The following is a 57671-nucleotide window of genomic DNA, read 5'->3' as shown; positions in this document are numbered from 1 at the left end:
CTGTACATGCTATTACTATCATCCCTGATGCACCGCAAATAAACGCTAAAGGTTTTATATTAGTTGACTATACTACCGGTAAAATAATCGCAGAAGAAAATGCTGATACGCAGCTAGCTCCGGCGAGTTTAACTAAAATAATGACTAGTTATATTATCGGTAAAGAGCTTGAAAACGGTAATATTAAAAATACTGATAAAGTATTAATTAGTGAAAAAGCCTGGGCTAAAAAATTTCCTGACTCTTCTAAAATGTTTATTGAAGTCGGTACAGAAGTACCCGTTGAATTATTAAACCAGGGTATTATCGTCGCATCAGGTAATGATGCTTGCGTTGCCATGGCTGAGCATATTGCTGGGAGTGAAAGTGCTTTTGCTGATTTAATGAATGCTCATGCTGAGCAACTAGGTATGTCGAGTAGCTTCTTTGAAAATAGCCATGGTCTAGACAGCACATCACATATGACCACGCCAAGAGATATGGCAACATTAGCTATTGCCTTGATACGTGATGTACCAAAAGAATATGAGATTTATAAGCAAAAATCTTTTACTTATAACAACATCAAGCAATATAACCGTAATGGTTTATTATGGGATAAAAGCTTAAATGTTGATGGTATGAAAACCGGACATACCTCTAACGCCGGTTATAGCTTAGTCACCTCTGCTACTAAAGATGATATGCGTTTAGTGACGGTAGTGATGGGCACGGCAAGTGAACGCGCTCGAAAAGTAGAAAGTAAAAAATTATTAAACTATGGCTTTCGCTTTTTTGAAACCATTACCCCTTATAAAGCGGGTGAGAAATTTATTACTAATCGCGTATGGATGGGCCACAAAGAAAATGTTGATTTAGGTATTACTTCAGATACCCCGATAACTATCCCGCGTGGTCAACGAAAAAACCTAAAAGCAAATTTTGAACTAAACCAACAATTAACCGCGCCTTTAGCGAAAGGTACTGTAGTCGGTACTTTATTTTTACAACTAGAAGATGAAGATATTGCACAATATCCACTGGTTACTTTGGAAGAAATTAACGAAGGTAGTGTTTTTAGTCGTTTAGTTGACTATGTTAAGTTGCAATTTGCTAACTAAACATAGTCAAAATAGATAAATTAATAACAAACACCTCAAAACAGCCTCTTCATTGAGGCTTTTTTTGCTTAGACTTTTACTTATACTCACGAGCCAGCTAGTAAGACTTTATCAAAAAAAATTACTCGATATTTCCACCACGTAAAATGATCACTGCGTTAATTTGCTGCGTATAAGTGACAAAACAATATCAGCAGTGAATATTTAATGATAAAATGGTGTCATTACGTAACAATTTCGCTCAATAAAGAAGTAACTAAAGATGAACACAAAGTTTGACGAATTATTAGAATTTCCTACCGTATTAAACTTTAAAGTGATGGGTGTTGCCTGTGACGAGCTACCTGATTTAATCATAGCTGAGCTACAAAAGCATACACCTGATGATTACAACCCCAAAATAAAACCAAGCTCAAAAGGTACTTATCATTCGGTATCTATTTCGGTAACTGTTACCAGTAAAGAGCACATTGAAACTATTTATAAAACCTTAACGGCCATTGAGCAGGTAAGATACGTTTTATAACCATCAAGAAGTATAACCGCTTTAATACGATTAATACGGTAACTTAACGCAATGTAGATTAACAAGGTTTATCTCGTGGTCTCAAATTCAATAGTCAAGCAAGATGTTCCTCGCCTGACCGACTCATTAGTCATTAGACAATTAAACACCATGGATTACAGCCTTGTTTGGCAAGCCATGAAAGATTTTACTGATAACCGTGATGACACGGTAGCTGATGAATTATGGCTAGTAGAGCACCCAGCGGTTTTCACTCAAGGGCAAGCGGGTAAAGCAGAGCATTTACTGGTACCTGGTGATATTGACGTGGTAAAGGCTGATAGAGGTGGTCAAATCACTTATCACGGACCTGGTCAGCAAGTACTTTACGTTATGATTAACCTACGACGTAGAAAAATTGGCATTCGGCAATTAGTCACCTTAATTGAGAACAGTATCGTAGCGGCTTTAACGGATTATAACATTAACGCTTATGCAAAAGCCGATGCCCCGGGTGTTTATGTTGATGAAAAAAAAATAGCGTCATTAGGACTACGCGTACGCAAAGGCTGCTCTTTTCATGGCCTAGCCTTAAATGTTAATATGGATTTATCGCCTTTTTTACGCATAAATCCTTGTGGTTATGCCGGCTTAGAAATGATACAAACTGCCGACTTACAAGGCCCACAAGATACCGCTAGTGCAGGTACTGCACTAGTGAAACACTTAATAAACTTACTTGACGCTAACGACGTTAGCTATCAATCAGGTTTACCAAACGAGAAACATACGCATCATGAGTAGTCATTTACCCTCAGAACCAAAAACAGCCGATCGTGCTGCTGGCGAAAAATTTCGCGATGCAGACAAGTTAGCGCACATCCCAATTAAAGTCGTTAGCTCGACAAAAGCGACTATGCTACGTAAACCCGACTGGTTACGTATTAAGTTACCTCGCTCTAGCGATAAAATTGATAGCATTAAAGCTAATTTACGTAAAAACAACCTTCATTCAGTCTGTGAAGAAGCTTCATGCCCTAATCTGTCGGAATGTTTCAACCATGGTACCGCCACCTTTATGATTTTAGGTGATCTTTGTACACGCCGTTGTCCATTTTGTGATGTCGGTCATGGCCGTCCATTACCGCCAAACCCTGATGAGCCTAAAAAATTAGCGGATAGCTTAAAAGACATGGGCTTAAAGTACGTGGTAATTACCTCAGTAGATAGAGATGATTTACGTGACGGTGGTGCCCAACAATTTGCTGATTGTGTCAAAGAATTAGCAGAGCAAGCACCCAACACTAAAGTAGAGATTTTAGTACCCGATTTTCGTGGCCGTATGGACAGAGCGCTTGAGATATTAAATCAACATCCGCCACACGTTTTTAACCACAACATGGAAAACGTACCGCGTCTTTATACTAAAGTACGCCCTGGTGCTAATTACCAATGGTCGTTAGATTTGTTAAAACGCTTTGGCGAAGCAAACCCAACGGTAGCAACTAAATCAGGATTAATGGTTGGTTTAGGTGAAACCAACGAAGAAATTTTAGAAGTCATGCAAGACTTACGTGATCACGGGGTAACAATGCTTACTATTGGTCAATACTTACAACCAAGTAAAGATCACCTTGCGGTTGAGCGTTATGTACACCCTGATGAATTTGCTATGTTTGAACGTGAAGCGAAACGAATGGGGTTTGAGCATGCTGCTTGTGGTCCACTAGTACGCTCAAGTTACCATGCTGACAAGCAAGCTGCTGGTGAAGAAGTGGTAAATTTCAATCCTACTAGCGACTAACAAATAAGAATAGTCTCAAGTCATGTAAAAATGAATGTATTTCAAGCCCGATAATATTTTATTATCGGGCTTTTTATTGTGATTTTATTATAACTTTTTGATAAGTATTAATCACATAACAATATATTGTTATAACGCTATATACCGCAAGCATACGCCAGTGCTTTATTCTTGATGGTACTATTAACAAAAGGGACTTTATTAACCGCTAGCAAGGCTATATTACGCGCCGCTTTAACCAGTGGTGACCGGTGACTAAAACCCGCATATAATGCATCCATGGTAGACATCATTAGTAAGTTTTCGTTACGCCTTGCTTTTTCATAGCGCGCTAATACTTTTTCGTTATACCACACTTCGCCATTACCTATTGCCTCGGCAATAACATGCTGTAAAGCTAACACATCTTTAAAACCTAAGTTGACTCCCTGCCCTGCCATTGGATTAATAGTATGCGCGGCGTCACCTAACAACAATACTTGCTTATGTTGATAACGATTAGCATGCCTGCGTGTTAACGAAAACTTTGCTTTAGCCAATACCTTGATATTCCCTAAGCGGTTAGGAAATTTTTTCAATACTTCATGTTGTAATTGGTTATTGGATAACGCGGCGAGGCGAGTGATTTCATCGCGCTGATGATACCAGACTAACGAGGCATAACCACCTAACTGACTCTGTCCAGGGAGTGGTAAAAAAGCCACAGGACCGGTAGGGAAAAACTGCTGCCAGGTAATATCTTGCTGGGGCAGCGATGTTTCAACATTAATGAGCATCGCAGATTGCTGATAATCCCAACCGGTCATACCAATGGCTGACATTGATCTTACTTTAGATTTCGCGCCATCAGCGCCAATAACAAGTTTTGCCGTTAAACGGGTGTTCGTTAATGTTAACGTGACTTTAGCATTAGGATTAATTGCACCATCGTACGCCGCACAAGTGCTATTATCGTTTTGCTCTAAAGAGAGTAAACTTTCAGGACAAAATGTACGGATATTAGTCATAGCATTAACTTGCTGCCATAACGCCAGTTGGATTAAACGGTTCTCTACAATGTGCCCTAAATGAGCTTGCTCAATATCCTGGGCATTAAATTCAGTATAAGCACTGTCATGCTCCCAAACACCTAAGCGTTTATAAGGACAAGCGCGCCATTGCTCAACCTGCTGCCAAGCCCCCACTTGTTTTAATAAGTTCTGTGAAGCTAAAGAGATTGCCGATACACGTAAATCTAATGGTTGCTCAGCCCTAAACTCAGCGGGGGGATGTTTTTCAACTAGAGCCACCTGTAAACCAAGCTGTGCTAAAGTCAGCGCACTGGTTGCGCCCACCATACCACCACCAATAACAACACAATCAAAATGTTCCATACTTTAGTGTTCACAACAAAATAGAAATATAATGATATGTTACCCAAGCAGACCGGTAATTTCGAGCCATTTAGTCATTAATTACCTGTTTACTATCAATCTAATCATTATTAAGCTATCCATTTAGGTGAATCGCCTACTTCTTGACACAGGGTAATTAATTCAGTCGCAATTATCGGTTTAGAAATAAAATAGCCTTGGCCATAGTCACACCCTAACTCGCGTAAGTAATTATAATGCTCTTGTGTTTCGATCCCCTCACCAACAAGCTTTAACGATAAGCTATGCCCTATTAACACAACCGCTTCAACTAAACTCGCATCGGTTTTATCGTCAATGGCACCTTGAATAAAAGAGCGATCTATTTTCAATACATTAATAGGAAAATGTTTTAAGTAACTCAGTGATGAATAACCAGTACCGAAATCATCCATATGGATAGCGACACCTAAACTTCTTATTTCTTGCAGCGTGGTGATCATTTCTTGAGAGTTATCCATCAATAAGCTTTCTGTAATTTCGACTTTAAAGTTCGATGGCGCAATATTATGCTTGAGCAATGCGTTACTGATGACTTCTTTGAGTGGCGTTTGACTCGTTTGTTTACACTGTCGGCTAGAGACATTGACAGCAACATGAAGCATTAAGCCAAGCGACTGCCAGTGATTTAAATCAGCACAAGCTTGCTCTATCACCCACTGACCAATCTGTTCAATTAATCCTGTTTCTTCGGCAATAGTGATAAAGTTATCTGGATAAATTAATCCTTTATTAGGATGTTGCCAACGTATCAGTGCTTCAACACCAATAATTTCACCATTACTGAGTGAAACCACTGGCTGATAATGTAAAACAAATTCTTGTTGTTTAATGGCTTGTCTTAATGCTTGTTCGATATACATACGCCGACTTACCGTTTCATTCATCTCTTTAGTAAAAAATTGATAGGTGTTACGCCCAAGTGTCTTTGCTTGATACATCGCGGTGTCAGCATTTTTAAATAATAAATCAGCATTATCTCCATCTTCAGAGGCGACGGTAATACCAATACTCGCAGATAGCACCGCTTCGTTTTTGCTACCTAAGTGAAACGGCATAGACAATGTCGTTAGCATATTATGAACCAGACCTTCAATCACTTTGCGGTTAAGGACACCCTCCAATAAAACCACAAACTCATCTCCCCCCAAACGCGCTACAGTATCTTTCTCACGAACACACATTTTTAGCCGCTTTGCTGCTAATTTTAATAATTTATCACCGCTGGTATGCCCCCAGGTATCATTAACATATTTAAAGCGGTCTAGGTCAATGAAAAGTAAGACCACATCATTTTTTTTATTCTCTTTAATGATGGTCAATTCTTTACGTAATTTATCTAAGAAAAAATCACGATTAGGCAACCCCGTAAGAGAGTCATAGTTAGCTTGTATCCAAATATCTTCTTCATATTTTTTATACTTAGTTATATCTGAAAATAAGCTAATGTATTGTAGTGGTTTTCTACTTTTATCTCTGACCACCGAAATCGCTAAAAACTCCGGAAATAATTCGCCATTTTTTCTTTTATTCCAGACTTCACCCTGCCAGCAATTTTTTTGCTCCAGATCCTGCCACATTTTTTTATAAAAGCTACGTCCATGTTTACCCGAACTCAATATGTTAGGGTTTTTACCAATAACGTCTGCTGCGCTATAACCACTAATACGACAAAACGCTGGGTTGACTGTTTCAATTTCATTATTGGCATTGGTAATCATGATCGCTTCTGAAGCATGATGAAAAACAGCCGCTGAAATTTTTTGGTCTTCTTCAGATTGGTTTATCTCAGCCAGTATATGATTAAAAGCAATCACCATATCAGTTATTTCATTATTACCTTGTACCATTAAAGGTTGATTAAAATTACGTTTTAGTTGCATTTGTTTCATACCATCACGAATATGTCTCAGCTCCTTAATAAAACGCTGAACCGATAAGAATGAGAAATAAACGGTAAATATAAAAAGTAGTAAGAATATAGCCAAAAATAGTCTTAAGCTTTCAATGGCTTGCTGCTCTTTAGTCTGGGCTAGGGCTTGTATATCAGTGCGAATGTGGTGACCGAGTGCTTTAAATTTATCAATACGCTGTGAAGATAACTCCAACCAATAATCTGCGTCTATCTCAAGTTCATTACGTTGTAGCTGTTTAATGGCATCAATAGCTTGTCTATCATCAATATGATATTCGCTATCTATTTGTTCAATATTTTTACCTTCATTTTTTAAAGAATCTGTTAGTAACATGTATTGATAGTAGCGAGTAAAATAGTCTTTAATAGTCGCCAGCGCTTGTTTATCCTCTGGAGTAAAATGACTACTGTTCGTTAAGAGGGCGATATAATCTTGAGTAATAGTCAAGCTGTTGATAAAAGTTTGTCGATCAGTTGCTTCACCTCGTAAGGTATACTTTTTAAAGTAATGTATCAGACCACCGTAACCTATTTCACGCTCTAATTGCGCAAGTTGCTCAGCACGAATTAACTTTTGGGTAAGTAACTTTCTTATCGCTAAGACTTGCTGATTATTATCGGTATCAAGTTGCCCTTGTAACAAAACCTGATTAGACAACTTTGATACCGAAAGTAAATCATCGATAAGCTTTTCTTGTTCCTCTCCATGAAAAATAACTTTTTTAAGTTCAATTACATCTATTTGATTAGCATATAATAAGCGAGTTAAAGCACTGCGTTCTTGTTCTGATTTTTCTTGTAAGTAAAGTAAGGTAAGGTAAGAAAGTCGACACCATTACGATGTTGTTCAATATTATGAGGCTGTATTAGTACTTGTGATACTAAGCGTAAGAGTTGTTGAATAAATTGAGAATAATAAGTGAAGCCTGCATCACTCTTGCAAGCATTAATAATACATTCATCAATTTTTTTGCGCTGCTGTGCTAGTACTGCAACACTAGCTAAGCCATTGGTTAGTATTTTATTAATAACAACATCACGAGTAATACTGGTAACATTTACTTCTTTTAACTTTATTTTTTCGGTTAATGTTACATAGTGCTCTATGTGTGCATCCGTCTTTGCTCTTTGCTCTTTCAAGCTATTTTCTTGGTTAGTGCTAACAATTTTTTTTGCCGATAAACCACGCTCTTTTTGTAGTTCATAAATTAAATCGTCAATATCACTGGCAATAGCAATAGACAAGCTCGCTTGATGCGCTTGTTCAATATCACGTAAATAATCACCCGTATCATTAATACCCAAAGAAAATATAATGAACCAAGGTAGTAACAGTAATGTTATTAAGCGCGTTCGAATAGTTAACTTACTTTTAAGCTTTTTTAACATAACAATCAACATCCTGATGATAGAGTAACAATGTGAAAATGTGAAAATGTGAAAAGCAAGTGCAGCTGCTCGAGGTTAACATACAAATACAAACAAAAACCTTATTTAATATCAAGGTAATGTCATTTTTTTATCGATAAGCATCAAGAAATCTAATGTCCTATAGCTTCTCTTCATGACATGACCAATAAACCTTATTTTTCAGTAAATGCTCTGTTAATGTGCCTTAAATTTACCAAGGAGTAGTAAATATCTTAATAGACTTACTTTTATCATTCGAAATTGGTAAGCAATTGGTATAAAATACGCCTCCTTTATCTATACGAGAATTACTTAGGTTTTTCTGGTATATAATCAAATCGCCTGTGAAGAGTGAAGTAATGAGTAAAAAGCTATATATCAAAACTTGGGGCTGTCAGATGAACGAGTATGACTCGCAAAAGATGGCAGAATTGTTGGACTCAACTCATGGTTTCTCCTTAGTTGAAGAAGCGGAACAAGCTGACGTTATTTTGCTTAATACTTGCTCTATTCGTGAAAAAGCACAAGAAAAAGTATTTCATCAGTTAGGTCGCTGGAAAAATCTAAAAGATAAAAACCCAGCGTTACTTATTGGCGTTGGTGGTTGTGTTGCCTCTCAAGAAGGCGACTCTATTCGCAAGCGTGCGCCTTTTGTTGATATGATTTTTGGTCCACAAACATTACATCGTTTACCAGAAATGTTAAATCAGTTACAGCACTCAAAAAATCCGATTGTGGATGTAAGCTTCCCTGAAATTGAAAAGTTTGACCGCTTACCAGAGCCTAAAGCAGATGGCGCTAGCGCTTTTGTTTCTATTATGGAAGGCTGTAGTAAATATTGTACTTTTTGTGTTGTACCTTATACGCGCGGCGAAGAAGTCAGTCGCCCACTTGATGATGTACTGTATGAAATAGCACAACTTGCCGAGCAAGGTGTTCGTGAAGTCAATCTACTTGGCCAAAATGTCAATGCTTATCGTGGTGAAACACATGATGGTAGTATTTGTCGTTTTGCTGACTTAGTACGTTTAGTTGCCACCATTGACGGTATTGACAGAATTCGTTATACCACTTCACACCCTGTTGAGTTTACTGACGATATTATAGAAGCTTATGCGGATGTACCTGAGTTAGTTAACCATTTACATCTGCCTGTACAAAGTGGCTGTGACCGTATTTTAACGCAAATGAAACGTGGTCATACTGCCCTTGAATATAAATCTCAAGTACGTCGATTAAAAAAAGTACGTCCTGATTTATCCATGTCTTCTGATTTTATTATTGGCTTCCCTGGTGAAACTGATGAAGATTTTGCCGATACCATGAATCTAATTAAAGCAATAGATTTTGACTTAAGTTTTAGTTTTATCTATAGCGCTCGCCCTGGTACACCGGCAGCAGATTTACCTGATGATATTGACGATCAAGTGAAAAAAGATAGATTAAAGCTATTACAAGACCAAATAACACACCAAGCATTACGTATTGCAAGACAAATGCTAAATACCGAGCAACGTGTTTTGGTAGAGGGTCCTTCAAGAAAGAACCCGATGGAATTACGTGGTAAAACAGAAAATAACCGCACGGTTAACTTTGTTGCCCCGCATAGCGTTATTGGCCAATTTGTTGATATTAAAATTACTGATGTTGTTGCTAACTCGTTACGTGGCGAATTAGTTAGACAAGAAAAAGATATGGGCTTGCGTATTGCACACTCACCTGCGGATATTTTAGCGAATAATCACCACACAGCAACGCCAAGTAACCTTGACGATTTAGGTGTCGGTACTTATACACCATAATAGCTTGATTATAATATGTTAATGCTAGTAAATGCCCTATTAACTGGCATTAACATGACTTTTAGCATCATGTTATTTAACACTATTTAATTTAGCACAACGGAGATAAATTTGACCACAACTCAACAACTCACCCAAGACGTTTTCAGTTTAGCCCCTGTAGACAATCATAGGCTGGCAAACTTGTGCGGACCTATGGACGATAACTTAAAAACCATTGAACGCCGTTTAGGTGTGACGATAAGTTACCGTGGTCATGAGTTTACTGTTGTTGGCAAACCAAAAAACCGTCATGCTGTGGTCAATGTGTTAAAAGATCTTTACCTTGAAAGCCAAACAGTAAAGGGTGAAAGCAACACCATAACACCTGACATGGTGCATTTAGCCATTTTAACGGCCGATTGCTTAGAGCAAGAGCAACTCGGTGATAAACAATTGGGTGATCAACTAGACAGTAAATACGATGATATGGTTACCATTAAAACCAAACGTGGTTTAGTTAAACCCCGTAACCCAAATCAACAAGCGTATGTACAAAATATTATTACCAGTGACATTAGTTTTGGTGTTGGTGTTGCCGGTACGGGTAAAACATACCTCGCAGTAGCTTGTGCGGTAGACGCACTAGAGCGCCAAGAAGTTCGTCGTATATTACTGACGAGACCCGCAGTAGAAGCCGGTGAAAAACTAGGCTTTTTACCGGGTGATTTATCTCAAAAAATCGATCCTTACTTAAGACCTCTTTATGATGCTTTGTTTGAAATGCTCGGTTTTGAAAGAGTCGAAAAGCTCATTGAACGTAATGTGATAGAAATTGCACCGTTGGCTTACATGCGTGGTCGCACGCTAAATGATGCGTTTGTTATTTTAGATGAAAGTCAAAATACCACTGTTGAACAAATGAAAATGTTTTTAACACGTATCGGCTTTAACTCACGAGCGGTTATTACCGGTGATATTACTCAGGTTGATTTGCCCCGTCATCAGCAGTCTGGACTTCGCCATGCCATTGAAGTACTGCAAGATATTGACGGCATAAGTTTTAACTTCTTCCAGTCTAAAGATGTTGTACGTCACCCGGTAGTTGCTCGAGTAGTTGATGCTTACGACAGTTTTGAACAAAAAATGAATAGAGAAAGACAAGAAAAAAAACAGGCTCAGCAAGTACAACAAACCAGCAACAATAACGATGAATCAAACTAATGGCTAATGTAGTCGATATTCAAATAGCTTGTAAACCTACAGAGTTACCAAGCGAGGCACAGTTTCAGCGCTGGATTGATACCACGCTAGCAGAAGTCAGTAGTAACTCTGGGCAATTTTTTGAGTTAACCATTCGTTTGGTAAATAAAGAAGAAAGCCAACAGTTAAATAAGCAATATCGAGGCAAAGATAAACCCACTAATGTATTATCTTTTCCTTTTGAAGTTCCTGATGGTGTTGAACTTAATCTGTTAGGTGACCTAATTATTTGTATTGATGTCATGCAACAAGAAGCACAAGAGCAAAATAAGGCTTTATTTGATCACTGGGCTCACCTTGTAATACATGGCTGCTTACATTTACTAGGCTTTGATCATATCAATGACAGTGAAGCGCTGGAAATGGAATCTCTTGAGATTGCTATTTTACATAAATTAGGGATTGACGATCCTTACATAGAAAAGTAAATTGTTTAGCTTGTGTTGATAAAAGCGTTAATAAAATATTTATAGACACTTTTATCAACACAAAAAATAACAGTTAACCCATATGATAGTGAGTACTTAATCAGTAAACTGACTCTCAATAAATTAATACAATATAGTACGATATAAAACTTAAGGAATATAAATAGCTCTATGAGCGACGACAACCCCCACTCTAGCAACGGTTCAGCGAATAAGTCCTTTTTGGATAGAATGTTACAAGTAATAACGCCTGAACCGAAAAATAAAGATCAACTAGTTGATATACTCAATGACGCCCAAGACAGAGAGTTAATCAATTCTGAAACCAAGCAAATGATTAAAGGTGTCTTAGACGTATCAGAAATGCGCGTTCGAGATATTATGATCCCTCGTTCACAAATGGTTACCATTGATATTAACCACAGCCTTGATGAGTTTTTACCCATTATTTTAGAGTCGGGTCATTCTCGTTTCCCCGTTTTTAATGAAGACATCGATCACATTGATGGTATTCTATTAGCAAAAGATTTACTCGCTTTTGGCTTTAACGCACAAAATGATAACTTTAGCCTCAGTAATATTATCAGACCTGCCATTATTGTTCCCGAAAGCAAAAAAGTTGAACCACTATTAAAAGAGTTTCGCTCTGACCGATACCATATGGCTATTGTCGTTGATGAATACGGTGGTGTTTCAGGCGTTATTACCATTGAAGATATTTTAGAACAAATCGTTGGTGAAATTGAAGATGAGACCGATGATGACATTGAAGAAGAAATTAAACATTTAGCGGGTAATGTGTATTTAGTTAAAGCGCTTACAGAGCTAAGTGATTTTAACGAATACTTTAATTGCGACTTTAATGAAGCCGAGGCCGACACCATTGGTGGTATTGTTTTACGCCAGTTTAACCATATGCCGCAAAAAGGTGAGTTATTCACGTTAGGTAAATTTGAGTTTAAAGTGCTTGTTGCTGATAGTAGGCGTATGCAGATGCTACAAGTCAGTGTGGATAAAAGCCACAATATCAATGGTAAATTGAGTGACTAACCACACTCAGGCTATCCCCAAAAAAGTGTCGCTTGTAAATACTATAAAAAATAAGCTAACCACGCCAAGTCATTGGCTATGCTTTTTGAGCGGTTTTTTATTAGTGTTTGCTTACGCGCCATTTTCTTATTGGTGGTTGGCCCTAATACTGCCCAGTATTATCTTATACCAAATAAGAAATGCTACCCCGAGAGCAGCCGCTAAAAAAATGGCATTATTTGCTTTTGGTTGGTTTAGCAGTGGTATTAGCTGGGTACATGTCAGTATTGACCAATTTGGCGGCCTACCGTTAGTATTTTCATTACTATTAATGTTGGCACTATGCGCTTATCTAGCACTTTTCCCTGCCCTTGCTGGTTACTTAACCGCAAAAATAACGCGTAATAAACACGTAAACTTATGGTTTTTTCCCTCTGTATGGCTGTTATGTGAGTATTTACGTTCGGTTGTACTCACAGGTTTTCCTTGGCTATCGCTTGGTTATAGCCAAATAGATAGCCCTTTAGCTAGCTTTGCCCCTGTTATTGGTGAAGTAGGCTTAACCGGCATTGTTCTGCTATTAAATATTTGCTGGGTAAAAATTTACTGTTATTGCTGTGCTCACCTCGCTAATGTTGACTCTACTTCTTGTCCAGACTTAGCCAACAAAGGCAATCAAAATACTCAGGTCATGGTAAAGCGATCCGCTAAGCATTTAGCGTTACCGTTAGTCTTAGCAATCACTATTATGTTAACAAGTGTAGCGCTTCACCAAGTAAACTGGACTGTATTAACAGGGAAATCGGCTAAAGTTGCCCTAGTTCAAGGTAATGTTGCTCAATCTATTAAGTGGCGGCCCGAGCAAGAATGGCCAACCATGCTGAAATATTTAGATTTAACGCGTCTTAATTATGATGCCGATATTATTGTTTGGCCTGAATCTGCTATTCCAGCACTAGAGCCTGCGGTACAAGATTATTTAACGAGCGTAAATAGCTCAGCCATGTTAAATAACAGTGCGGTAATTACCGGCTTAATTAACTACAATTTTGAGAGTAAAGAATACTTTAACGCCTTAATAGTTTTAGGCAAAAAAAATAGTGAAGATAACATAGGCTATCATTACAATCACAGCAACAGGTACTATAAAAGCCATTTATTACCCATTGGTGAGTTTGTGCCTTTTCAAGAACTATTACGTCCTATCGCGCCATTTTTTAACTTACCTATGTCTTCTTTTACTCCAGGTGAGTATGTACAACCTAATTTAGTCGCTAATAATTTACATATTTTACCGCTTAACTGCTTTGAAATAGCTTTTCCAGCACAGCTAGCCGCCAATTTAACTAACGATAGCGATATGATTTTAACGGTTAGTAATGATGCTTGGTTTGGTGACTCTCATGGCCCGCATCAGCACTTTGAAATTGCTCGTATGCGTGCACTAGAGTTTGGTCGTCCTTTAGTCAGAGCAACCAATAATGGCGTTACTGGAATCATCAATCATTTAGGTGAAGTTAGCGCTATTGCGCCACAATTTAAAGAGGTGGTATTAAGAGGCACAGTCGAGTTTGTTAGTGGTGACACCCCTTATAGTCAATGGCCAAATTTATTACTAGCTCTGATGATATTCATACCGCTGACGTTGATGAAGTACTGTAAATGTTAACCGTTAGACAGTAAATCTATTCTATATTATTTACTTAGCTAGCTTTCGGGCTGATTTTAGTTTGATGTAATGTCACTTTATTACGCCCCGTTTCTTTTGAGCAATACAAGGCTTCATCTGCACATTTAACCCAAGATTCATGACTTTGCATGCTCTCATCAACTTCAGCTATACCAATACTGACAGTATAGTTAATGCTAATATCATTATAAGTCACTATACTGCCAGCAACTTCTTTACGAAGTCGCTCTGCAAAAACATAAGCACTCTTAAGAGGTGTATCAGAGAGCAAAATAGTAAACTCTTCACCGCCATAACGACCACAAATATCAGTTTCTCTGACATGTTGACGTATTAAGCTTGAAATATGGCGAATAACGACATCACCTACGGTATGACCGTAACTATCATTAACCTTTTTAAAGTGGTCAATATCTATCATCACTAAGGAACTTGCATGGTGACTTCTGCCCCAACGCTTATACTCTGCTGCTAAACAAGATTCCCAGTGCGTTCTATTAAACAATTGTGTTAAACCATCTGTTTGACTCAAGACTGCTAACGCTTCATTGGCTTTTTTCAAACTCTGCTTATGAACCGCATTTTCAGTAACATCATACACTAACAAGCATAAGTGACTCACTTCACCAGTAGAAGAAATTAATGGAATAAAGGTGGTGTTTTGGTACATAAAATCAGCACTTCCCGTCACCGGACGATAGCTATCAAACTTAAATAAATAGGGACGTTGCTCCCAGATAGTAAAGGCTTTATTTTTTAATAAAAAAACTGACTCTGCTTTTCGTATAAACCAGTCTTGTGGTATTTCATCGAAGAGATCAAAAATCAATTTTCCTTTAACTTCTCGTGGTAATAAACCACTATGGTTTTCCATAAAACCATTAAAAATTTGAACGGTAAAATTTTTATCAAGTACAACCAGACCAACATCAATGTTATGTAACATTTCCATTAGCCAATGTAATTCATTTAATTGTGATTTTTCTAACGTCATAGCCAATTCCTATTGTCGCTTAATCGCGCTAACTGCTCTCTTTGTAGCAACAAATAATGTGCCTTTGTTAATGCCTCTATTCATCAATTAAGTAGGCTAGTTTATTGTTAAGTGTTTTCATCGAATTTTCTGTAAAGAGTAATAACAAATCACACTTAATAGGATAGTTCTCTATGCTATAGCTAATTTCTATTGCCAGTGTTTTTTTCCATTTGTTCGCATTATTAGCTATTAAATCAGATATTTTCCTATGTTGCCCTAACACCTCGGGGTGTCCTTGGCTAAATTGAATATCTAACTGCTCAGATACACCTTTTAAACAAGCACCAATTAGCACATTAGCTAAGTCCATTAAAAGCTCTAACTCCGTGCCCATATCCGCATCGTATTGGTAGTGCATTAATGAGGCGACATCTTTGAAGCTTGAATCATTTAAAATCAACAGTGCTTCACCTGAAATGCCTGCGCTAATAAACCCTTGGCAAACACCTGATGTACTTTCATGATTTTCGATATCTTTTAATGCCATGCGAAGTTCACTCACTTCAATGAAGTTGACATTAGGAATGGGTAACTCGACAAAAACATTAAGTAAACGAGCCAGTAAATCTGCGGCACGTCCCATAGCAACATTCGCTATTTCTTGGTAGCAATCTCGCATATCGGTCGACAACGTCATTTCCGGGATATCACTTGTTGACGTCTTTGTAACATCAGCGGTATGAGGTTGAGTCGCTAATGGTTGCTTAGTCGTTGGTATAGCAGATACGGTTTGTTGAGAAGTGTTAGGGCTGTTAACAGTAGTTTTCTCTTTAGACTTATCATTAGAAAAGACACCATAAGATGACAATACGTTAGTGAGTGTTTCTTTATTAACGGGTTTTTTAATAAAACCTAATGCCCCTAAACTGGTTACCCGTTGATGAGCTTCTGGTTGAATATCACCTGAAATCACAATAGTAAGTGTTGGCAAGTCTTGTGCTACAATAGCCTCTAGCACGTGATAACCATCCATTTTAGGCATATTAAGATCAAGTAAAAGCACATCACCTTTACCAGCTTTTATCGCTTCAAGTGCTTCTAGACCATTGCCTGCAAAACTAATCTCTACATCCCAATTATCAGGTAACGAGCGTGCTGCTTGTTTGCGCGCCATATTAGAATCATCACAAATTAATAATGTAGTGGTCATACACTGGGGCCTTACCTAATAAATGGCTAAACAATAGCTAGAATAACAACGGCTAAATAAACTTAGCTTCTATCCTTAACCATAAAGTATTCAAGACAAAACACAATGAAAAAAACGCTATTTATAGAATTTTTCTCCGTAAAACGCTAGTATCTGTCTTACCTTAACTCATTTTTTAATAGACCATGAAATTTTCCTCTATAAACATCATTTTACCTGTTTTTTTTATCATTAGTTTAACCTTAACCTCGACGAGTGGTGCGTTTAACTTTGACTTAAAAAAACTTCCTTCAACGCAGAACTTAGTTAAAGCAGGCGATAAATATATTACCCTGCTAGGCAAACAGGTAAAAGTGGGAGAGCGAGCCCCACAATTTAAAGTCGTTGATAAAAACTTTACGCCTGTTGCTTTAAAAGACTTTCAAGGGCAAACATTACTTATTTCAGTGGTACCGAGTTTAGATACGGGTGTTTGTGCTATTCAAACAAAGCGGTTCAATGAAGAATTAGCAAAGCTACCTGAAAACATTACGATTTTAACTATTAGTAATGACTTACCTTTTGCGCAAAAACGTTTTTGTGACGGAGAAAAGATCAATAATATGCACGTATTATCAGACTCAGTATGGCGAGAGTTTGGGGTTAATTATGGTTTATTAATTAAAGATATGGGCTTACTTACTCGCGCAATATTTATTATCAATGACCAAGGTAAAATTGTCTATAAAGAGCTAGTGGCTAATATCTCACAACACCCTAATTATGACAAAGCGTTAGCAAAGGTTAAGTACACTGCACCTGTTATCGTTGTTGATGGTGAAACAATAAATTTACAAAAAGATGAGTACACTGAAGAAAACTAAAAATAGATATTAAAACAAAGACTTAATATCTACCTATCAAGTAAATTGAAAATTTAAAAGCAAATAAAGAATAATTTATTTGCTTTTTTTATTGAAAAATAAGTAAGTAATCCCATCTATAATGTTGTAGTCGCCGCAAGGGACTACCATAACAGCCTGTTCATCATGAAAGGCACATATTATTGCTATATTAATAGGATAACTTATTATGCGTAACACGACAGATTTCAGCCCACTTTACCGTTCTTTTATTGGCTTTGACCACCTAGCTGGTTTAATTGATAAAGCATCCCAACCGGGTAAACAGTCTTCATATCCACCGTATAACATCGAATTATTAGCAGAAAATCAATACCGTATCACCATGGCTGTTGCAGGCTTTAGTGAGCAAGACATTGATATTGAATCCAAAGACAATAGTTTAATCATTATTGGTACTAAACAAGCTATTAATGCCGAACAAGACCCTACTAAAAGACCTCGTCAATTTTTACACCAAGGCATCGCTGAGCGTAACTTTGAGCGTAAATTTCAGCTAGGTGAACATGTAAAAGTGATTGGCGCTTTCATGGAGAACGGCTTACTGCATGTTGATTTAGAAAGAGAAGTACCTGAAGCATTAAAGCCTAGAAAAATAGCCATTAATGGTAAAAGCTTACTAAATAGCACTTCTTAAATTAACATTTTCGTTATATTAATGATTTTACTGCCCAGTTTTTAACTGGGCTTTTTATTATTTTGCCCCAGATTTTCTCTACCTAAACAATATTACAGCTAACTTTTATTAGTGCTAAGCCTCACTAAATGACAGTTAAACGTCTTAATAGCGATATAAAGCTATCTAGAGTCTCTATTATTAAGCCAATTTACGTTATCATACCCTAGTAGTTATAGTAAAACTCTAAGGATAAATATGAAAATTTGGGTTGATGCTGATGCCTGTCCAGTGGTGATCAAAGAGATATTATTTAAAGCAGCAGATAGAACAAAAATAACCACCACTTTAGTGGCTAATCATTACGTGCGTATACCTCCTTCCCCTTTTATCAAATTTATGCAGGTCAATAGTGGCTTTGATGTCGCTGATGATGAAATCGTCAAACGTGTAGAAGTCAATGACTTAGTGATCACGAGTGATATTCCGCTAGCCGATGAGGTGATAACTAAGCAGGCTATTGCTCTTAGTCCGCGTGGTGAGCTTTATACCAAAGAAAATATAAAGTCTCGACTTAACATACGTGATTTTATGGACACCATGCGCGCAAGTGGCGTACAAACCGGTGGCCCTGCCGCGTTAAGTCAAACTGACAGACAAAATTTTGCTAATCATCTTGACCGAATTATTACTCAATTTACACAGTCTTAATAAAGTTATTCAGTGAACCCTCTTGAGTTCACTGAATTTAATAAGCCAAATAAGGCCACAATAGTAGTTACTTAGCTTTTATTGAGTAGTAGCGCTTTAATTTCTGCGAGTTCCCTTTCTAAGTTATCAATTTGTGCGCGACTAGCTGGCTCGCCACCATCACCACTTTCACCATGCTGCTCCGCGCGAAACTGTTCATGTTCTTGGCCCATCACTTCTAATACTGTACCTACCATCATATTTAAAAAGATAAAGGCCGTTAAAAAAATGAAGGTTAAATAATAGATCCAACTAAAAGGGTGTACCGCCATGGTTTCATACATCACATCGGTCCAATCTTCAAAGGTGGCAACACGAAATAAAGTCAACATAGAAATAGAAACATCGCCCCATAACACTTCATTAATGCTGTGAAAATACATACTACCAATAGCGGCATAAATATAAAAAATGACAAACATAAGCAGCGCGATATACCCCATACGAGGTATTGCTTTAAGCAAGGCGTTAATCAATAACCGTAACTCTGGTACCATAGAAACTAGGCGCAAAACACGAAAAACGCGTAATAGGCGGGCGATGAGCACACCAGAGCCTCCGGCAGGTATTAAACTACCAATCACAATAACCGTGTCAAAAATGTTCCAACCATTTTTAAAAAAGCCTTTCTTTTGTGGGCAGGCTAAATAACGGATGCTTATTTCAATAGCAAAAAATACTGTTACCGCAACGTCTAATAGCAATAAGATGCCAATAACGTTAGCGGATAAGTTATGTGTTTTAACGCCTATAAGTAATGCCGACAATATAATAACTGCAATAACAATACCTTGAAATATCTTACTCTTATCTATTTTTCTTAATGTTCGCTGTGTTTTAAGTATTAAGGTATTCATTATTTTAAGCCTACGGCAACGTCACTGACATGAGGATTGTATTGGCGCTCTTGCCCAAAAGTGCTCATAGGGCCATGACCTGGAATAAAGCGGACATCATCACCTAAAGGGAATAAATTGTGGCGAATAGAGCTAATAAGCGTGGCATGATCTCCGCGAGGAAAATCAGTACGACCTATTGAGCCACTAAATAATACATCACCTACTTGGGCAATTTTTGATTCTCGGTGAAAAAACACCACATGACCTGGCGTATGACCAGGACAAAAATAGACTTCCATGATTATATTGCCAAAATTTACGGTATCACCTTGCGCTAAAAATCGATTTGGTACGAATTTTTTTGCATAAGCAAAAGCGCCACCAAAGCGTTGCTTTTGATCTTCCATACCATCAATCCAGAACTGATCAGCCTTGTGAGGCCCTTCAATCAAAACATCATAGTGATTGGCAAGCGCTGACGTTGCGCCGGCATGATCAATATGAGCATGCGTAATTAAAATCTTATTAAGTGTTAACCCGTGTTTGCTAATCGCAGCGATGATTTTTTCTATATCTCCACCTGGGTCAACCACTGCAGCCTGTTTAGTCTCACTGCACCAAAATAAGGTACAGTTTTGCTCAAAAAGTGTTACCGGAATAATTTCATGCTTTAACATAGTTTGCTCTTCTATGGATATTCTCGTCAAAATGACAATACTATCATCAGTTTCATTAATTAAATGAGAGCGCTATTATATACGGGTTATTAGGTAAGTGCACAATGACAATTTAAATGCCTTAAAACAATGATAACACTTCCCCTAGCAGCCTTAACTCGGTAAAATTTGTTCCATCATTTTTATCGACTATCCCCTCTTTTATGACCTCCACTTCTGCCCGTGATTCTTTTCATTCTCGTATTGGTTTTGTTCTCGCTGCAGCAGGCGCTGCCATAGGTTTAGGTAATATTTGGGCTTTTCCCACACAAGCAGCAAATAATGGCGGTGGCGCTTTTTTGTTGGTGTACTTAATAGTGACTTTTTTACTTGCTTTGCCAGCGTTATACGCTGAAATTTATATTGGTAATCAAGCACAAACTAACCCAGTATCTGCACTAACACAATCTTGTGGTCAACGCTTTAAAAAGCTCGGTCACTCTGCCGGTATCATAGGTATTATTGGCGCCATGATGATGCTAAGTTTTTACACTATCGTTGCTGGTTGGATGTTATCGCATGCGCTAGCATCGTTAACTGAGTTACTAGGTTTAAATGAGTTAGCACAATGGTTATCAACCTCAAGCACACTGCGCAATGTGATTTTTACCCCTATTTTTATTGTGCTAGGTGCCGCTATAGTACATCAAGGCGTACACAGCGGTATTGAGCGCTGGTCAGCACGATTAATGCCATTGCTATTACTGATGTTACTCGGGTTAATCATTTATATATTACAACAAGAAGGCGCAATGACAGGCGTAACGCTTTATTTAGTGCCTGACTTTAGCCAAGTAATGAACCCGAAATTAATTATTTCAGCGATGGGGCAAGCTTTTTTCTCACTAGCGATTGGTGTTGGCGCCATGATGGCTTATGGCTCCTATATGCCTAAAGGGCAAAGTGTCGGTAAGTTGGTCATTTCTATTACCTTGCTTGATACCTTTATTGCTTTTATTGCCGGCTTACTTATTATACCAGCGCTTTTTGTTGCTCAGCATAATGGTCAAGAAGTGTTTGTTGATGGTCATTTAATTGGTGAAGGTCAACTTATCTTTACTATTTTACCCACACTATTTAACTCCATGGGGGATATTGGTTTACTGGTCTCTTTTGGCTTTTTTGCCTTGCTATCAATTGCCGCACTCACTTCAACCATTTCATCTACCGAAGTACCCGTTGCTTATCTTATTGAAGATAAATCCATGAGCAGAAAACGAGCCACTTGGTTGATTTCTGGTGTGGTTTTTATTGCCAGCATGTTACTGGTCGCCTTTTTTGAACAGTTGTTTGGTTTAATCATACAATTATTAACCACTATTTTACAGCCGCTAATGTCATTGTTTTATTTTATTGTCGTCGGTTGGTTGTGGAGACGTGGAAATCAGTTAACTGATATCGCGCTGTTAAAAAAGCACTTGTCATTAAAGTTACTCGGCTTTTATTTGCGTTTTATTAGCCCAGTACTTTTAGGTATTGTCTTTATTAACGTTGCCTTTTAGCTCGAACGAAAGTTAATCTACAACGCTCAAGAAAACCTAGTTAACATGCTGACTATATTTACGGTAATGGCATCTATTGTGCCGTTATCGGTTAACTTTTTAATCGGCTAATTTACAGCGTTTTTCAGTGTTTATCTTTAAAGACAACATGTCAATACAGACCACAATCTATGTATAGTGAAATCTGTATAGTTAAAAATGACTATAAGCTAAACCTTCGCCTATTATTTAATATGCCCTAAAGATTTTTTATCGACAAGATCGACCTGCTCTATTTTCTCAAAGCGATTAGCTATTTTATCTGCCGAGGTGTGAATTTGTTTTACATCCATTGCCGCTTGGTCAATATGCTTAGCCAAATTTGCAAAGCGCCCTTTAAAGCGACTAAAGTCTTGAGCTAAATCTGATAAGTGCGCTTGAATTATGTGAATCTGCTGGCGAGTCGCTTCATCTTTAAGTACCGATCGCGCGGTGGTTAATATTGCCATTAAGGTGGTTGGTGAGGTTAGCCACACGCGTCTTTTATTGGCATAGTCAACCAAATCACTTTGATGTCCATGAATTTCGGCAAAAATAGCTTCCGCTGGAATAAACATAATGGCGCCGTCAGCCGTTTCATTATCAATCAGATATTTATCACTAATATCATTAATATGCTTTTTAATATCAACTTTAAACTGGCGCATGGCCGACTTTCGTTCTACTTCATGGGCTTCTAAATCTGCCATTTTACGGTAACTTTCTAATGGAAATTTAGAGTCAACTACCACATTACCGGTAGGTTTTGGTAAGAATAGAATACAATCGGCAATTTTACCGTTTGACAACGTATGTTGTAGTTTAAAGCTTTGCTCGGGTAATACGTTTCTTATCAAGCTATTTAATTGTACTTCACCAAACGCGCCGCGCGAGCGTTTATCATTAAGTACTTCTTGCAAGCTTACTACGTTGGTAGATAATTCAGTGATTTTTTTCTGAGCATCATCAATTAATGCTAAGCGCTGTAAAATATCGCTAAAGGTTTTGGTTGTTTTTTCAAAGCCTTCAGCAAGACGTTTTTCTACTTGACCACTGATCTCTTGTAGACGCTTATCGGTAGCCTGAGTTAAACCATCAATGCGTTTACTCATTTGATCTCCACTTTGTGCTAAGGTTTTAGCAAGTTCTTCTCGGTTCGCTTGCCCAGCATTATTTAAGTGATTAATCACCTGATCTAATGACTGACCTTGCTGGTTAGTCAGTTGAGTTTGTAATTCATTCACCTGCCTCATTAATTTAATGCGCAAATCAGCCATCTGTTGTTCAATATTATTAGCTAACTGCAATTGTTGCTTATCGTGGGCTTGTGATAGCTGTTGTTGATTAATTTGTTGATAATGATGCTGTAACTGTACGGATTGCTCGGAAAGTTGCTGCGTTAATAGCTCACTAAACAACGCTTGTGTACGTGCTTCTTGCTCGGTACTTTGCACCAGTAACGTTTTTTTAATGGCTGAAAGACGAAATAATACCGTTATTAACATTAACAATAATATCAATGTCAGACTCAATGCTAGTGGTAAAAAGTGTTGTTGTTCGAAGGGAAAATTCATATTCTACTCTTGAAAAACTAATGAAAAGTCTCTTGAAAACGCTTTTCAAGAGGTAAACCAAAATAGGCACTGTGTTTTATTACAGTACCCATTAACTATTAAATCATACCTCGCTAGGTTCAACCAGTACTTTAATAGTTAAGTTAATTGAGTACTGGCGACTTAGCGTTAGTACTGCCCTATTTGCTTTTTTCTCCAAGCGTTGAGTAAATAAGATGAGATTGAGTCAACACTACTCATTTTATATTGCGGATTATCGCTGTTATCACCTACTTGCTCGCTCTCATTCTTGTCAACAGAGCTTGCCTGAAAGTCATTGAGTTGTTCGCGTGAAAACCATTGCGCGTGATCTAAATCATCTTGGCTAGTAGCAATGGCTTCAGAAGTGGCGACCGCGGTAAAACCGAGCATAATCGACGCAGGAAAAGGCCAAGGTTGTGAGGCAATATATTGTGGATTTTCTACCATAATAGTGGCCTCTTCAAAAACTTCTCTGATCACCGTTTGCTCAAGCGTTTCACCTGGGTCAACAAAACCTGCCAAGGTTGAATACATACCTTCAGGCCAATTAGCATTCCTCCCAAGTAAACACCTTGGAATACCATCCGCAAACATTCTCTCTACCAACATGATAACCGCAGGGTCAGTACGTGGAAAAGTCATATTACGACAATTATCACAACGTCTAGCATGCCCGGCTTCAATGAGACGGTTAATTTGCCCGCATTGTCCACAAAATTGATGGCTTATATGCCAGTGAACTAAACCTTTCGCTAAAGCAAGAATTGAGGCATCAATGGCTGATAAATTAGCGGTAACTTTTCTAAGGTTTTGCCATTGCCCTATATCATGTAAATCTTCCTGAGTAGAAAAACGCAATTTAGTAAAGTCGATAGCAAAGACTGAACGAGCCACTGCTTCATCAACACCGGCTTTGGCGATACTTTCTTTATCCAAGCTTCCTTTACCCAAATAAATGCAACTATTAAGTTGTACCGTCGGTAATTGTGTTTTATTCAAATAAAGAGGTGAAAAATCATCCGCTTTATCAAAAAGACACTCGCCATCGTTAATAACACAAAATAACGTGCTTTCATGGCTAAACTCACCGGTTAACCAGCGCTTATTTTTTCGTTGGTTGCTTCCTCTATCTAACTTCATATTATTGTAGGCAAACGTCATGACTTACTGCTTTCCTTCAGTGCTTATATCCAAGCATTATTTGACTTAAGTTTTTATTAAAGGGGTATTATAAGGAGTAAAACAGATAAAAAATATAATGAGTATTCAAGAAGCTCCTTAAGCCATTAATAACGTGACTAAAAGCACTCAACTCGCATTATAAAGACAGCTTGTTGTAACTGAGCTATAGGCTTTACTATCTTTAGCTGCACTTCAATAAGCCTCTCAACAATATAGTAATTACTTAGTTTTACTTTGAGTCGTTTATTGATTTTTTATCCGTTATAGAAGTCCACAAGATTCGACAAGTGCCGACAACATTATTGGTCTTACTAGGCTCGTGCCGAACGACCACCAATACTGCTACCAATACTAGGCAGCTTAACGCTATAAAAGACAGATATAAAAAGCGCGCTTATAGCGTAATACCAGTCAGTTAAGCTAACTGGCATTTTTGTTTTGGTAGCTTTTTTCTGCCATCGCCAAAAATACTTGCTTAACAGCTTCAGCACCTAAGCGTTGCCTAAATAGACTCATGCCTATAATTGACTAAAGTACTGCCTCTAAAGGTAAGCGGCGCTTTCGACCGGTGGCAACTCCGGCTTGTTTAAAGCATTGCTCAATTAATTCAGGAGAAAGTAACTCAGCATATTTTTCAAAAGAGTGAAAAGTATTACCAGCATCAAGCGTGGTGGCTAATTCGTTTTCAAAGCGTATAAAAAAATCCGATATCATTAACTGATATCGGATTCTAAAAGGGTTAAAAGATCGGTCAATGGATCGTTAAATATTTCTTAACTGATCGGCATTACGCTTATAGCCCTCTTTTTATATTGGTAAATCAGTCCTATAAAACCGACCTGCTAATTGGCGCTAGTTAGCTTTTGCTTTATCGTCAGCTTCTTGAATTTTAACTTTCCAAATTTCAGGACCTGTTACATGAGCAGACTCACCAGTACTGTCTACGGCAACCGTTACTGGCATATCTTCTACTTCAAATTCATAGATAGCTTCCATCCCCATATCTTCAAAGGCGACTACTTTCGCTTTTTTAATGGCTTTAGATACTAGGTATGCCGCACCGCCAACCGCCATTAAATACACTGACTTATGGTCTTTAATGCTTTCACACGTTGCTGCGCCACGCTCAGCTTTGCCAATAGAGCCTAGCAAGCCGGTTTTCGATAACATCATCTCGTTGAATTTATCCATACGTGTAGCCGTTGTTGGGCCTGCTGGACCTACCGCTTCATCACCGATAGCATCAACAGGACCAACGTAATAAATAAACTTGTTGGTAAAATCTACCGGTAGTTTTTCACCTTTGGCTAACATATCTTGAATACGTTTATGCGCTGCATCACGACCGGTTAAAATAGTACCGCTAAGTAAGACTGTTTCACCGGTTTTCCACTCAGCGATATCTGCTTTAGTTAAACCATCAACATTAACACGACGTACGTTTTCACCTACTTCCCAGGTAATTTCTGGCCACTCTTCCAGTTTAGGTGGTGTTAAATTAGCAGGGCCTGAGCCATCTAAGTGAAAGTGCACATGACGCGTTGCTGCACAATTTGGGATCATTACCACAGGTTTAGACGCTGCATGCGTTGGTACTGAGTTAATTTTAACATCAACAACCGTGGTTAAACCGCCAAGTCCTTGTGCGCCAATACCTAACTTATTAACGCGTTCAAAAATTTCAAGGCGCAATTCTTCTTCAGCATTTTGTGGGCCACGTTCAATTAAGTCTTGAATATTGACCGGTTCCATCAAGCTTTCTTTTGCTAGTACACCCGCTTTTTCAGCTGTACCACCAACGCCTATGCCTAACATACCTGGTGGACACCAACCCGCCCCCATTGTTGGTAAGGTTTTAACTACCCAGTCAGCAATAGAATCAGAAGGGTTTAACATCACCATTTTGGTTTTATTTTCACTACCACCACCTTTAGCGGCAATCATTATTTCAAGGCCAGTGCCTGGTACCATATCGATATGAACAACTGCTGGGGTATTATCTTTGGTATTGATACGTTTGCCGGTAGGATCAGCGACAATAGAGGCACGTAATGGGTTGTCTGGATTTAAATACGCACGGCGCGTACCTTCATCAACCATTTGCTGTACAGTCATATCAGTTTTATCCCACTGAACCGCCATACCGACTTTAACAAAACAGGTAACAATGCCAGTGTCTTGACAAATAGGACGTTTACCTTGTGCTGACATACGTGAGTTAATCAAAATTTGCGCTATTGCGTCTTTCGCCGCCGTTGATTCTTCTTTGTGATAGGCTTTTTCTAATGCCTGAATAAAATCAAGTGGATGATAATAAGAAATATATTGCAGTGCATCTTCAATACTATCGATTAAGTCTTGTTGTTTAATGATGGCCATAGTGCTCTCTATTAGCGTTAGTTTAGGTATTAATCGTTTTTAATACTTTTAATAGCCTTTAATACTGGCTGGTTGAAAGTTATAATAACTTGCGACCTATAATAACCTGCTATTGAAAGTGCTGCCAGACCAAATGGCTGATAATAACTATTTTACTAGCGAATACTAAGAGTAAATAAAACCTTGTACCATTCATCTGATAACGCTGCTAATCATACCGATAACACTGCTGCTAACGAAAAGCTTAACGGAGCAATAAACGCGGTGATTAACACCATGGAGCTTGATAGCAACTTATCCGCAAAAGCATTGCAACTTAACAATGCGGCTACGCCAGAATCAGTGTTTAGTACTTTGTCTGATCAACCTTGGGCAATGTGGCTGGACTCTGGTAATAGTGACCATGTTGACAGCCGTTTTGATATTTTAGTATGGCAACCTATAGCAACGCTAACAACACAACAAAATGTTACTAAGCTCTGCTTTTTAGCCACTAAGGATACAAAAAAAGTCAACCTTAGCAGTAACGATGATCCCTTATCACTGGTTAAAAATCTGCAAGAAAAATTATTTAATACCGCACAAAAAAGTCATGACTTCCTACCCTTCTTGGGCGGCGCACTCGGCTATTTCTCTTATGATTTAGGTCGTCGATTTGAACAACTACCTAGCATAGCAAAACAAGATATTAACTTGCCTGAAATGGCTATTGGTCTCTATAACAAAGCCGTTATTTTCGATAATAGGTCAGCGAGTTTTTACTTAGTGTGTGCGGACAGCGAACGAGAGCAGTTTGAAACGTCACTGACTAAGGCAACAATTTCAGCAAGCGTTACCCGCGATGCTTCAAGTACGTTTATATTAACCAGTACTTGGCAAGCAAACATGGACAAAGCCAGCTACATAGAGAAATTTAATACTGTGCAAAACTATTTATTAAGTGGCGATTGTTATCAAATTAACTTGGCGCAACGCTTTAGTGCACAATATCAAGGCGATGAATTTAACGCTTACTTAGCCTTAAAAACGGCCAACAAGGCGCCTTTTTCTGCTTTTATACGTTTAGAACATGGTGCTATCTTAAGCCTTTCACCTGAGCGTTTTATACAGTTGTCGCAAGGTAAAGTACAAAGTAAACCAATTAAAGGCACTATGCCCCGTAGTGATAACAAAATACAAGATGCTAATAATGCTGAAATATTAAAGCATTCAACTAAAGATAATGCTGAAAACTTAATGATTGTAGATTTACTGCGTAATGACCTTAGTAAAAGCTGTCAACCGGGTTCGGTAAAAGTACCTAAGTTATTTGATATTGAAAGCTTTCCGGCGGTGCATCACTTAGTCAGTACCGTTGAAGGGGTATTAGCAAATAATAAGCATGCTACTGATTTACTGCGCGGCGCATTTCCTGGTGGCTCAATTACTGGTGCTCCTAAAATTCGCGCCATGGAAATAATCGAACAATTAGAGCCACATCGTCGCAGTATCTATTGCGGCTCTATTGGTTATATTTCTAATTGTGGCGCTATGGATACTAGCATCACCATTCGTACCTTAATTTGTCAACCTAATACACCATCAACCAGTAGTATACCTAATACTTGTGCTAGTACTGATATTGAGACTGGCAACACTATTCATTGTTGGGCAGGAGGTGGCTTAGTTGCCGATTCAACCGCACTGAGTGAATATCAAGAAACTTTTGATAAAGTTAATTGTATATTACCAGTGTTATCAAGGCTCAATCAGGTGTAATGTTAATCCATCTACTGAGTTAACATTGTTATTAACGAGTAAAAGCGATGACCAAAGATGAATTTTTAATACGCTTTAATTTATTGCAATTAACGGAATCTGAGCATAACTACCAGCACCCATCACCGATGCGTTCAGCGGCGGTGCTCATTGCTTTAGTCGAATCTGACAATGATGAGGGGTTGCAGGTCTTATTAACCAAGCGTGCTAGTCATTTAAAGCACCACCCGTCACAGATAAGCTTTCCTGGCGGTAAAGTTGAAAAAGAAGATAAATCCTTAATTGATACCGCGCTTCGAGAAACCTTTGAGGAAATAGGATTATCTAGTGATGCCATAACAATCGCAGGTCAATTACCACCTTATCAAACGATTAGTGGTTTTCATGTAACCCCCATTATTGCTATTGTCGCAAGCTCGCAAACTTATCTAATAGATAACAACGAAGTCTCTGAAGTATTTCAAGTGCCTCTACAGTACTTTTTAACCACTAAGAATCATCACATTGTTGTCGCCCATAAAGGTGGAAGGCAGCATAATGTACACTTCCTACCTTACAAGCATTACAATATCTGGGGCGCGACTGCGGTCATGCTAAAAGACTTAATCGCCCAGATAAACTAGACATTAAATTATTTTGCTTATGTTATTTTACTTATATTAGTGATATTAGTGATTATAAAAAATCTCCTCTCCCCCCTTATGTGTTGCTTTATCTGAACACTTTCAATACATCTGCATTAACACCAAAGATAATATCAACAATAATTTCCTAAAAACATAGTAATTAAAATATTATTCACTTATAAAGCGATAATCCGTATTAAATAGTGAGAGCAACAATTTACTGTTAACTGTTGCTCGGTAAGCTTTGAAGCTATAATGGCAACGGCAACACAAAACAGTAAATAAAAAATCAACAGATAATAAGTAAGTAGGATGAGGGTACAAAAGTATGATCAGTGTATTTGATATGTTTTCTATTGGCATTGGCCCGTCAAGTTCGCACACTGTGGGGCCGATGAAAGCGGCAAAATTGTTTGTTGATGCCTTAATCGAACAAACGTTATTAACCGATGTCGACCGAGTAAAGTGTGAGCTTTTTGGTTCATTAGGTCAAACGGGTATTGGTCATGGCACCGGTAAAGCCGTTATATTAGGTTTATATGGACACACGCCTGAAGGCATTCCTGTTGACTCAATTGAACCAACCTTAGCAGCCGTAGTGAGTAGCCAAAAAATAGCTCTTAATGGTAGCCATGAAGTAAGCTTTCCTAAAGATAACGCCATTATTTATCATCGTCGAAAAAGCTTACCTGCTCATGCTAATGCCATGACCTTGTATGCTTATAAAAATGAGACCTTGTTACTATCAAAAACCTATTATTCTATTGGTGGTGGCTTTATTGTTGAAGATTGCGACTTTGAAAAAGAAAAAGATAAAGCGTTATCGCTACATAGTAATATTAAGCGTCCACATGCCTTTAGTAGCGCTAAAGAGTTACTCCATGAAGCAAAAGTAAACGGTTTAAGTATTAGCACCATTATGATGAATAATGAAAAGTGCTTAAATGATGAAGCGACTATTCGCACAAAGTTACTTGATATTTGGGCGGCAATGAAAGCCAGTGTTGATCGTGGTATATCAACCGAAGGGATTTTACCTGGAGGCTTGAAAGTAACCCGTAGAGCGCCTGCTTTACACCGCTCTTTGCTAGTAGAAAAATCAAACGATCCCTTAACCGCCATGGATTGGGTTAATTTATTTGCCATGGCTGTTAACGAAGAAAATGCCGCGGGCAGTCGTGTTGTTACTGCGCCAACTAATGGCGCTGCCGGTATTCTTCCTGCCGTGCTTTGCTACTACGATAAGTTTGTTAAACCGCTTAGCGATGATGATTGTATTCGTTATTTACTCACCGCAGCAGCGATTGGTATTTTATACAAAACTAACGCGTCTATTTCAGGGGCAGAAGTAGGTTGTCAAGGTGAAGTAGGCGTGGCTTGTTCAATGGCTGCTGGCGCTTTAACTGAAATAATGGGTGGTACACCACCGCAAGTAGAAAATGCCGCCGAAATAGGCATGGAGCATAATCTTGGTTTAACCTGTGACCCAGTTGGCGGCTTAGTGCAAGTACCTTGTATTGAGCGTAATGCCATGGGATCAGTTAAAGCCATCAACGCCTCTCGTCTTGCCTTACGTGGTAATGGCACCCAAAAAGTGACGTTAGATGAAGTGATCAAAACCATGTGGGAAACCGGTAATGATATGAAGACTAAATATAAGGAAACCTCACGTGGCGGCTTAGCGGTAAATATTACCGAGTGTTAAGTAATTATTTCGACAAGGTTTATGTTTGTTTAACTATAGGTTCAGTTTAGTAAAAAGCCCCGATAAGTAGTACTTATCGGGGCTTTTTTATGCGGCTATGTTACAGCTTTTACTATTTAAAAGTTATATTGATAACCCACTGACATAGTTAACGGCTTACCAACCATTACGGAGCCATGTGCACGCGTAGCAACGTACGTTTCATCTAAAACATTATCAACACTAAAGCGTACTTGTTGATTATCAGCAATGTCATAACTAGCAACAAAATCTACCACGGTGCGCGCGTCAATATTTTCGGCACTGTCACCAATACCAGCAGTACTACGCATTTCACCAGTATAACGCACTAATACGTTAGTTCGCCATACGTCGCCAGCTAAGCCAACAACAAATTGAAATTGGTTTTCAGGTACGTAAGGAAAATCATCACCGGCGTTAACATCACCCCAAAAATCCGATTTAAAAGTATTTAAAAATTCAGTTTTAGTATGAGTATAAGTTAAATCAATTGGCATCGAGATATCACCAAAATCAACGCTATAACCGGTTTTAAATTCAAGACCCGTTACCTTAACCGCACCCGCATTATACTGCTCACCAATATTCTCATCTGAACAGTTTTGACTAACCGTACAGTTGCCATGCATATTGTCATAGTCTGAGTAGAAAAATAATGCTTCGACATTAAAGGCATTTTTTGCATACCTTGTGCCTAATTCATAGTTAATACTTTCTTCATTACTCGCATCAGCATTACCGGGTGCAGGTGGCGCAAAACCTTTTTGTACACCACCAATTAAGACGAGATCATCATTCAGTTGATAACTTACTGCTAAAGACGGTAAAACCACATCAAGTTTGTTTTTTTTGTGTGCCGGTGTTGTTAAACGATTCGGATCTGTTTTGCCCCAATCTTCACGTTCAATGGTCATATCTTCATAACGAAGACCCGCATTGATAATAAACTTACCCATAGTCCATTCATCATGAACAAATAACGCAACAGCACTAGCGCTATCAATACGGTTTGAATCTGTACCAGGTATACCTGAGTTAGTTAAGGTCATGTTATAAGTAGCATCAAGGGCATATTGATCAACCCATTGGAAACGATCCATTTCATCTTCATGATAACGCGCACCAAATTTTACTTGGTGGTTATTAAAGTCAGCATCTAACACCGTTTGAATACCTTGCGATAAATAATCACGATTATTGGCTTTAATATCAACATCAATAATGCCTGTTGGCGATTGATCATGTTGTGCCGCTATGTCAATACCGCCGCTACCTAAACTTTCACCACCTACTTTACTGACTTTGTACCAATTACGGCTAAAATCATTATGATAAACCGTAGTCGCTAAATTAAAACGATTTGATAACTTAATTACGTGGCTAAGCTGTAACTGTAAATGTTCGGTAGCCATATTATCGTTTTGCGATGCCGAGTAACGACTGTAAGGATCGGCGTTAAAGTCAGCGTCGGTTAAGCCCATATAGGTATCATCTGAATCTTCATCAGAATACTTAACTTTAAATTCAACTTCTTGGTAAAAAGCAGCATCGTCATCGGTGTTATAGCGCACTTTAGCCAAGACATCATTTTTTTCAAAACCAGTATCTTTATTACTGTGATTAATATCTTTGTAGCCATCGGCTTGATAACGGAAAACTTCGACAACCGAACTGATGTTTTCACCTTTACCGCCAATAAAACCGTGTACTTTAGCAAAGCCGTCTTGCCCTGCTTGCACACTAAGTTGGCCAGCAAGTTCTTGCTCTGGAATTTGGCGAGACAACATATTAATTACGCCACCGGTAGTACGTGGACCATACATAGCACTAGAGGTACCTTTAAGTACTTCAATTTGTTGCATACGACCAGCCGTAGGAAAATAGTAAGCTGCAGGTGAAGCGTAAGGTGCGGGCGCGGCTAACACACCATCTTCCATAATAGTCACTTTTTCACTACGGTTTTGACCCGTGCCACGCATACCAATATTAGCGCGTAAACCGTAACCATCTTCTTCTAATACATACACACCAGGGATGGAGGTTAGCGAGCGCATAATGTCGGTATAATCAAATTTTTCAAGATCAGCTTGAGTCAACTGATGAGCACTACCAGGAAGACTATTAACGGCAGTATTTTCACCAAAAATAGTAAATTGTTCACCAACAGATATATTTTTTATCGGCTCTTCGGCAAAAGCATTAGCAGAAAGAGCGCTAGCAATAACCAAGCTTATTAAGGTCGGTTTAAACGATTTCATTGACATTGACACGGTAACTCCAAAAAATTATATAAGATTTATATTTGTGTAAGTATTTATGAGTAAGTAAATTTCATTGTCGACATTAAAACACTAACATAAATGAGAATCAATACCATTACATCACATTTGATAACAAAATAGCGCTATTTTATTACCACTTGATATAAAACAAACATTACTCATAAATATTGTTAATAACGTTTATTACTCCATCCGACTCAATAACAATATTATCTTGCGATTCAGGTCAAAAGAGATACAGTGAAATGCTAAACCTTAACTATAAATTGGGGCTACTATGAATACAGTTACCGACATAAAAAACAATGAGCAGTCACTAACGTCTATTTTAGCTCAACAAAAAAAAGAGTATCGACTATCTCCAGCGCCTTCTATTCATTATAGAAAAGAGCAATTAACTGCTTTAAAAAAAGCGTTATTATCACACCAAGACGAACTGGTTGCCGCGCTCAATAAAGACTATGGTCAACGAGCAAAACAAGACAGTTTGCTTGCCGATATTCTACCCTGTGTAATGAATATAAATTACACACTAAAACGTTTGAAAAAATGGTCAAAGCCACAACGACGACATGCGGGGCTTTTGTTATCGCCGGCAAAAGTCACCGTTCATTATCAGCCTTTAGGTGTTATTGGTATTATGGTGCCGTGGAACTTCCCAATCATGTTATCAATAGGGCCTTTAATTGCGGCTTTGGCGGCAGGTAATCGCGCCATGATCAAGCTATCAGAGTTTACTCCCGCCACCAATGCGGTAATATCGTCAATGCTCGGCAGTATTTTTGATGATAAAACTGTTGCCGTAATAGAAGGTGAAGCAGATGTTGCTGCTACTTTTTCAAGCTTAGCTTTTGATCACTTAGTCTTCACCGGTTCAACCAATATTGGTCGGCATGTGATGCGCGCAGCTGCTAACAACTTAACACCAGTAACCTTAGAACTAGGCGGTAAGTCACCGGTTATTATTGCTGATGATATACCCATTGACACCGCTGTTGAGCGTTTACTCTTTGGTAAGTGTTTAAATGCTGGGCAAATATGTGTTGCCCCAGATTATATTTTTTGTCCACAAGATAAAGTAGATAAATTTATTAGCGCCTATCAGCAGCAGTTTACTGCTATGTACCCTAAGCATGCCTCAAACACTGATTACGCCAATATTATTAATGCTACTCAACACAAACGCTTACTGGCGTGGCTTGACGATGCTATTGATAAAGGCGCTAGCGTTGTTTCAGCCAGTGGCGAAGAAATTAATCGCCAAACTCGACAAATGGCTACGCAATTAATCACGCAAGTCACTGATGATATGCAATTAATGCAAGCAGAGATCTTTGGTCCTTTATTGCCGATAATACCTTATAAATCATTAGATAAAGTGGTTACTTATATTAATGACCGCCCTCGCCCCTTAGCCTTATATATCATGAGCTTTGACAAAAATACACAGCAATTACTGCTTGATAAAACTCACTCAGGTGGCGTTTGTATTAACGATACTATTATGCACGTTGCCGCTGACGATGCGCCTTTTGGCGGCATTGGTGATTCAGGTATGGGCCATTATCATGGTAAAGAAGGATTTTTAACCTTTTCAAAAGCCAAGACTGTATTATCGCAAGGTAAAATCAATATGGGCAAGCTAGTGCAACCACCTTACAACACCTTTATGCAAAAGTTGCTGTTTAAAATCTTTATGCGTTAACCTTATTTAATGACACTGGTTCAGTGACGAATGATTGAGTGAATGCTAACTAAGTTAAGAGATAATAAGCATAAGATAACTATTCTCAACAGAAATAAAAAAGGCCTCTTTAGTAAGAGGCCTTTGCGTAAAAGCGGCAACGCTTAACTAACATCATGAGTGCTATATTTGGCATGCAAATCAATAATAGACAGTGGTCGGTCGAAGTAATAACCTTGAATCAAGTCGCAATTATAGTGCTTTAACCGCTCAAACTGGGCTTTACTTTCAACACCTTCGGCAACTACGGTTAAATTATAAAATTGGCCAATAGCAATAATAGTTTTCACTAAGGCCTCACTTTGACTGCTCACTAATAACTTATTAATAAACGAACGATCAATTTTTATCTCATTCATAGGTAAATTACTCAAATAGCTTAAAGAGGAGTAACCTGTGCCAAAGTCGTCTAATGACAGTCTAAAGCCGTGATCTCTCAAACGCTTTAAAATAGGCTGTACTTTATCTAAGTCAGAGATAAAAATATTCTCGGTAATTTCCAACGTGACTAAGTTTGCCTTAAAAGAAAATTGTTCAATCGCTGCTATCATCTGCTCGGCAAAATTGGTTTCAATTAGTTGCTTTGGCGAAATATTTAACGACAGTTCCAGCGTAGCATTGTGCTTAACATTATAGTGTAATATATCTTGTAAAGCCTGCTCTATGACAAAACTTCCTATGTCATGAATCATCCCTATATCTTCAGCCACCTGAATAAACTCGTCAGGAGATACATGACCTAATATTTTGTTATACCAACGAATAAGTGCTTCCACAGCGACAATTTTGCCACTGTCTACACTTATTTGTGGCTGATATAACACTGAAAATTCGTTTTTTGATAGTGCCTCTCTCAACTCGCTTTCAATAAGAAAGTCTCGTTTTACTTGCTTATTAATGCTTTCATTAAAAAATAGTGACCTACCTTTTTGTTGAGCTTTAGATTTATAAAGCACTATATCCGCTTTACTAATGAGTTCTTCAGCGACATTACCATCACTGGGATACATAGCAACACCAACACTACAGCTAGAATAAATAGACTTACCTTTGATAATAAATTCTTGAGCAAATATTTTCTGTATCTGTGCCACTTTTTGCTGTGCTTGTGCTTTATTACTGAGCGCTGGAAAGCAAAAAATAAACTCATCACCACCAAATCGAACGACACTGTCGCGATCGGTTAATACTTTTTTAAACGCACCGCCGAGGAACTTAAGTAAGTTATCTCCCACTGAATGGCCATGAAGATCATTAATTTTCTTAAAGTCATCCAAATCAATAAACATTACCGCCAGACTTTTATTACTTTGCTTTGATAACGTAATGCCTTGTGATATTTGTTGGTCTAACTGCATTCGATTAGGTAAACCGGTTAACACATCATGTAATGCTTGATACTGTGACTGTAACTTAACTTCATTTAACTCATTAAAATCAATGTTCATTTTTTCTTTATATAAGGTAAAACGTTTCGATAAGTAATTACTTAATAACAGTGATAAGCTGATAAAAAATACTGTTACAAACAAGCTTAAAGCAAGTAATGTTAACAGTTGGCTTTGATTTTCTTGAGCAATATCTTGCTCTCTTTTCGCCAAATATTTATCTGTTTCTCCTTTATAAAATCCAGTACCGATAACCCAATTCCATTGCGGAAAGCCACTAACAAAACTTATTTTTTCACCGGGTTTTCCGGTGCTTGGCACTAAAAAGTTCATATACTCTAAATAACCTTCGCCTTGCTCTGCTATAGCAATCAATTGCTGAGTAATATTTACTATAGAGCTATCGGGATGAGCTAATAAATTAGTACCTTGCAAGTCCTTATTAATATGAGATAGCATATTTCCTTGGTAATCTAGCAAAAAAATGTATCTGTTTTCGCCAAAACTCATATTGGAGATCCGCTTTATTAGGCGCTGCTTTATATCATTCTCTACATCAACCAGATACTCACCAGTACCAATAAACCAGTCATAAGGAGCAAAATATTTACCAAAACCAATTTTTTCAAACTCCTTACTTTTATTTTCTGGTTTAACAAACCACCAGTGATAAAAAGATTCTCCATATCGTTTTGATAATGTCGCTAACTCTCGAACAATATAATTACCTCTACTGTCTTGTAAATCTGCTTTTGATGTCCCTTCCATTTGAGGTAAAATCGGATGTAATATACTCTGTCCGTCAACGCTATAAATAAAGAAGTAGCCGCGTTGCTCATTGAAACGAATATCTCTCAAAGCGGTGGTAATTAAGCGCTTAACCTCTTGTTCTGGTTTATGTTGGTTTTCTTTATAAATACTCGTGGCGATATTATGGGCTTGGTAAATGTAATTTTTAATATCGTTTTTCAGTAGTGCTTCTGTGCTATCTCTTTCGTAGGACGTTTGTTGCACCAACTGCTTAACTTGTGCCTTAATCATCTCTTTTTCAGAGGCAATAAAATTTTTCTGTAAACTCTCAATATCAGCGGTAAGTTGAGTTCTATTATGGTTAATAACAATAAATATCGCTATACAAGCAAAAATGGTTACTATGACTGGCGGGATAACCTTTATTAACTGCAGTAATTTTTCATCATGAACTATGCGCATTTAGTTTCCAACATCTAATAAAAAAAACCGCTCAACTAATCACTTACTAGCGTTTTTATTTTTACATTCTTAATATTAGCTTTACTTTGATTAGTAGAGCTTAAACGAAAATAATACCGAATCGCAGTGTAGCAAAATAAATATCGTTATTGTTAATATTCAGATCAATAAAGGTTCAATTAGCTAACCGCTAGTTATAAATGTTGTATCATTACTTCATCATTGTTTACGAGTGGTTTACGATTACTTGATGAGTTATTTATCAAAAACTTAAATACTAGAATACTTGTCGCTAGCAACTCAAGAATAGCGTGATAATGACTATGGGGTATGAATATATAAGATCACCGATAATACAGCGATCTTATAATAATTTTCATTAAAAAGTGGCGTAAAGGTTACACGGCAAAAGGATATTTAATCGCGTCGTGGCATTGATAGCCTTCCACTTTAAAATCATCCATGGTCACCCAGGTCTCCAGATCTTCTAATGATTGGATTTTGGGATTAATAATCAGTTTAGGTAACGCCAGTGGCTCACGCTTAAGTTGCACTTCTTGCATTAACGATAACTGGTCTTCATAAATATGAGCATTGACGATTTTATGATAAGCAGTACCAGCTTTTTTACCGGTAATTTGTGCCATTATCGCCAAAAAGAAAAACACCTGAACTTGGTTGAAATTGAGTCCTAGCGGCACATCACATGAACGTTGAAAGCTCGTTAAGTGTAGCGTGTCTCCCAGTAAGGAAAAATTGTGAGTATGCATACAAGGCCTTAAACATCCCAGGTCGAACTCACCTGGATTGTAAAAAGTCATGATCTCAGCGCGATCATCAATACCTTTTTTCAGGTTATCCACAATTTTTTTCAGCTGGTCAATACTACCACCATCAGGTTTAGCCCAGGCGCGAGCTTGCACGCCATAAACGCGCCCCATATCATCTTCACCTTTGCGATAACTATTATTAAGCCAAGCCTCATTTAAGTTTGCATTGGCATCCCAAGTTTTAGTGCCAAGTTTGCGAAAATCAGCGGCATTGTCGTAGCCTCGAATATAGCCAATAAACTCAGCAATAGCCGATTTAAAAAAACTTTTACGTGTAGTAATTAACGGAAACTCGTTAGCGCCAACATTATATTGTAAGTCAGCATTAATCACGGTTAAACAGCGTTTACCCGTACGCTCATTTTCCACCCAAGTACCTTGGTCAATAATTCGTTGACATAATTCTAAATAAGCGCGCATTAACGTTTTCCTTTTACTGATTTTTTATGATCTTGCTGTGTTTTTGGGAGAGTATCTTTGTTAGCGCCAGTAACTGGCGTTTTATTGCCCTTGGCAATCGCTGATTTTTGTTGTGATAAGTAACCTAGATAAATAACAAGCATGCCCGCTAAGATCATCGGAATACTTAAAATTTGTCCTTTAGAAATAAAGGTGAAGTACAAACCAAGATGCGCATCGGGCTCGCGGAAAAATTCAATAACGCTTCTAAAAACCCCATAACCAATTAAAAACACGCCTGAGGCTAGCCCTAAACGGTTAGTTTTTCGGCTAATAATATATAAAATAGCGAACAGTACTACCCCTTCTAAGGCAAATTCATATAACTGTGACGGATGACGCGGCACTTGTAATGGGTCGGTTGGAAAAACCATCGCCCAAGGTACATCGGTTTGACGCCCCCAAAGCTCGGCGTTTATAAAGTTACCTAAACGGCCCATACCTAAACCAATAGGCACTAGCGGTACAACAAAGTCACCCACTGATAAAAAGGTTTTATTAGTTTTACGGGCAAAAATAAATACCGCTAAAATAACGCCTAGCAGGCCACCATGAAAAGACATGCCTCCTTGCCAAATTTGCAATAAATAAAATGGGTCAGATAGAAAATAGTCGAATTGGTAAAAAAGTACGTAACCAACACGCCCCCCTAAAATAACCCCTAAGAATCCATAGAATAATAAATCACTGACTTGCTCACGCGTCCATAAACCATCACTGCGATCCGCCGCCTTGTTTGCCATAAACATAGCAACAAGAAAGCCAATTAAATACATGGTGCCATACCAGCGTAATGATACTGGTCCAATACTAAATATTACTGGGTCTATCACTGGAAATTGTAGAAACTTATCTGTCATTGCTTGTCCAATTGAGAGGAAAAAAATGTAAACGTAAAGGCAATTTAAACACTAACTTAACTATTAATGTAAATTTAACGATAAAAAGCCACCTCAAGATGAGGTTTTTACTGCTTGGTATTGTATTGCGCAATATTATATCAGGTTATCTGTCACTAAGAAGTGCTTAGCCAGAAATTAACCAAGCACCATTTTGATTGCTACAGCGATAAGAAAAAAAGCAAAGCATTTTTTTAAGGTTCTTATCGGTAATTTACTGGCAAATTTAACGCCTAGCGGGGCAAATATCGACGAACTTACCACAATAGCCAATAAAGCAGGTAAGTAAAGGTAACCTAGACTCCACTGAGGAAGATTCGCTGTTCCGATACCCGTGATAATGTAACCAAGCGAGCCAAATAGCGCAACCATTACCCCACAAGCGGTAGCAATACCTATGGTATGTAGCACTGGCACACCAAAGAAACTTAATGATGGCACTAAAATAGCACCACCAGCAATGCCCATTAAACTTGAGATAATGCCAGTGATAAAACTAAGTGTTTGTAAAATATAGGTGGGAGGAACGGTTCTTTCTTTTGATAAATTAATAGAAAGCAACATATAAGCCGCTAATAAAATAACGACAAAGGAGAATAAGCCCGTTAAGGCTTCTCTAGAAAGAGAATCGGCAATAAAAGCGCCTATTAACGCGCCAAGCGCAACTAAGCTCATTAGCTTGCGTGCTAACAGCCAAGGAATATTACTATTACGATGATGAGCAAAAGCGGCACTAGTCGAGGTAATAACGATTGCCCCTAAAGAAGTACCCAACGCCATAGGCATCACCACCTCATGATCGACCCCTACCATCGGCAGTAAATACACTAATGCGGGTACTATGATAAGGCCGCCACCAATACCGAGTAAGCCGGCTAAAAAACCGACAATACCACCTAAAATGAGACAAGAGATTAATACCGTTGTAATCATGTTACTTTGCGGAAAACCCGCTCCTAAATGGTGTAAGTAAAATTATTGTCTCGCTAAACGAGCCAATAAATTAGTCTGCTTGGTATCAGCCATTATCCCGCGCGAATAAAGCTGCCTAGCCCTAATAATTCAAGCTGTTCATTAAGGTAACTATGTACTTGCTTTGGCGTTGTCAACGTTAATGTTTTATCTAACATAGTGTGTGCTTGTGCCAAGGTAATATGACGAATAACCCACTTTATGCGAGGTACGTTATGACCGTTCATACTAATTTTATCAAAGCCCATGGCTAATAATAAAATAGCGCCTGCGGGTTGTGCAGCAAGCTCACCACATAAGCTAATAGCTCTACCATGTTGAGCAGATTGTTGTGCAATACTATATAAGGCTTTTAAGACCGCGGGATGAAAAGCGTCATATAAAGTAGCCACCTGACTATTATTTCGATCAACGGCTAATAAGTACTGCGTTAAATCATTACTACCAACAGAGAAAAAATCGACGCGTTTAGCTAAGGCTTCCATTTGAAAAATAACCGCTGGTACTTCTAGCATAATACCTATTTTAGGTCTTACTAAGCCCGCGGCAGTTTTTTGCGCTTTTCGCTGTGCTTGTTGAAAAGTTAACTCATCGTTACTGCTATTTTTTGACATCAGTTGAGCGTTAATATCGGTAACTAACTCTGTTTTTAACTCAAAAAAAGCCTGATTAATTAAGCTAATCGCTTCATCAACTTCCTCAACACCCGAGATCATAGGCAATATAATTTCTAAGTTATTGATATCTTGATTCGCCCTGAGCATAGCACGCACTTGTACCAAAAATATGTCGGGGTGATCTAAGGTAATTCTAATACCACGCCAACCAAGAAAAGGGTTTTCTTCACTGATGGGAAAATAAGGTAGTGATTTATCGCCGCCAACATCCAAGGTACGCATAGTAACACCGTGTTCAGGAAAGGCCTGTAATACTTTACGATACAGTTTTGTTTGCTCTTGCTCTGAAGGAAAACAACTACGATTCATAAAAGGTATTTCAGTGCGATATAAGCCAATACCTAACGCGCCTAATTTAGCCGAGTGTTCAAATCCTGCTGATAACCCTGCATTAAGTAATACTTCTATTGTTTTGCCATCTCTAGTCATACAGGGGAGATGTGCCACTTTCATTACCTTATCGGTCAGCGCTTTTTCTTGACTTAATAAATGTTGATATTGTGCTATTAAACTGTCGTTTGGATTAATAAATAATTCACCGCTATAGCCATCAATGATGGCCTGTTGCTGATGTAACTGACTCAGTACTACCGCATTAACGCCCATAATAGCGGGCAAACCTAATGAACGCGCTAAAATAGCGGCGTGAGAATTATTGGATCCTGATAACGAAATTACCCCTAACAGCCCCTGATGTTGATATTGTGCAACCATTGAGGCACTAACATCTTGCGCAAGTAAAATAAACGCATGAGGTAATTGTTGTTCTTGTTTAGTTTGTTGCTGTAAGTTGGCTAATAAACGTATGCCTAAATCTCTAATATCACTGGAACGTTCACATAAATAACTGTCTTCTATTGCTTCAAATTGACTAATATAATGTTCAATGACTAATTTTAAGGCGCTGTCTGCACGCCAGCCAAGTACTATTTTTTCAGTTATTTCTCGCCCTAAATTGGCCTGATCTAATAACTGTTGATAGACATCAAAAATAATTAAACTGTCATCATCAATTGACTCATTTAATTGACGACTTAGACTAGTAAATTCAGCTCGAGTTTTGTGCACAGCTCGCTCAAAAATTAATACCTGCTGGTCGATATCAACCGATTTTTTTAATGGTACGCCAGTAAAGTCTGCTTGCGGTTGACACACGAAAATTTCACTTAAAGCAATACCCGGCGAGCCAGCAATACCATATAATTGCTTAACGCTTTGCTTATTGTCTTGCTGCTGGCGCAGCAAACGTTTAATTTCTGCATTAGCTAAAGCACCCGCTAATTGGGTAGCCAGTGTCACCAAAAAGGCCTCATCATTTGCGGTAAAGTGACGTGATTTTTTTTGTTGAATCGCTAACACACCGAGTACTTTGCGTTGATGAATAATAGGGGTACCTAGAAAAGCATTATAGGCCTCTTCTTCAACTTCAGGGGCGTGAACAAAGTCTTGGTGTTGTTGGGCATTGGCAATATTTAACGGCTCTTCTCGCTGGGCTACTAAGCCAACTAAACCTTGAGAAAAACTTACTCGGGTTTGTCCTTGGGCGTTTTTAGCCAAACCATCTGAGGCCATTAAAATAAAATTTTGTTGATGATAATCAGCTAGATAAATAGTACAGCAATCAGTGTTAATTGCTTTTTTAACATTGTATACCATACGTTCAAGCGCATTTTGCAGCTCAGCTTCTTGGCTAAACTCTAATACTATTCGACGCAAGGTAGTTAACATTAAATTCCTCGGCAATTGATACTTATACCAAGTCTATTAAGTTATTTCCCACTCAGCCAGAATTAAAAGGCTTAGAGGCAAGGCATTGATTGCAGAGAATGGTTATTCCCTTGTCAAAATCAATAACGCCGGCTATAAGCCTTTTTAAACTGGCCCTTGGGAGCTTATTAGCAAACTGATAACCGCACAAAATTGATGAAATATAGACTAACTATACTTAACCAATTTTGCTTGTTCTAAGCTCGCTAATACAGCTCTGAGTTGGGAATAAATTTAATAGAATTGGTATTAGCTAAAAATAAATTTCTAAAAAAATAACCCACAATAAAGTGGGTTATTAGGATTCTTAACGCGAATCTACAATCATAGTAATAATTAAGTGTTGTTGATATTAAGCCCGGCGTTTGCGACGTTCAGGTCGCCTTTCATAGGTTAATGGTAATGCTTGATTAGCAAACTCTTTCATCACCATACGGTAAACATCTCGTTTAAAAGAGACAACTTGCCTTACGGGATACCAATAACTTACCCATCGCCAATCATCAAATTCAGGATGTGAGCTATGGAGTAAATCAACCGATGATTCTGCAGCTGTGAGTTTTAATAAAAACCACTTTTGTTTTTGACCAATACAAACAGGCTTAGAATCATGCCTAACATAACGTTTTGGTAATTTATATTTTAACCAATTTTTAGTTGAAGCAACTATTTTCACGTGTTCAGGTTTTAAGCCAACTTCTTCATGTAACTCTCGATACATAGTTTGTTCAGCTGACTCACCTTCATTAACGCCACCTTGTGGGTATTGCCATGAATGTTGTCCAAACCGTCTTGCCCAAAATACTTGTCCCATGTCATTAATTATTACTATGCCGACGTTGGCGCGATAGCCTTCGGCATCGATCACAGGAACTCCTGACAATATATAAAATACTTACTTCAATTCAACCATATTAACGCCAGTGGAGCAAATGATTACTTTAGTTTTTTTAGTAAATCCATGATAATAGTAATTAAGCTGATTAATTCACAATGAACAATAAAATACTTTCAGGTTAAGTTGCTTAATGAACATCCCTCTTTCTGAACAAGCACTCATGCAAAACGCTCAAAACTTAGCAGGTTTAACCTTGGGTGAGTTAGCAGAGCAAGCTGGCATTGCTATTCCCAAAGATTTAACGCGTAATAAAGGTTGGGTTGGCTTATTACTCGAGCATATTTTAGGTGCTAGTGCTGGCTCTAGACCAGAGCCCGACTTCCCTCACCTTGGTATTGAATTAAAGTCTCTACCGATTAATGAACACGCCAAACCACTAGAGACCACTTTTGTCAGTGTTGCGCCTTTAACTGGGCTAGTGGGTATAAATTGGCATAATTGTTACGTGCGTAAAAAATTAGCAAAAGTGCTATGGGTGCCGGTGATTAGCCCTAAAGATCTGCCTATTAGCGAACGTATAGTCGGCACCCCCTTTTTATGGTCACCTAATGCTGAAGAAGAAGCATTGCTAGCTCAAGACTGGCAAGAGCTTACTGACATGATAGTGCTGGGTGAAGTAGAAAATATTCAGGGAAAACATGGTCAAGTAATGCAACTAAGGCCTAAAGCCGCTAATAGCAAAGCAAAAACCCAAGCCTTTGACCGTAACGGCAAACCCTTTATGACTTTACCGCGTGGTTTTTATCTTAAAATTAACTTTACCCAAAGCTTGTTGCATCGTTATTTACGCATTAACTAATACCAAGGTCAACTGATAGCCAAATAAACAGCATTAGCGCTTAGTGATGTTAATCTAGATTAGTGACGTTAATTTCTTGAGAGATAACAACCGTTTCGCCAGCAGGTAATGCTTGCCAGCGAGTATTGGCCGCTTCTAAACAGACATATTCTTGCTCACCACCTTGATGAATATCAGCCATGGTATTGGCAAGTGCTACCCCAGGGTTCCATAACACCCATTGCTGGCAATGATGACTAACAATATCAATTTGACGTTGCCAGAGGTTATCAACTATAGTCATCTTAGCACTGCTATGATATTCACGGTCAATTTCACCGACACAGCTAACCGCTTGTTGTTGAATGCTAAGCGCTTTAACTTTCTTATCGCTTAACTTATCGCTATAGCTGACACCTGTTAAGGTATCAATACTAACGTTAGCTGGGTTGCTTACAGCAAAATAGTTATGTAAAGCAGCTGAGTATTGGGCATCTTGTTGCGAAAGATTACTCATGGCTAATACGTGTTTAAGCTGTTGACCTAAAAAGAGTGTTTGCGTTAATTTATAGGCATTAGGCCAAAGTGGGTGCTGATCTTCGCCCGTTAAAGATAATACTAGCGTCACTCCCTGCTCATCAGCGCTAATGCTTTCTATACTCCACGGTAACTGTCGAGCAAAGCCATGATTAACAGGCTTTTGCTGACTGCTTAGCTCAGTGTTTAGTCCTGTGCTTAGGGTGTTACTTGCTTGGTTATCCGCTTTATCATTAGCACCAAACCAAGGCCAACATAGCGGTATACCACCACGAATGGCCTTACCTGTTTGATAACTAGCCTGTTTACTTAACCATAAAACATCTTTATGACCTGTTGGTTGAAAGCTTAACAACTGACCGCCGTATAAACTGATATTTGCCTGACAGTGAGCATGAGAAATTGTTAGTTGGGCAAAGCGCTCTACCTCACTAAAGTGGTGTAAGTTAGTTGAAGTAACCTGTGCAAAATTATTAGCTAAAAGTATTGTTGTCATGACTTACACTCTGTAGGTTAAGGGATTGAAGGGTTGCTTGCTTATTTGCTTTACACATTAACTGCAACTACCAGTTTTTTCCGACAGACAAAAACAATGAATATTCACCGCCAGTGGCAAAGCCAATCCCTAATACCGCAGGACCAAAACTGGTATCGGTGCCAAGGTAAAGACTAGCAGAGCTAATTAAGTCATTATACTTAACCTCATCTTCAAGTCCCCAAACATTACCGACTTCTATACTGGTGCCAACATAAATAGGTAAACCTGAGCCACCGGGCACTTCTCGACCTAAATCATATTGATAAACCACAGCAGCGAAAGCTTTATGTACACCAATTAACGCATCTTGTTGGTAACCTGAAAGATTCAAAAAACCACCCAATTCAGTCACATGCACACTAAAGTCGGTGTTATTATTGATCGTAGCAAAAGAGGCAATACCCACAAAGGTATGGTTTCTAAAACCAATAGCTCCACGCCAGTCAAAGGTTAAGGTGAATGCTTTATCATGCTCTGCTGCAGTTAATAAGGGCGAGTAATTATCTTTTAATAACTTCAGCTCTATTAATAACTTATTGCCATCTGTCGGGAAATTAATACTATTTAAGGTATCGTAACCAAAGGTTAAAAAACCGCCGTAGCTATCATAATCGTAATCTCCTTCTCCTGAAGCAACAACCGATAGTTTACCCGTTTGTGCTATAGCGCCAAGTTCAATCATACCAGTAAATAAATAGTTATACCCTACGCCTAGGATGGCAGAATAATATTCATTTTTTAATTCATTACGCTGCGCTGTTTTCTCCCACTTATCTAAAGAAAAAGAAAACTTAGCTCTGCTATATACATCCTGCTGTCGATTCAGTGGTTGATAAAACTCACTCGCCAGTAACGTTTCCCAACCTAACTGTACTTCATTTAACCAATAGCCACCATGGTTGCTAATGTCTGTCAGTAAATAAGACATATTAAGTGCGGTGATAGAGCGCTCTGACAGATCAGATTTTATATTTAAACCAAAATCAAAATAATTGGGTCCCCAGGATTTAGCCGTAGTGAATAAAACCAACTCTCTACCGGCTTCAGTATCATGAAACTCAACCGACACTTGTTCGAATTTATCTAAAGCATATACTCTATTTATCGCTAAATCTAACGCTTCTTTACTAAGCTCTTTACCTATTTCAACGTCAAAGTGCTTTTTAATAATGTCATTATCTACTTTAGAATTATTGCGAATTTCAAGCGCAATAATATGTTTAGGCAAGGTATCAAACCACTTTTTTGCTTTTAATTTTTTTTGCTGTCGATAGGCTTGGTAATCAGCATCACTCACTGATAATTTCTTTAACGCGGGTAATTGTGCTAAAGCTTCTTGCTCACCTAATAGCAATGCTTGCGGCATCACGGACCAGTCGGTGGTACTTAAATCATCAATAGCAGGGCGTAACAATACATCTTTATCAGTCAGTAATGCTTTTTGCGCTAAGCTAGTGTTGTTCGTTAAAATGGTCGATAGCTGGTTAAGCACTGACATAGTATTATCGAGCTCGCTTTGCTCGGTCAGTGGGGAGCCAATATCAATAGCGATAACAATATCAGCGCCCATTGCTTTAACAACATCTATTGGCATGTTATTAGTAATGCCGCCATCAACCAGCATGTTGTCATTAACGTTCACTGCCGCAACAATACCAGGTACTGCAGCCGATGCTTTCATTGCTAAATTAATACTGCCAGAGTCAAGTACTACCATTTGCGCGGTAGCAATGTCTGAAGCAATAGCGCGATAAGGTATCGCCAGTTCATCAAAGCTAACAAAAGCGCTGATGGTATCGGTTGAGCGTTGCAGTATTTGGTAAGCGCTCTGACCGAGTAGTAAACCATGCGGCACTTTAAATTCGCCTTTGTTATAACCTAATCGTATTGATAAGTTATACCTATCCCTATGCTGTTTATCTTTATAAGATAAGGATTCTCTTGAAATAAAGTCAGAGTAACTATCAGACCAAGGCAAAGACAACATAATGGTTTCAATGTCTTTAGTCTCATAACCTAAGGCGTACATGCCGCCAACATAAGCGCCAATACTCGTACCGGCGATATAATCAATGGGGATATTGTGCTGCTCAAGTACTTTAAGCACACCAATATGGGCAGTACCTTTAGCGCCACCACCACTTAGTACCAAACCAATTTTTTCTCTAGCATGCGCCAAAGTAACTAACGTAGTCAGTGTCAGTAGTAAAACACAAAGAAAAAAACGCATGAAGTCGCTTAAAAAAATAGTAAATTAAGTAGCTAATCATAAAGATCGGTACTTAAAATACAAGGCATTTAATTTTATCAAGGATGGTAGGGATGATTAAATAAAGATGCCGTAACTAAGTGTATTAACGGGTAGAAATGAATAAATAATGACTGAGGTTGACATAAAATAACAACCCATATGTTGAGTGTTCAACACTACTTTACATATGGGTTTAATCATTAACACTTAGCGATTAAGATTTTAATGGTTAAGTGTTATTTTGTATACGCTCGGGGTAGTTCAGTAGCGCTAATATAACGATCACGTAAGGCGTCTTGGCGTGACTTTAACGACATTGCTTGCCCATTAATCCACATAGCATCAACTTTAGTACTGATTTCAAACGGGTCGCCACTCCATAACACTATATCAGCATTTTTACCGACAGCGATACGCCCAGTATTTAAGTTAAAGCTATCAGCAACATTAGCAGTAATAGCGGCTAATGCTGTTGTTTTAGCCACTCCATTAGCCACCGCTATACCGGCATCAAAGCGTAATTGATTAATATTATAACTTTCACCACTATTACTGATGATCACTTTTACGCCAGCTTTTGTCAGCTGGGCGACATTGGTCAGTGAATTGTGTAACGAGTCAAAACTACTAGGTAAGTTATTAATGGCGCTCATCATTACCACCACATTGGCATTGGCTATTTCATCGCTAACCAACACCGCATCACTAGCGCCAGCAAGTACTAAGTTAAGATTAAATCGTTGCTTTAAGCTAAGTAACGCTAAAATATCAGTGGCTCTATCAGCATAAGCAATTAATGGTTTATCTCCTGATAACAGCGCATTGATTACCTGCGCTTCACGTGAAGGTGTTTTATCTTCTTTTTCATCTACTGCTTGTGCTGTTTCTGCTTTAACTAAGGCTTTTTTTGCATCTTCCAACTGATTAGATAATGTTTGTAGTTTGATTGCGCGCGAGCCTTTTTTATTTGCGCCTAGTGACACAATGACCGCATTTTGTTGACTCATAACGCTGTCAAAACTACCCGATAAATTCACAACAAAGCTTTGTCCGGTGATAACGTTTTCACCGCCATAAGGCATAACTAAACTGGTAGTTATGCCACCTTTACGGGCATAAGGAATTAACGTTGACTTAGGGTTAAACGCTAAGCTGGCATCAAAGGTAACATCGGCTTTTTTATCAGCGCTATCACGAGTAGTGGCAACCGATCCGACTTCAACCAAACCCAGTAAGTTACCAGAAGCAATAAAACCAGGCGTTAAAATGCGCTCTTTAGCATCAATAATAATATCAGCGCTCAGCGAAGCAGGTAGATCATCTTTGCTATATACCGCACTAATTTTACCATCGTCAACCATCACCGTTGCTTGTGATAAAACACCTTGCTCGGTCACAGTATAAACCGTGGCATTAGTGATGGCGATAGACTCGGCGTGTACTTGACTCGCCGTTGCTACTGTTATTACTAGTACGCTAAACAAAGCGTAACGCAATGAAGTCAGTAATTGAGTATTTTTCATCATTGATCCCTATTCTTTGCTAGCTGATTTAGTAGCAGATGCACTAACTGATTCAATAGCTGATTGTCTGGTTATATTGTCTTGTTGACCTAATAAAAAATCACTTTGCGCTTGGTATTTTTCATCAACGCGGTCATAAACTTTAGCGCCATCAATAAACACTTGTTCCGCTTGCGCGTAAACGCTAAATGGATTCATATTCCACACGACGATATCGGCATTTTTTCCTACTTCTAGACTACCTACTTTGTCGTTAATACCTAGCGATTTTGCTGCATTAGCGGTGATCCACTTGATAGCATCTTCTTCTTTTAGTGCAAAACCATTATCGTTAGCACGATACATAACTTTCGCCGCTTCTTGGTTTAAGCGCTGAATTGTGGTTGCTGAATCTGAATGAACAACGGCGCAAGAATTTTTCACCGCATCAACAATGGCTACATTTTCTTCAACCATGTCAAAAGCTTCCATTTTAAAGCCCCACCAGTCTGGCCACATAGCTGCACAGTTACCATTAGCGGCTAATAAATCAGCAATTTTGTAGCCTTCAATAGCATGGTGAAAAGTACCTGAGTAATAATTAAACTCTTTGCCCAGATCAATCATCACTGCCATTTCTTCGGCTTTGTAACAATGGTTGTGAATTAATATTTCACCCTCTAAAACGCCCATTAAGGTATCAAGCTCTAAGTCGCGTTTTGGTGCTGGTGGATTTTTACCTGCGCTATAGTCGCTGTCGTATTTATCCCACGCTCGTTTATATTCGGTGGCCGCAAGCCAAGCACTTCGATAACCAGCAACATTGCCCATACGGGTAGAAGGTAGCTCTTTTCGACTACCGTAAACACGTTTTGGGTTTTCACCACAGGCCATTTTTAAACCATAAGGCGCGCCAGCAAACTTCATACCTTGCATTGTTACGCTAGGGACATTTTTTAAAGTTACCCCTCGTCCACCAAATAAATTTGCTGAGCCAGGTAAAATTTGTAAACTGGTAACACCACCAGCACGAGCCGTTTGAAAAGCTGGATCTTGTGGCCAAACACTGTGCTCAGCCCACACTTCGGAGGTATTAGGCGATGTCATTTCATTGCCATCAGAGTGCGATTCAACTTGCGGATTAGGGTAAACACCTAAGTGAGAGTGTACATCGATAAGACCAGGAGTGATCCATTTACCTTTCATATCAATAACGGTGGCTTGCTCTGGCGATAAACCACGACCTACTTGAGTAATTTTACCATTAACTAGCACAATATCAGTATTGTTTAAACGCTCACCAGTACCGGTTAATAGGGTCGCATTGGTTAATAAGGTGCTTTTTGCCGGTAATGCTTGGTAGGTACTTGGATAAGGGTTTTTGTTAATAACAACTTTAATATCTTGTTTATCAGTAGGTAGACAAGCTGTTAAGCCAAGTGATAATAAACCTGCCGATAACAAGGTAACGGTGTTTTTTTTACACTTAAATGAGCGCATCACAAAGTGACCCGTCAAATCTGGTGATAATTTACATGAAAAGAAGGTTTTAAGCATGGTTATTCCTGTAGCGAAATATAATGCCTAACACCATAAATTTATTTTAGCAAAACAACAAGCTGATGACGATAAAGTGCCCATTATCTACGTTTAATAGCATCAGCTGTAATGAGTGATAAATACTCGTCATTCAACGTTTTTTTCTAATAAACACCGATAAGCACAATTTTTTAAGCTTCTTATAACGAAATCCTAATAAGATAGTGGCTAACAATAAATAAAATAGCGGTGTAATTATTTCTGATTTAACTGACCAGTAAAAGTGTACGCCAACCAACATAACGATAAGATAACTTACATTATGTAACTGTTGCCATGACTTCCCCATTTTACGTTTAAGGTGATTAATAGACGTTACCGCAAGGGCTGTTAATAATACAAAAGCGAGCATGCCAATAGTAATATAAGGACGCTTAACCACTTCGTTAAAAAATAATGACCAAGCAAATTGTAAGTCAAAAGCCAAAAAATTGAATAAGTGTATTAAAGCATAAACAAAGGCATACACCCCTAGTAACCGCCTAACTTGCAGTAAATAACCTTGCTTAAATTTTTTAGCTAACGGGGAGACGCTTAAGCTGAGCAACAGTAAATTAAAGGCACCAATACCGGTAAAGTTAATAACACTTTCTACGGGATCCGCGCCAAGCTGATCTATAAATGCCAAGTAATATAAGTTTAGTAGCGGTAAAAAAGCCGCTAAATGTATCGCGACTTTTATATAAAAAACTTTACTCGATAATGTGAGAAACATATTGCAATAAAACCTTAATAAAACTTACTCAGATCCATGCCTTTATATAGATGTGCTACCTGCTCGCCATAACCATTAAAAGGTTGTGTTTCTATTCGATTACGGGCAAATAGCCCCCCTGAAGTTATTCGCCTTTCACTGGCTTGGCTCCATCTTGGGTGATCGTGTTTTGGATTAACATTGGCATAAAAACCATACTCATTAGGTGCTAGTTGCTGCCATGTTGTTTTCGGCTGTTTACTGACCAGCTTAATTGACACTATCGATTTAATACTTTTAAAACCGTATTTCCACGGCACGACTAAACGAATAGGTGCACCATTTTGCGGCGGTAAGGTTTTACCATATAAACCAACACTCATTAAGGTAAGCGGGTTCATTGCTTCATCAATACGTAACCCTTCGACATAAGGAAAAGTAATACCGCCACCTAAACGTCTATCATCTTGACCTGGCATTTGCTTAGCATCATCAAGGGTCTGAAAAACAACATATTTAGCCGACGATTTTGGTGACACTTTCTGTAATAACTGAGCTAAAGAAAAGCCAATCCAAGGAATAACCATTGACCAAGCTTCCACGCAACGAAGTCGATAAATGCGCTCTTCTAGCGGAAATAAGCTGGTTAAATCGTCATAATCTAAGGTAATAGGATGATCACACTCACCAGAAACAGTTAACTGCCATGGGTCAACGTTAAAGTGTTGTGCTAACTCGGCCGGTTGATGTTTTTGCGCGCCAAATTCATAAAAGTTATTATGGCTAATCACTTTTTGTTCGGGTGTTTTGAGTAAAGACAGGTTGTCTTTGTCTGCGGTAAAGCTTAATGGCGTTGTTGTAAACTGAGTAGTATTAGCTCTGTCACTACCAAAAAAACCAGCATTGGCTGTTTGAGATAATGCAGAGCCTAATAAAGCGCCTGTGCCCAGAAACCCCATGGTTTTAATAAGCTTTCGCCGTTGTAGATAAACCGCTTCGTCGGTAATATCAGCGGCTGTTAACGCAGATTTTTTGGGAATTTTTATTAACATAAAGGGCCTATTAGGTTTTTCTTATAAATAAACTATAAGCAGTTATATACGTTTGTTATAAGATAAAAGACACATGTTTATGTTAAATAATTTCAATAAGGACTTTTAGCTTGTTAATTATTTACGTTGTGAGCTCTTTTAGGTATTGAACAATATCATTAGACTCATATAACCATTGTATTTGGCCATCATTTTTTTCAATACGTAAGCAAGGTACTTTGCGTTTACCGCCCTCTCGCGTTAGCTCTTCACTATAATTATTTTGACCACTAATATTACGTAGTTCTATTTTCAAGCCTTCACGCTTTATTGTCCGGCGTACTTTCACACAAAAAGGACATGAAGGTAGTTGATACAAACTTAACAGGCGAGTTTTAGCATCAATTTTTACTTGCTCATCTATCGCTCGTTTAGGCGAACTGGGTGAAAAAACAACATTTAATAGTAATATTAATTGGCCTATTGGCCAACGGATAGCTTTCATCAACATAAAATATACTCTTAGGTTTCATCTTGGGTTTAGTTTTTGGTTTAGTATGGTATTTAATTTGTCACAGTTTTAACATGCCTAACGTAACTAATATGTAACAAGTCAGTGTTATACAACCGTGCTAGCAATTTGCCATACTAGCGCTATCTACCACATTAAATCATCCGGTATTTGATAATCTGCATACGGATCATCTTCATCAACTTCTGCTGTGGTGGCGGCTTTATCATTTTGAACTAAAATAATACTACTATTAAGCTCAGCAACTTTAGCTGCGGTTTCACTGGTAACAAGATAAGTCGTTTCATTTAACCCACACAATGCCAAGCGCCCATTCACTAGTGCTTTATGAGTTATGCTATCAAGTACTAGTTTTTTAACTTTATTAGCAAAGGTGTAGTTATACACACTGTCACCGCTCACGCCAGTTATTTGGTGATGTTCAAGAATTTGCTTAATACGTAACTGCTGCTCTTTACTCGCAAGATCATTTTTTCTTGCTTCATTAAGGGCGGTATCTTTAGCCAGCTTTTCTGCTTTTGATAGCGCTAAATCTTGCTTAACTTGCTCTTGTAAGCTAACGCCATGGTCAACCCCACTACGTTGTTGTTTATTTTTCTTACGTTTGTCAGCATTAGCTTGACGGGTTTTTTGTTTGGTGGTTAAACCTGCTTTAAGCAGTTGGTCTTGAAGAGAAGCCATTGGTAATCCTTACTTAATAAGATACCGATTAGGTATCAATACGATAGGTGAATCAAAAAGGTTTATAAGAAAGTAAATTAAACTCTAGATTAAAATTGGCGTTATTCTACCTATATTTATGTGGAAGTGCGAGTCTATACCTTTGTCAATAATATGCTGGTTGTGTCACTGACTTTCAATTATTTATAAGATGCGTTAGGCTATACCGCGAAAATATCATAGCGCAAGCAACACACGCGATACACTCACAAATAACACAAAATAGGAAATAACTATGTCTCAAGCAAGTGCTCGTCACCTTTTAGTCGATACAGAAGAACAATGTTTAACATTAAAAGCAGAAATTGAAGCAGGTAAAGACTTTGCTGAAGTCGCTAAAGCACATTCAAACTGTCCCTCAAAAGCACAAGGTGGTGATTTAGGTAGTTTTGGTCCAGGTCAAATGGTACCTGAGTTTGATAAGGTTGTCTTTTCAGCGCCGTTAAATACTGTACAAGGCCCAGTACAAACTCAATTTGGTTACCATTTATTAGAAGTCACTGCACGCGACTAATATTTTCGTTATGGTTATGACTGGTTTATAAAAAATAATCAATGTAAAGATCAATAAGACTAGCATAAAAAAGCCGCAAATAATTACGGCTTTTTTGATTCTAGTCTTTCCTAGCGAATAAGTAAGCGGTTAACCGAACACTGCTTGCATAATCCAGAAGAAGATTATAGATAAACCGGCACCTACCGGTAAGGTAATAACCCAAGAAACAACAATATTACGTACCACACCTAAGTTGATTGCCGCGATACCACGCGCCATACCCACACCTAGCACAGCACCGACTAACGTTTGTGTTGTTGAAATAGGAAGACCAGCGCCAGAGGCAATCACCACGGTACTCGCTGCTGCCAATTCAGCGGCAAAACCACGACTTGGCGTTAAGTGAGTAATGCCTTGACCGATAGTTGCCATCACTTTATGACCAAATAATGCCAAGCCTGCAACAATACCAAAAGCACCTAAAGGCAATATCCACCAAGCAATGATCGATTGGGCAGCAATTGCGCCATCATTATCAACAATACTTACAACCGCTGCTAATGGGCCAATCGCATTAGCAACATCATTTGAACCATGAGCAAACGCCATTGCACAAGCAGTAACAATCATCAATAACGCAAATACTTTTTCAACGTTTGCATAGTGTGCTTCTTTGGCAAGATCTTCATCAAACTGCAAACGACTAATAAAGAATTTACCAATAATGGCAACAATAGTAGCGATTATGGCGGCTAAGTAAAAACCACCAATACCTTTGATCTCAAAATTAACAATACCTAGGTTTACGTTTTCTAAACCAATATGCTTAAGACCTTTTTTGATGGTAACCAGCGATAAAACAAAGCCGGCAAGAAACATATAAGCAGGTACCCATCGTTTGGCTTGCTCTAGAGGCTTGTCTGTATCAAAAATAAGTTTTTGTGCACTATTAAAGATCACAAAGGCGATAACACCTGAAATAAGGGGCGTTATAATCCAACTACCGACAATACCCGTTACCTTACCCCACTCTACCGCCTCAGGACTGACGCCAACAGCAGCAAAGCCAACAATAGCACCAACAATTGAATGAGTAGTCGATACAGGCCAACCTAAAGCAGAAGCAATGAGTAACCAGGTACCTGCAGCAAAAAGAGCTGAGATCATACCGTAAACAAGTAGCTCTGGCGTATCAATAAAATGACTGCCTGCGATAATGCCTTTACGTATTGTTGACGTTACTTCACCACCGGCAAGGTAGGCACCAGCAAACTCAAAGATCATCGCGATAATAATGGCTTGTTTAATAGTTAATGCTTTGGAACCTACAGAGGTGCCCATCGCATTCGCCACATCATTAGCGCCAATACCCCACGCCATAAAGAAACCAACAACAGCAGCAAGAATGACAAACGTGCTGCCTGAGTTAAGTATAATGTCCATGGATTTAGCCTTATTTTCTAGCGAGAAGTATTTCTAAACGTGCACCTACACGTTCAGCAAGATCGGCTAAGTCACCAACCCAATCAATAATCTGATATAAGAATATTACATCAACTGGATTCAAATCCTTTTCAATCGCTAATAAGTTTTTTCGAAGGATGATTTGTAAATCATCACTTTCATCTTCAATTGCATCTAACTGGTCAATCATTTTTTCAACTAAGATGACTTCACGGCCACTAAAACCGGTTTGTAATAGATCGTCTAATTCATTAATTGCTTCTGCGGCTTTTTCTGTTGCGTCAAGACAGCATACTAAATACACTGAAAATTCTGCTTGTAAGCTAGGTGGTATTTCAAGTTTACGTCCTAATACTCGACCCGCAATGTCTTTTGCTTTATTGGCTATTTTATCTTGCTGAGTTAGCAGCTCAAGTAAATCAGCTCTATCTACTGGCATAAATAAACCACTAGGTAGCTCTAAACGTAACTGACGTTTAAGGCTATCGGCATCTTCTTCTAACTTAGATAGCTTGCGACGAACCTTTGAAGCTTCACTCCAGTCTTGTGCCGTACATGCATTAAAAAATGGGATAAGTAGTTGACTACACTTAATCACTATTTGGATATGTTTTACTAGCGGTTTTATCGGTGATTTTGCAAATACACCTAAGATTGTATTTCTGGCCATAATTGTGTTTCCAGTCAGTATAACTTTCATCATTGCTATTTGCCGCGGATAGTAACCCATTTAACTTATAATGTTAAATGCTAATATCCACTTAAGTGGCTGCATTTGTGGCTAAATTTATCAGTTAACCACAACAATATAAAATTTTTATAACTAAGCGCCACTTGCTATTCTAGCTAATTTATTGAATTTTTTAGCTAATTTATTATTGCTTAGTATAATTTAAAACTCTTATAAATTTTTCATGTTTTCTGCCGTGGTATGGCGTACAACCTTACCTTTTACAAAATATATAATGTATTCGCATATGTTTTGGCAGCGATCACCAATACGCTCAAGTGCTCGTGCCGACCAAATAACCGTCATCACTTGTGGAATTGAACGCGGGTCTTCCATCATGTAGGTCATTAGTTGGCGCATTAGTGCTTCATATTCACGGTTTATTTTATCATCCATTTGATGAATTTTAACTGCCGCTTCATAGTCCATACGGGTAAAGGCATCGAGGCTAGCTTGTAAAAACTCTAGTACTCGTCGACCTAAGTTATCTAAATTAATCAATAAATCTTGCTGCGATGAAGAAAAGCTTTCTAAGGCAA

The 57671-nt window shown here is 38.4% G+C and carries 48 protein-coding genes (2 of these 48 cut by a window edge); 19 read left to right on the top strand and 29 right to left on the bottom strand.

What is annotated here, in order from left to right; genetic code table 11:
* The 4 genes from FCS21_RS03795 to lipA form a co-directional block, all read left to right on the top strand.
* Positions 1-1100 carry the 3' portion of a serine hydrolase gene (locus FCS21_RS03795; protein WP_138620665.1) on the top strand. It extends 115 nt beyond the left edge of the window, so only the last 1100 of its 1215 coding nucleotides appear in the window; its start codon lies off the left edge, out of view; its stop codon occupies positions 1098-1100.
* Between the two features lie 262 nt (positions 1101-1362).
* Positions 1363-1626 (top strand): DUF493 family protein YbeD, encoded by a 264-nt coding sequence (gene ybeD, locus FCS21_RS03790; RefSeq protein WP_138620664.1) that lies wholly within the window; start codon positions 1363-1365, stop codon positions 1624-1626.
* A 75-nt stretch (positions 1627-1701) separates the two neighbouring features.
* Positions 1702-2409: a lipoyl(octanoyl) transferase LipB gene (gene lipB / locus FCS21_RS03785; RefSeq protein WP_138620663.1), complete on the top strand. Its 708-nt coding sequence runs from the start codon at positions 1702-1704 to the stop codon at positions 2407-2409.
* A complete protein-coding gene (lipA, locus tag FCS21_RS03780) occupies positions 2402-3409 on the top strand; it encodes a lipoyl synthase (protein ID WP_138620662.1) in 1008 nt (335 codons plus the stop codon). Before lipB ends, lipA begins: the two co-directional genes overlap by 8 nt.
* 137 nt (positions 3410-3546) lie before the next feature.
* On the opposite strand, the gene FCS21_RS03775 is transcribed toward lipA, so the two are convergent.
* The 3 genes from FCS21_RS03775 to FCS21_RS03765 form a co-directional block, all read right to left on the bottom strand.
* Complete coding sequence (locus FCS21_RS03775) at positions 3547-4782, bottom strand: FAD-dependent oxidoreductase (protein WP_138620661.1); 1236 nt, start codon at positions 4780-4782, stop codon at positions 3547-3549.
* Between the two features lie 110 nt (positions 4783-4892).
* Positions 4893-7394, bottom strand: coding sequence for an EAL domain-containing protein (locus FCS21_RS03770; protein ID WP_138620660.1), 2502 nt, complete (start codon positions 7392-7394; stop codon positions 4893-4895).
* A 107-nt stretch (positions 7395-7501) separates the two neighbouring features.
* Positions 7502-8125 (bottom strand): nitrate- and nitrite sensing domain-containing protein, encoded by a 624-nt coding sequence (locus FCS21_RS03765; protein WP_171035624.1) that lies wholly within the window; start codon positions 8123-8125, stop codon positions 7502-7504.
* Positions 8126-8505: 380 nt separating this feature from the next.
* Between FCS21_RS03765 and miaB the strand changes: the two genes are divergently transcribed.
* The 5 genes from miaB to lnt all read left to right on the top strand — a co-directional run bounded on the left by miaB (position 8506) and on the right by lnt (position 14316).
* Positions 8506-9948: a tRNA (N6-isopentenyl adenosine(37)-C2)-methylthiotransferase MiaB gene (miaB, locus tag FCS21_RS03760; RefSeq protein WP_138620658.1), complete on the top strand. Its 1443-nt coding sequence runs from the start codon at positions 8506-8508 to the stop codon at positions 9946-9948.
* A gap of 195 nt (positions 9949-10143) precedes the next feature.
* A complete protein-coding gene (locus FCS21_RS03755) occupies positions 10144-11151 on the top strand; it encodes a PhoH family protein (protein ID WP_138620943.1) in 1008 nt (335 codons plus the stop codon).
* Entirely contained in the window at positions 11151-11618 is a 468-nt protein-coding gene (gene ybeY, locus FCS21_RS03750; protein ID WP_138620657.1) for an rRNA maturation RNase YbeY, read from the top strand. Before FCS21_RS03755 ends, ybeY begins: the two co-directional genes overlap by 1 nt.
* Before the next feature lie 171 nt (positions 11619-11789).
* Positions 11790-12668, top strand: a complete 879-nt coding sequence (locus tag FCS21_RS03745) for a CorC family transporter (protein ID WP_138620656.1) — start codon at positions 11790-11792, stop codon at positions 12666-12668.
* Complete coding sequence (gene lnt / locus FCS21_RS03740; RefSeq protein ID WP_246046981.1) at positions 12661-14316, top strand: apolipoprotein N-acyltransferase; 1656 nt, start codon at positions 12661-12663, stop codon at positions 14314-14316. The genes FCS21_RS03745 and lnt overlap by 8 nt, the downstream gene beginning before the upstream one ends.
* A 34-nt stretch (positions 14317-14350) precedes the next feature.
* Here lnt and FCS21_RS03735 read toward each other — a convergent pair whose 3' ends face one another.
* Positions 14351-15331: a GGDEF domain-containing protein gene (locus FCS21_RS03735; RefSeq protein WP_138620655.1), complete on the bottom strand. Its 981-nt coding sequence runs from the start codon at positions 15329-15331 to the stop codon at positions 14351-14353.
* A 76-nt stretch (positions 15332-15407) separates the two neighbouring features.
* Positions 15408-16523, bottom strand: a complete 1116-nt coding sequence (locus FCS21_RS03730; protein WP_138620654.1) for a response regulator — start codon at positions 16521-16523, stop codon at positions 15408-15410.
* Between the two features lie 185 nt (positions 16524-16708).
* Between FCS21_RS03730 and tpx the strand changes: the two genes are divergently transcribed.
* The 3 genes from tpx (at position 16709) to FCS21_RS03715 (ending at position 18752) form a co-directional block, all read left to right on the top strand.
* A complete protein-coding gene (gene tpx / locus FCS21_RS03725; protein ID WP_138620653.1) occupies positions 16709-17386 on the top strand; it encodes a thiol peroxidase in 678 nt (225 codons plus the stop codon).
* A 208-nt stretch (positions 17387-17594) separates the two neighbouring features.
* Positions 17595-18062 carry an Hsp20 family protein gene (locus tag FCS21_RS03720; RefSeq protein WP_138620652.1) on the top strand — a complete coding sequence of 156 codons (468 nt, stop codon included), beginning with the start codon at positions 17595-17597 and terminating at the stop codon, positions 18060-18062.
* A 237-nt stretch (positions 18063-18299) separates the two neighbouring features.
* Entirely contained in the window at positions 18300-18752 is a 453-nt protein-coding gene (locus FCS21_RS03715) for a YaiI/YqxD family protein (RefSeq protein WP_138620651.1), read from the top strand.
* A gap of 71 nt (positions 18753-18823) precedes the next feature.
* Here FCS21_RS03715 and FCS21_RS03710 read toward each other — a convergent pair whose 3' ends face one another.
* Both FCS21_RS03710 and FCS21_RS03705 read right to left on the bottom strand, forming a co-directional pair.
* Positions 18824-19648 (bottom strand): ion transporter, encoded by an 825-nt coding sequence (locus FCS21_RS03710; RefSeq protein WP_138620650.1) that lies wholly within the window; start codon positions 19646-19648, stop codon positions 18824-18826.
* Complete coding sequence (locus FCS21_RS03705; RefSeq protein WP_138620649.1) at positions 19648-20307, bottom strand: MBL fold metallo-hydrolase; 660 nt, start codon at positions 20305-20307, stop codon at positions 19648-19650. Before FCS21_RS03705 ends, FCS21_RS03710 begins: the two co-directional genes overlap by 1 nt.
* A gap of 203 nt (positions 20308-20510) precedes the next feature.
* Between FCS21_RS03705 and FCS21_RS03700 the strand changes: the two genes are divergently transcribed.
* Positions 20511-21848: a sodium-dependent transporter gene (locus FCS21_RS03700; RefSeq protein ID WP_138620648.1), complete on the top strand. Its 1338-nt coding sequence runs from the start codon at positions 20511-20513 to the stop codon at positions 21846-21848.
* A 224-nt stretch (positions 21849-22072) separates the two neighbouring features.
* Here the strand turns inward: FCS21_RS03700 and FCS21_RS03695 are convergent, their stop codons facing one another.
* From FCS21_RS03695 to FCS21_RS03680, 4 genes are all read right to left on the bottom strand, one after another.
* A complete protein-coding gene (locus FCS21_RS03695) occupies positions 22073-23440 on the bottom strand; it encodes a DNA recombination protein RmuC (protein WP_138620647.1) in 1368 nt (455 codons plus the stop codon).
* 168 nt (positions 23441-23608) lie between these two features.
* On the bottom strand, positions 23609-24622 hold the full coding sequence (gene nudC / locus FCS21_RS03690) for an NAD(+) diphosphatase (protein WP_171035622.1): 1014 nt from the start codon (positions 24620-24622) through the stop codon (positions 23609-23611).
* A gap of 549 nt (positions 24623-25171) precedes the next feature.
* A complete protein-coding gene (locus tag FCS21_RS03685) occupies positions 25172-25357 on the bottom strand; it encodes a transposase domain-containing protein (RefSeq protein ID WP_138620646.1) in 186 nt (61 codons plus the stop codon).
* A gap of 138 nt (positions 25358-25495) precedes the next feature.
* Positions 25496-27022, bottom strand: coding sequence for a fumarate hydratase (locus FCS21_RS03680; RefSeq protein ID WP_138620645.1), 1527 nt, complete (start codon positions 27020-27022; stop codon positions 25496-25498).
* Positions 27023-27298: 276 nt separating this feature from the next.
* Between FCS21_RS03680 and pabB the strand changes: the two genes are divergently transcribed.
* The 3 genes from pabB (at position 27299) to FCS21_RS03665 (ending at position 31111) form a co-directional block, all read left to right on the top strand.
* Positions 27299-28780 (top strand): aminodeoxychorismate synthase component I, encoded by a 1482-nt coding sequence (gene pabB / locus FCS21_RS03675; RefSeq protein WP_138620938.1) that lies wholly within the window; start codon positions 27299-27301, stop codon positions 28778-28780.
* Between the two features lie 47 nt (positions 28781-28827).
* Positions 28828-29403, top strand: a complete 576-nt coding sequence (locus FCS21_RS03670; protein WP_138620644.1) for a CoA pyrophosphatase — start codon at positions 28828-28830, stop codon at positions 29401-29403.
* A gap of 331 nt (positions 29404-29734) precedes the next feature.
* Entirely contained in the window at positions 29735-31111 is a 1377-nt protein-coding gene (locus tag FCS21_RS03665; RefSeq protein WP_138620643.1) for an L-serine ammonia-lyase, read from the top strand.
* Between the two features lie 116 nt (positions 31112-31227).
* Here FCS21_RS03665 and FCS21_RS03660 read toward each other — a convergent pair whose 3' ends face one another.
* Positions 31228-33396 carry a TonB-dependent receptor family protein gene (locus FCS21_RS03660; RefSeq protein ID WP_138620642.1) on the bottom strand — a complete coding sequence of 723 codons (2169 nt, stop codon included), beginning with the start codon at positions 33394-33396 and terminating at the stop codon, positions 31228-31230.
* 295 nt (positions 33397-33691) lie between these two features.
* On the opposite strand from FCS21_RS03660, the gene FCS21_RS03655 reads away from it, so the two are divergent.
* On the top strand, positions 33692-35119 hold the full coding sequence (locus tag FCS21_RS03655; protein ID WP_138620641.1) for a coniferyl aldehyde dehydrogenase: 1428 nt from the start codon (positions 33692-33694) through the stop codon (positions 35117-35119).
* Between the two features lie 143 nt (positions 35120-35262).
* On the opposite strand, the gene FCS21_RS03650 is transcribed toward FCS21_RS03655, so the two are convergent.
* From FCS21_RS03650 to rppH, 6 genes are all read right to left on the bottom strand, one after another.
* Positions 35263-37758, bottom strand: a complete 2496-nt coding sequence (locus tag FCS21_RS03650) for a bifunctional diguanylate cyclase/phosphodiesterase (protein ID WP_246046980.1) — start codon at positions 37756-37758, stop codon at positions 35263-35265.
* A 398-nt stretch (positions 37759-38156) separates the two neighbouring features.
* Positions 38157-39008, bottom strand: a complete 852-nt coding sequence (locus tag FCS21_RS03645) for a thymidylate synthase (protein ID WP_138620640.1) — start codon at positions 39006-39008, stop codon at positions 38157-38159.
* Positions 39008-39907, bottom strand: coding sequence for a prolipoprotein diacylglyceryl transferase (lgt, locus tag FCS21_RS03640; protein WP_246046979.1), 900 nt, complete (start codon positions 39905-39907; stop codon positions 39008-39010). Before lgt ends, FCS21_RS03645 begins: the two co-directional genes overlap by 1 nt.
* A gap of 177 nt (positions 39908-40084) precedes the next feature.
* Complete coding sequence (locus FCS21_RS03635; RefSeq protein WP_138620639.1) at positions 40085-40879, bottom strand: sulfite exporter TauE/SafE family protein; 795 nt, start codon at positions 40877-40879, stop codon at positions 40085-40087.
* A gap of 92 nt (positions 40880-40971) precedes the next feature.
* The gene (gene ptsP, locus FCS21_RS03630; protein WP_138620638.1) at positions 40972-43323 is read right to left on the bottom strand and encodes a phosphoenolpyruvate--protein phosphotransferase; all 2352 of its coding nucleotides are present in this window, start codon (positions 43321-43323) and stop codon (positions 40972-40974) included.
* A gap of 391 nt (positions 43324-43714) precedes the next feature.
* On the bottom strand, positions 43715-44230 hold the full coding sequence (rppH, locus tag FCS21_RS03625) for an RNA pyrophosphohydrolase (protein WP_138620637.1): 516 nt from the start codon (positions 44228-44230) through the stop codon (positions 43715-43717).
* Between the two features lie 160 nt (positions 44231-44390).
* Here rppH and mutH point away from each other — a divergent pair, with 160 nt between their 5' ends.
* A complete protein-coding gene (gene mutH / locus FCS21_RS03620) occupies positions 44391-45059 on the top strand; it encodes a DNA mismatch repair endonuclease MutH (RefSeq protein ID WP_138620636.1) in 669 nt (222 codons plus the stop codon).
* Between the two features lie 49 nt (positions 45060-45108).
* On the opposite strand, the gene FCS21_RS03615 is transcribed toward mutH, so the two are convergent.
* The 8 genes from FCS21_RS03615 to FCS21_RS03580 all read right to left on the bottom strand — a co-directional run bounded on the left by FCS21_RS03615 (position 45109) and on the right by FCS21_RS03580 (position 54403).
* Positions 45109-46071, bottom strand: a complete 963-nt coding sequence (locus FCS21_RS03615; protein WP_138620635.1) for a D-hexose-6-phosphate mutarotase — start codon at positions 46069-46071, stop codon at positions 45109-45111.
* A gap of 67 nt (positions 46072-46138) precedes the next feature.
* Complete coding sequence (locus FCS21_RS03610) at positions 46139-48343, bottom strand: patatin-like phospholipase family protein (RefSeq protein ID WP_138620634.1); 2205 nt, start codon at positions 48341-48343, stop codon at positions 46139-46141.
* Positions 48344-48600: 257 nt separating this feature from the next.
* Positions 48601-49887, bottom strand: a complete 1287-nt coding sequence (locus tag FCS21_RS03605; protein ID WP_138620934.1) for an amidohydrolase family protein — start codon at positions 49885-49887, stop codon at positions 48601-48603.
* Positions 49888-49896: 9 nt separating this feature from the next.
* Positions 49897-51366, bottom strand: a complete 1470-nt coding sequence (locus FCS21_RS03600; protein WP_371287210.1) for an amidohydrolase — start codon at positions 51364-51366, stop codon at positions 49897-49899.
* A gap of 190 nt (positions 51367-51556) precedes the next feature.
* Positions 51557-52180 carry a protein-methionine-sulfoxide reductase heme-binding subunit MsrQ gene (gene msrQ, locus FCS21_RS03595; protein WP_138620633.1) on the bottom strand — a complete coding sequence of 208 codons (624 nt, stop codon included), beginning with the start codon at positions 52178-52180 and terminating at the stop codon, positions 51557-51559.
* Positions 52181-52194: 14 nt separating this feature from the next.
* The gene (gene msrP, locus FCS21_RS03590; RefSeq protein ID WP_138620632.1) at positions 52195-53211 is read right to left on the bottom strand and encodes a protein-methionine-sulfoxide reductase catalytic subunit MsrP; all 1017 of its coding nucleotides are present in this window, start codon (positions 53209-53211) and stop codon (positions 52195-52197) included.
* 121 nt (positions 53212-53332) lie between these two features.
* The gene (locus FCS21_RS03585; protein WP_138620933.1) at positions 53333-53695 is read right to left on the bottom strand and encodes a glutaredoxin family protein; all 363 of its coding nucleotides are present in this window, start codon (positions 53693-53695) and stop codon (positions 53333-53335) included.
* A gap of 153 nt (positions 53696-53848) precedes the next feature.
* A complete protein-coding gene (locus tag FCS21_RS03580; RefSeq protein ID WP_138620631.1) occupies positions 53849-54403 on the bottom strand; it encodes a DUF2058 domain-containing protein in 555 nt (184 codons plus the stop codon).
* Between the two features lie 274 nt (positions 54404-54677).
* Here FCS21_RS03580 and FCS21_RS03575 point away from each other — a divergent pair, with 274 nt between their 5' ends.
* The gene (locus FCS21_RS03575) at positions 54678-54956 is read left to right on the top strand and encodes a peptidylprolyl isomerase (RefSeq protein WP_138620630.1); all 279 of its coding nucleotides are present in this window, start codon (positions 54678-54680) and stop codon (positions 54954-54956) included.
* A gap of 129 nt (positions 54957-55085) precedes the next feature.
* Here the strand turns inward: FCS21_RS03575 and FCS21_RS03570 are convergent, their stop codons facing one another.
* The 3 genes from FCS21_RS03570 to phoU form a co-directional block, all read right to left on the bottom strand.
* Positions 55086-56381, bottom strand: coding sequence for an inorganic phosphate transporter (locus FCS21_RS03570; protein ID WP_138620629.1), 1296 nt, complete (start codon positions 56379-56381; stop codon positions 55086-55088).
* Between the two features lie 10 nt (positions 56382-56391).
* Positions 56392-57072 carry a TIGR00153 family protein gene (locus tag FCS21_RS03565; protein WP_138620628.1) on the bottom strand — a complete coding sequence of 227 codons (681 nt, stop codon included), beginning with the start codon at positions 57070-57072 and terminating at the stop codon, positions 56392-56394.
* A gap of 231 nt (positions 57073-57303) precedes the next feature.
* Positions 57304-57671: the 3' portion of a phosphate signaling complex protein PhoU gene (gene phoU, locus FCS21_RS03560; protein WP_138620627.1), read on the bottom strand. Its footprint extends 334 nt past the window's final position; only the last 368 of its 702 coding nucleotides appear in the window; its start codon lies beyond the right edge, outside the window; its stop codon occupies positions 57304-57306.

Source organism: Colwellia ponticola, from assembly GCF_005885605.1.
Taxonomy (GTDB): domain Bacteria; phylum Pseudomonadota; class Gammaproteobacteria; order Enterobacterales; family Alteromonadaceae; genus Colwellia; species Colwellia ponticola.
This window is presented reverse-complemented; position numbering and strand designations above follow the sequence as displayed.

Coding starts and splice junctions, on each gene's coding strand:
- ybeD (WP_138620664.1), top strand. CDS start 1,363: ATGAACACAAAGTTTGACGAATTATTAGAATTTCCTACCGTATTAAAC.
- lipA (WP_138620662.1), top strand. CDS start 2,402: ATGAGTAGTCATTTACCCTCAGAACCAAAAACAGCCGATCGTGCTGCT.
- FCS21_RS03775 (WP_138620661.1), bottom strand. CDS start 4,782: ATGGAACATTTTGATTGTGTTGTTATTGGTGGTGGTATGGTGGGCGCA.
- FCS21_RS03765 (WP_171035624.1), bottom strand. CDS start 8,125: ATGTTAAAAAAGCTTAAAAGTAAGTTAACTATTCGAACGCGCTTAATA.
- miaB (WP_138620658.1), top strand. CDS start 8,506: ATGAGTAAAAAGCTATATATCAAAACTTGGGGCTGTCAGATGAACGAG.
- FCS21_RS03755 (WP_138620943.1), top strand. CDS start 10,144: ATGGACGATAACTTAAAAACCATTGAACGCCGTTTAGGTGTGACGATA.
- ybeY (WP_138620657.1), top strand. CDS start 11,151: ATGGCTAATGTAGTCGATATTCAAATAGCTTGTAAACCTACAGAGTTA.
- FCS21_RS03745 (WP_138620656.1), top strand. CDS start 11,790: ATGAGCGACGACAACCCCCACTCTAGCAACGGTTCAGCGAATAAGTCC.
- FCS21_RS03735 (WP_138620655.1), bottom strand. CDS start 15,331: ATGACGTTAGAAAAATCACAATTAAATGAATTACATTGGCTAATGGAA.
- FCS21_RS03730 (WP_138620654.1), bottom strand. CDS start 16,523: ATGACCACTACATTATTAATTTGTGATGATTCTAATATGGCGCGCAAA.
- tpx (WP_138620653.1), top strand. CDS start 16,709: ATGAAATTTTCCTCTATAAACATCATTTTACCTGTTTTTTTTATCATT.
- FCS21_RS03720 (WP_138620652.1), top strand. CDS start 17,595: ATGCGTAACACGACAGATTTCAGCCCACTTTACCGTTCTTTTATTGGC.
- FCS21_RS03715 (WP_138620651.1), top strand. CDS start 18,300: ATGAAAATTTGGGTTGATGCTGATGCCTGTCCAGTGGTGATCAAAGAG.
- FCS21_RS03710 (WP_138620650.1), bottom strand. CDS start 19,648: ATGAATACCTTAATACTTAAAACACAGCGAACATTAAGAAAAATAGAT.
- FCS21_RS03705 (WP_138620649.1), bottom strand. CDS start 20,307: ATGTTAAAGCATGAAATTATTCCGGTAACACTTTTTGAGCAAAACTGT.
- FCS21_RS03700 (WP_138620648.1), top strand. CDS start 20,511: ATGACCTCCACTTCTGCCCGTGATTCTTTTCATTCTCGTATTGGTTTT.
- FCS21_RS03695 (WP_138620647.1), bottom strand. CDS start 23,440: ATGAATTTTCCCTTCGAACAACAACACTTTTTACCACTAGCATTGAGT.
- nudC (WP_171035622.1), bottom strand. CDS start 24,622: ATGACGTTTGCCTACAATAATATGAAGTTAGATAGAGGAAGCAACCAA.
- FCS21_RS03685 (WP_138620646.1), bottom strand. CDS start 25,357: ATGATATCGGATTTTTTTATACGCTTTGAAAACGAATTAGCCACCACG.
- FCS21_RS03680 (WP_138620645.1), bottom strand. CDS start 27,022: ATGGCCATCATTAAACAACAAGACTTAATCGATAGTATTGAAGATGCA.
- pabB (WP_138620938.1), top strand. CDS start 27,299: ATGGAGCTTGATAGCAACTTATCCGCAAAAGCATTGCAACTTAACAAT.
- FCS21_RS03670 (WP_138620644.1), top strand. CDS start 28,828: ATGACCAAAGATGAATTTTTAATACGCTTTAATTTATTGCAATTAACG.
- FCS21_RS03665 (WP_138620643.1), top strand. CDS start 29,735: ATGATCAGTGTATTTGATATGTTTTCTATTGGCATTGGCCCGTCAAGT.
- FCS21_RS03660 (WP_138620642.1), bottom strand. CDS start 33,396: ATGTCAATGAAATCGTTTAAACCGACCTTAATAAGCTTGGTTATTGCT.
- FCS21_RS03655 (WP_138620641.1), top strand. CDS start 33,692: ATGAATACAGTTACCGACATAAAAAACAATGAGCAGTCACTAACGTCT.
- FCS21_RS03650 (WP_246046980.1), bottom strand. CDS start 37,758: ATGCGCATAGTTCATGATGAAAAATTACTGCAGTTAATAAAGGTTATC.
- FCS21_RS03645 (WP_138620640.1), bottom strand. CDS start 39,008: ATGCGCGCTTATTTAGAATTATGTCAACGAATTATTGACCAAGGTACT.
- lgt (WP_246046979.1), bottom strand. CDS start 39,907: ATGACAGATAAGTTTCTACAATTTCCAGTGATAGACCCAGTAATATTT.
- FCS21_RS03635 (WP_138620639.1), bottom strand. CDS start 40,879: ATGATTACAACGGTATTAATCTCTTGTCTCATTTTAGGTGGTATTGTC.
- ptsP (WP_138620638.1), bottom strand. CDS start 43,323: ATGTTAACTACCTTGCGTCGAATAGTATTAGAGTTTAGCCAAGAAGCT.
- mutH (WP_138620636.1), top strand. CDS start 44,391: ATGAACATCCCTCTTTCTGAACAAGCACTCATGCAAAACGCTCAAAAC.
- FCS21_RS03615 (WP_138620635.1), bottom strand. CDS start 46,071: ATGACAACAATACTTTTAGCTAATAATTTTGCACAGGTTACTTCAACT.
- FCS21_RS03610 (WP_138620634.1), bottom strand. CDS start 48,343: ATGCGTTTTTTTCTTTGTGTTTTACTACTGACACTGACTACGTTAGTT.
- FCS21_RS03605 (WP_138620934.1), bottom strand. CDS start 49,887: ATGAAAAATACTCAATTACTGACTTCATTGCGTTACGCTTTGTTTAGC.
- FCS21_RS03600 (WP_371287210.1), bottom strand. CDS start 51,366: ATGCGCTCATTTAAGTGTAAAAAAAACACCGTTACCTTGTTATCGGCA.
- msrQ (WP_138620633.1), bottom strand. CDS start 52,180: ATGTTTCTCACATTATCGAGTAAAGTTTTTTATATAAAAGTCGCGATA.
- msrP (WP_138620632.1), bottom strand. CDS start 53,211: ATGTTAATAAAAATTCCCAAAAAATCTGCGTTAACAGCCGCTGATATT.
- FCS21_RS03585 (WP_138620933.1), bottom strand. CDS start 53,695: ATGAAAGCTATCCGTTGGCCAATAGGCCAATTAATATTACTATTAAAT.
- FCS21_RS03580 (WP_138620631.1), bottom strand. CDS start 54,403: ATGGCTTCTCTTCAAGACCAACTGCTTAAAGCAGGTTTAACCACCAAA.
- FCS21_RS03575 (WP_138620630.1), top strand. CDS start 54,678: ATGTCTCAAGCAAGTGCTCGTCACCTTTTAGTCGATACAGAAGAACAA.
- FCS21_RS03570 (WP_138620629.1), bottom strand. CDS start 56,381: ATGGACATTATACTTAACTCAGGCAGCACGTTTGTCATTCTTGCTGCT.
- FCS21_RS03565 (WP_138620628.1), bottom strand. CDS start 57,072: ATGGCCAGAAATACAATCTTAGGTGTATTTGCAAAATCACCGATAAAA.